Annotated in this window: 56 protein-coding genes and 2 pseudogenes (1 of these 58 running past the window's edge); 25 read left to right on the top strand and 33 right to left on the bottom strand. The window is 62.0% G+C overall.

Going from position 1 to position 57671, the window contains the following annotated elements; translation table 11 throughout:
- The 3 genes from gnd to dnaA all read right to left on the bottom strand — a co-directional run.
- Window positions 1-128: the start of a phosphogluconate dehydrogenase (NAD(+)-dependent, decarboxylating) gene (gene gnd, locus ACWF6P_RS02390; protein WP_452619828.1), read on the bottom strand. It extends 781 nt beyond the left edge of the window; the window shows 128 of its 909 coding nt (coding positions 1-128); it begins with the start codon at window positions 126-128; its stop codon lies beyond the left edge, outside the window.
- A 44-nt stretch (window positions 129-172) separates the two neighbouring features.
- Entirely contained in the window at window positions 173-1357 is a 1185-nt protein-coding gene (gene dnaN, locus ACWF6P_RS02395; protein ID WP_007729165.1) for a DNA polymerase III subunit beta, read from the bottom strand.
- A gap of 584 nt (window positions 1358-1941) precedes the next feature.
- Window positions 1942-3504, bottom strand: a complete 1563-nt coding sequence (dnaA, locus tag ACWF6P_RS02400; protein ID WP_003942491.1) for a chromosomal replication initiator protein DnaA — start codon at window positions 3502-3504, stop codon at window positions 1942-1944.
- 780 nt (window positions 3505-4284) lie between these two features.
- Between dnaA and rpmH the strand changes: the two genes are divergently transcribed.
- From rpmH to ACWF6P_RS02435, 7 genes are all read left to right on the top strand, one after another.
- On the top strand, window positions 4285-4428 hold the full coding sequence (gene rpmH, locus ACWF6P_RS02405) for a 50S ribosomal protein L34 (protein WP_003942540.1): 144 nt from the start codon (window positions 4285-4287) through the stop codon (window positions 4426-4428).
- A gap of 26 nt (window positions 4429-4454) precedes the next feature.
- Window positions 4455-4835: a ribonuclease P protein component gene (rnpA, locus tag ACWF6P_RS02410; RefSeq protein WP_452619829.1), complete on the top strand. Its 381-nt coding sequence runs from the start codon at window positions 4455-4457 to the stop codon at window positions 4833-4835.
- Entirely contained in the window at window positions 4832-5212 is a 381-nt protein-coding gene (yidD, locus tag ACWF6P_RS02415; RefSeq protein ID WP_007729147.1) for a membrane protein insertion efficiency factor YidD, read from the top strand. The genes rnpA and yidD overlap by 4 nt, the downstream gene beginning before the upstream one ends.
- Window positions 5213-5216: 4 nt before the next feature.
- Window positions 5217-6323, top strand: a complete 1107-nt coding sequence (gene yidC / locus ACWF6P_RS02420; protein WP_003942570.1) for a membrane protein insertase YidC — start codon at window positions 5217-5219, stop codon at window positions 6321-6323.
- Window positions 6324-6343: 20 nt separating this feature from the next.
- Complete coding sequence (locus ACWF6P_RS02425; RefSeq protein ID WP_003942504.1) at window positions 6344-6907, top strand: Jag family protein; 564 nt, start codon at window positions 6344-6346, stop codon at window positions 6905-6907.
- A gap of 122 nt (window positions 6908-7029) precedes the next feature.
- Window positions 7030-7356 (top strand): hypothetical protein, encoded by a 327-nt coding sequence (locus ACWF6P_RS02430; RefSeq protein ID WP_452619830.1) that lies wholly within the window; start codon window positions 7030-7032, stop codon window positions 7354-7356.
- A 258-nt stretch (window positions 7357-7614) separates the two neighbouring features.
- On the top strand, window positions 7615-8106 hold the full coding sequence (locus ACWF6P_RS02435; RefSeq protein WP_452619831.1) for a DUF6301 family protein: 492 nt from the start codon (window positions 7615-7617) through the stop codon (window positions 8104-8106).
- Between the two features lie 70 nt (window positions 8107-8176).
- Here the strand turns inward: ACWF6P_RS02435 and ACWF6P_RS02440 are convergent, their stop codons facing one another.
- Complete coding sequence (locus tag ACWF6P_RS02440; protein WP_452619832.1) at window positions 8177-8533, bottom strand: hypothetical protein; 357 nt, start codon at window positions 8531-8533, stop codon at window positions 8177-8179.
- Window positions 8534-9260: 727 nt separating this feature from the next.
- Between ACWF6P_RS02440 and rsmG the strand changes: the two genes are divergently transcribed.
- The 4 genes from rsmG to ACWF6P_RS02460 all read left to right on the top strand — a co-directional run bounded on the left by rsmG (window position 9261) and on the right by ACWF6P_RS02460 (window position 13005).
- Window positions 9261-9941 (top strand): 16S rRNA (guanine(527)-N(7))-methyltransferase RsmG, encoded by a 681-nt coding sequence (rsmG, locus tag ACWF6P_RS02445; protein WP_019746204.1) that lies wholly within the window; start codon window positions 9261-9263, stop codon window positions 9939-9941.
- 81 nt (window positions 9942-10022) lie between these two features.
- Window positions 10023-11024, top strand: coding sequence for a ParA family protein (locus tag ACWF6P_RS02450; RefSeq protein WP_378633057.1), 1002 nt, complete (start codon window positions 10023-10025; stop codon window positions 11022-11024).
- 1 nt (window position 11025) lies between these two features.
- Window positions 11026-12066, top strand: coding sequence for a ParB/RepB/Spo0J family partition protein (locus tag ACWF6P_RS02455; protein WP_378633053.1), 1041 nt, complete (start codon window positions 11026-11028; stop codon window positions 12064-12066).
- A gap of 255 nt (window positions 12067-12321) precedes the next feature.
- On the top strand, window positions 12322-13005 hold the full coding sequence (locus ACWF6P_RS02460) for a GNAT family N-acetyltransferase (protein WP_283305626.1): 684 nt from the start codon (window positions 12322-12324) through the stop codon (window positions 13003-13005).
- Window positions 13006-13025: 20 nt separating this feature from the next.
- On the opposite strand, the gene ACWF6P_RS02465 is transcribed toward ACWF6P_RS02460, so the two are convergent.
- From ACWF6P_RS02465 to nox, 4 genes are all read right to left on the bottom strand, one after another.
- Window positions 13026-14216: an N-acetylmuramoyl-L-alanine amidase gene (locus ACWF6P_RS02465; protein WP_020909860.1), complete on the bottom strand. Its 1191-nt coding sequence runs from the start codon at window positions 14214-14216 to the stop codon at window positions 13026-13028.
- A 128-nt stretch (window positions 14217-14344) separates the two neighbouring features.
- A complete protein-coding gene (trxA, locus tag ACWF6P_RS02470) occupies window positions 14345-14668 on the bottom strand; it encodes a thioredoxin (RefSeq protein ID WP_003942530.1) in 324 nt (107 codons plus the stop codon).
- Window positions 14669-14706: 38 nt separating this feature from the next.
- On the bottom strand, window positions 14707-15738 hold the full coding sequence (gene trxB, locus ACWF6P_RS02475) for a thioredoxin-disulfide reductase (RefSeq protein WP_378445252.1): 1032 nt from the start codon (window positions 15736-15738) through the stop codon (window positions 14707-14709).
- Between the two features lie 131 nt (window positions 15739-15869).
- A complete protein-coding gene (gene nox, locus ACWF6P_RS02480) occupies window positions 15870-17081 on the bottom strand; it encodes a 4,4'-dithiodibutanoate disulfide reductase (protein WP_452619833.1) in 1212 nt (403 codons plus the stop codon).
- Window positions 17082-17179: 98 nt separating this feature from the next.
- Between nox and ACWF6P_RS02485 the strand changes: the two genes are divergently transcribed.
- Window positions 17180-17746, top strand: a complete 567-nt coding sequence (locus ACWF6P_RS02485) for a helix-turn-helix domain-containing protein (protein WP_452619834.1) — start codon at window positions 17180-17182, stop codon at window positions 17744-17746.
- Window positions 17747-17755: 9 nt separating this feature from the next.
- Here ACWF6P_RS02485 and ACWF6P_RS02490 read toward each other — a convergent pair whose 3' ends face one another.
- The 12 genes and pseudogenes from ACWF6P_RS02490 to ACWF6P_RS02545 all read right to left on the bottom strand — a co-directional run bounded on the left by ACWF6P_RS02490 (window position 17756) and on the right by ACWF6P_RS02545 (window position 25125).
- A complete protein-coding gene (locus ACWF6P_RS02490) occupies window positions 17756-18472 on the bottom strand; it encodes a hypothetical protein (protein WP_452619835.1) in 717 nt (238 codons plus the stop codon).
- A gap of 53 nt (window positions 18473-18525) precedes the next feature.
- A pseudogene (locus ACWF6P_RS02495) lies at window positions 18526-18852 on the bottom strand (sigma-70 family RNA polymerase sigma factor); the annotation flags it as partial.
- Between the two features lie 181 nt (window positions 18853-19033).
- Window positions 19034-19981 (bottom strand): virulence RhuM family protein, encoded by a 948-nt coding sequence (locus ACWF6P_RS02500; RefSeq protein ID WP_452619836.1) that lies wholly within the window; start codon window positions 19979-19981, stop codon window positions 19034-19036.
- 826 nt (window positions 19982-20807) lie between these two features.
- The gene (locus tag ACWF6P_RS02505) at window positions 20808-22049 is read right to left on the bottom strand and encodes a phage major capsid protein (RefSeq protein ID WP_452619837.1); all 1242 of its coding nucleotides are present in this window, start codon (window positions 22047-22049) and stop codon (window positions 20808-20810) included.
- Between the two features lie 281 nt (window positions 22050-22330).
- Window positions 22331-22579 carry a hypothetical protein gene (locus tag ACWF6P_RS02510; RefSeq protein ID WP_452619838.1) on the bottom strand — a complete coding sequence of 83 codons (249 nt, stop codon included), beginning with the start codon at window positions 22577-22579 and terminating at the stop codon, window positions 22331-22333.
- A gap of 117 nt (window positions 22580-22696) precedes the next feature.
- A complete protein-coding gene (locus ACWF6P_RS02515) occupies window positions 22697-23008 on the bottom strand; it encodes a hypothetical protein (protein WP_452619839.1) in 312 nt (103 codons plus the stop codon).
- Window positions 23005-23304, bottom strand: a complete 300-nt coding sequence (locus ACWF6P_RS02520; RefSeq protein ID WP_452619840.1) for a WhiB family transcriptional regulator — start codon at window positions 23302-23304, stop codon at window positions 23005-23007. The genes ACWF6P_RS02515 and ACWF6P_RS02520 overlap by 4 nt, the downstream gene beginning before the upstream one ends.
- Window positions 23301-23489 (bottom strand): hypothetical protein, encoded by a 189-nt coding sequence (locus ACWF6P_RS02525; RefSeq protein ID WP_452619841.1) that lies wholly within the window; start codon window positions 23487-23489, stop codon window positions 23301-23303. The genes ACWF6P_RS02520 and ACWF6P_RS02525 overlap by 4 nt, the downstream gene beginning before the upstream one ends.
- 275 nt (window positions 23490-23764) lie before the next feature.
- Entirely contained in the window at window positions 23765-24151 is a 387-nt protein-coding gene (locus tag ACWF6P_RS02530) for a hypothetical protein (RefSeq protein WP_452619842.1), read from the bottom strand.
- Between the two features lie 103 nt (window positions 24152-24254).
- The gene (locus ACWF6P_RS02535) at window positions 24255-24485 is read right to left on the bottom strand and encodes a helix-turn-helix domain-containing protein (protein ID WP_452619843.1); all 231 of its coding nucleotides are present in this window, start codon (window positions 24483-24485) and stop codon (window positions 24255-24257) included.
- Entirely contained in the window at window positions 24482-24886 is a 405-nt protein-coding gene (locus ACWF6P_RS02540) for a hypothetical protein (protein WP_452619844.1), read from the bottom strand. The genes ACWF6P_RS02535 and ACWF6P_RS02540 overlap by 4 nt, the downstream gene beginning before the upstream one ends.
- Window positions 24886-25125 carry a helix-turn-helix transcriptional regulator gene (locus ACWF6P_RS02545; RefSeq protein ID WP_452619845.1) on the bottom strand — a complete coding sequence of 80 codons (240 nt, stop codon included), beginning with the start codon at window positions 25123-25125 and terminating at the stop codon, window positions 24886-24888. Before ACWF6P_RS02545 ends, ACWF6P_RS02540 begins: the two co-directional genes overlap by 1 nt.
- Window positions 25126-25227: 102 nt before the next feature.
- Here ACWF6P_RS02545 and ACWF6P_RS02550 point away from each other — a divergent pair, with 102 nt between their 5' ends.
- Window positions 25228-25824: a helix-turn-helix domain-containing protein gene (locus ACWF6P_RS02550; RefSeq protein ID WP_452619846.1), complete on the top strand. Its 597-nt coding sequence runs from the start codon at window positions 25228-25230 to the stop codon at window positions 25822-25824.
- Entirely contained in the window at window positions 25808-27001 is a 1194-nt protein-coding gene (locus ACWF6P_RS02555; protein WP_452619847.1) for a tyrosine-type recombinase/integrase, read from the top strand. Before ACWF6P_RS02550 ends, ACWF6P_RS02555 begins: the two co-directional genes overlap by 17 nt.
- Before the next feature lie 17 nt (window positions 27002-27018).
- On the opposite strand, the pseudogene ACWF6P_RS02560 reads toward ACWF6P_RS02555, so the two are convergent.
- The 4 genes and pseudogenes from ACWF6P_RS02560 to ACWF6P_RS02575 form a co-directional block, all read right to left on the bottom strand.
- Window positions 27019-27240 (bottom strand): annotated as a pseudogene (locus ACWF6P_RS02560) (sigma factor); the annotation flags it as partial.
- A 140-nt stretch (window positions 27241-27380) separates the two neighbouring features.
- A complete protein-coding gene (locus ACWF6P_RS02565) occupies window positions 27381-31379 on the bottom strand; it encodes a lipid II flippase MurJ (RefSeq protein ID WP_452619848.1) in 3999 nt (1332 codons plus the stop codon).
- Window positions 31376-33730: a DUF6049 family protein gene (locus tag ACWF6P_RS02570; protein WP_452619849.1), complete on the bottom strand. Its 2355-nt coding sequence runs from the start codon at window positions 33728-33730 to the stop codon at window positions 31376-31378. The genes ACWF6P_RS02565 and ACWF6P_RS02570 overlap by 4 nt, the downstream gene beginning before the upstream one ends.
- A complete protein-coding gene (locus tag ACWF6P_RS02575; protein ID WP_378539883.1) occupies window positions 33727-34314 on the bottom strand; it encodes an NUDIX hydrolase in 588 nt (195 codons plus the stop codon). Before ACWF6P_RS02575 ends, ACWF6P_RS02570 begins: the two co-directional genes overlap by 4 nt.
- Window positions 34315-34425: 111 nt before the next feature.
- Here ACWF6P_RS02575 and ACWF6P_RS02580 point away from each other — a divergent pair, with 111 nt between their 5' ends.
- The gene (locus ACWF6P_RS02580) at window positions 34426-35877 is read left to right on the top strand and encodes a CCA tRNA nucleotidyltransferase (protein ID WP_378541199.1); all 1452 of its coding nucleotides are present in this window, start codon (window positions 34426-34428) and stop codon (window positions 35875-35877) included.
- On the opposite strand, the gene ACWF6P_RS02585 is transcribed toward ACWF6P_RS02580, so the two are convergent.
- The 4 genes from ACWF6P_RS02585 to ACWF6P_RS02600 are packed head-to-tail and all read right to left on the bottom strand — an operon-like array spanning window position 35861 to window position 40432.
- Window positions 35861-37168 carry an MFS transporter gene (locus ACWF6P_RS02585; RefSeq protein WP_452619850.1) on the bottom strand — a complete coding sequence of 436 codons (1308 nt, stop codon included), beginning with the start codon at window positions 37166-37168 and terminating at the stop codon, window positions 35861-35863. The two genes, ACWF6P_RS02580 and ACWF6P_RS02585, sit on opposite strands and share 17 nt — an antisense overlap.
- Window positions 37169-37191: 23 nt before the next feature.
- Window positions 37192-38829, bottom strand: coding sequence for an acyl-CoA dehydrogenase family protein (locus ACWF6P_RS02590; protein WP_452619851.1), 1638 nt, complete (start codon window positions 38827-38829; stop codon window positions 37192-37194).
- Window positions 38813-39436 (bottom strand): TetR/AcrR family transcriptional regulator, encoded by a 624-nt coding sequence (locus ACWF6P_RS02595; RefSeq protein WP_452619852.1) that lies wholly within the window; start codon window positions 39434-39436, stop codon window positions 38813-38815. The genes ACWF6P_RS02590 and ACWF6P_RS02595 overlap by 17 nt, the downstream gene beginning before the upstream one ends.
- A gap of 54 nt (window positions 39437-39490) precedes the next feature.
- On the bottom strand, window positions 39491-40432 hold the full coding sequence (locus ACWF6P_RS02600) for an NAD-dependent epimerase/dehydratase family protein (protein WP_452619853.1): 942 nt from the start codon (window positions 40430-40432) through the stop codon (window positions 39491-39493).
- A gap of 134 nt (window positions 40433-40566) precedes the next feature.
- On the opposite strand from ACWF6P_RS02600, the gene ACWF6P_RS02605 reads away from it, so the two are divergent.
- A complete protein-coding gene (locus tag ACWF6P_RS02605; RefSeq protein WP_054826016.1) occupies window positions 40567-41262 on the top strand; it encodes a TetR/AcrR family transcriptional regulator in 696 nt (231 codons plus the stop codon).
- Between the two features lie 54 nt (window positions 41263-41316).
- A complete protein-coding gene (locus tag ACWF6P_RS02610; RefSeq protein WP_054831849.1) occupies window positions 41317-41922 on the top strand; it encodes a YqgE/AlgH family protein in 606 nt (201 codons plus the stop codon).
- 266 nt (window positions 41923-42188) lie between these two features.
- On the opposite strand, the gene ACWF6P_RS02615 is transcribed toward ACWF6P_RS02610, so the two are convergent.
- Both ACWF6P_RS02615 and ACWF6P_RS02620 read right to left on the bottom strand, forming a co-directional pair.
- On the bottom strand, window positions 42189-43169 hold the full coding sequence (locus ACWF6P_RS02615; RefSeq protein ID WP_452619854.1) for a bile acid:sodium symporter family protein: 981 nt from the start codon (window positions 43167-43169) through the stop codon (window positions 42189-42191).
- Between the two features lie 4 nt (window positions 43170-43173).
- A complete protein-coding gene (locus tag ACWF6P_RS02620) occupies window positions 43174-44343 on the bottom strand; it encodes an MFS transporter (protein WP_452619855.1) in 1170 nt (389 codons plus the stop codon).
- Between the two features lie 162 nt (window positions 44344-44505).
- Between ACWF6P_RS02620 and ACWF6P_RS02625 the strand changes: the two genes are divergently transcribed.
- The gene (locus ACWF6P_RS02625) at window positions 44506-45201 is read left to right on the top strand and encodes a FadR/GntR family transcriptional regulator (protein ID WP_452619856.1); all 696 of its coding nucleotides are present in this window, start codon (window positions 44506-44508) and stop codon (window positions 45199-45201) included.
- Here ACWF6P_RS02625 and ACWF6P_RS02630 read toward each other — a convergent pair.
- On the bottom strand, window positions 45170-46129 hold the full coding sequence (locus ACWF6P_RS02630; RefSeq protein ID WP_452619857.1) for a DUF1648 domain-containing protein: 960 nt from the start codon (window positions 46127-46129) through the stop codon (window positions 45170-45172). The genes ACWF6P_RS02625 and ACWF6P_RS02630 overlap by 32 nt on opposite strands.
- 5 nt (window positions 46130-46134) lie before the next feature.
- Window positions 46135-46629: an SdpI family protein gene (locus ACWF6P_RS02635; RefSeq protein WP_452619858.1), complete on the bottom strand. Its 495-nt coding sequence runs from the start codon at window positions 46627-46629 to the stop codon at window positions 46135-46137.
- A gap of 101 nt (window positions 46630-46730) precedes the next feature.
- On the opposite strand from ACWF6P_RS02635, the gene leuS reads away from it, so the two are divergent.
- The 3 genes from leuS (at window position 46731) to ACWF6P_RS02650 (ending at window position 53355) form a co-directional block, all read left to right on the top strand.
- A complete protein-coding gene (gene leuS / locus ACWF6P_RS02640; protein ID WP_452619859.1) occupies window positions 46731-49577 on the top strand; it encodes a leucine--tRNA ligase in 2847 nt (948 codons plus the stop codon).
- 145 nt (window positions 49578-49722) lie between these two features.
- On the top strand, window positions 49723-50826 hold the full coding sequence (locus ACWF6P_RS02645; protein ID WP_452619860.1) for a DNA-binding protein: 1104 nt from the start codon (window positions 49723-49725) through the stop codon (window positions 50824-50826).
- A gap of 1023 nt (window positions 50827-51849) precedes the next feature.
- Window positions 51850-53355 carry an MFS transporter gene (locus ACWF6P_RS02650; RefSeq protein WP_452619861.1) on the top strand — a complete coding sequence of 502 codons (1506 nt, stop codon included), beginning with the start codon at window positions 51850-51852 and terminating at the stop codon, window positions 53353-53355.
- Between the two features lie 266 nt (window positions 53356-53621).
- On the opposite strand, the gene ACWF6P_RS02655 is transcribed toward ACWF6P_RS02650, so the two are convergent.
- Window positions 53622-54443 (bottom strand): HAD family hydrolase, encoded by an 822-nt coding sequence (locus ACWF6P_RS02655; protein ID WP_452619862.1) that lies wholly within the window; start codon window positions 54441-54443, stop codon window positions 53622-53624.
- A 262-nt stretch (window positions 54444-54705) separates the two neighbouring features.
- On the opposite strand from ACWF6P_RS02655, the gene ACWF6P_RS02660 reads away from it, so the two are divergent.
- The 4 genes from ACWF6P_RS02660 to ACWF6P_RS02675 all read left to right on the top strand — a co-directional run bounded on the left by ACWF6P_RS02660 (window position 54706) and on the right by ACWF6P_RS02675 (window position 57641).
- Complete coding sequence (locus ACWF6P_RS02660) at window positions 54706-55017, top strand: hypothetical protein (protein WP_452619863.1); 312 nt, start codon at window positions 54706-54708, stop codon at window positions 55015-55017.
- Window positions 55018-55562: 545 nt separating this feature from the next.
- Window positions 55563-56243, top strand: coding sequence for a HEAT repeat domain-containing protein (locus ACWF6P_RS02665; protein WP_452619864.1), 681 nt, complete (start codon window positions 55563-55565; stop codon window positions 56241-56243).
- A 65-nt stretch (window positions 56244-56308) separates the two neighbouring features.
- Window positions 56309-56683: a nuclear transport factor 2 family protein gene (locus ACWF6P_RS02670; RefSeq protein WP_276117230.1), complete on the top strand. Its 375-nt coding sequence runs from the start codon at window positions 56309-56311 to the stop codon at window positions 56681-56683.
- 1 nt (window position 56684) lies between these two features.
- Window positions 56685-57641, top strand: coding sequence for an alpha/beta fold hydrolase (locus ACWF6P_RS02675; protein WP_452619865.1), 957 nt, complete (start codon window positions 56685-56687; stop codon window positions 57639-57641).
- The last annotated feature ends 30 nt before the right edge of the window (window positions 57642-57671 follow it).

Below are 57671 nucleotides of genomic sequence, written 5' to 3' on the forward strand. Positions count from 1 at the left end.
TCGGCAAGTGACCCGACATCGGTGACCTCCGGTCGAGGGTCGTATCCGATTACCTCGAGGCCATGCGCGCGCAAGCGCTCACGCATGTTGAAACCCATCTTGCCGAGACCTACGAGTCCGATCTTCATACTGTTCTCCCTGGTCAGGCGCGAACTGAAGTGCGGGGTACCACTCAGCCCGGAAGGCGAACCGGCATCAGCAGGTACGTGTATTCGCTCGAGGGCGCAGCGAAGTTACCGGACTCGTCTGCCGTGGGCTCTTCCTCGGCCGCGGGGCGAAGAACAGCCGGACGGCTGGGAGTGGTGAAGCCGAACAGAACGTTTTCGCTGTGAAGCGAGTTCAACCCGTCGATCAGGTAACCGGGGTTGAACGCAATGGTGAGTGCTTCGCCCTGGAACGACGCGTTGAGCGTCTCTTCCGCGCGGCCGGCGTCGTCGCCACCCGCAGAGAGGAGCAGGCCGTCAGCGGAGAACTGCATGCGAACCTGTGCGCCACGCTCGGCGACGAGTGCTACACGCTTGATGGCCTCGATGAGAGGCGTGACCTCGACGGTTGCCATCGCGGTGTGCTGAGCGGGCAGCAGCTGACGGAACTTCGGGAACTCGGCGTCGAGGAGACGCGTCGTGGTGCGGCGCCCGTCGTTGACGATGCCGAGGAGTCCGTCGTTTCCGATGGTCGTACCGGAACCGAGAGCCAACTCGACCGGCGAATTTGCATTGCCGGCAAGCGTTTTCGCGGATTCGGACAGAGTCTTGGCCGGGATGAGAACAGCAGCCTGGACGTCGGGATTGGCCGGAGTCCACTCGAGTTCACGCACAGCGAGACGGAAGCGGTCGGTAGCGGCGAGGACGATCGAATTCTGTTCGATCTCGACACGGATACCCGTGAGCATCGGAAGGGTGTCGTCCTTGCCGGCTGCAACGGCTACCTGGCTGATGGCTTCGGAGAACAGGTCGACGGGAATGGACCCGGACTGCTGCGGAAGCGTCGGAAGCTGGGGGTAGTCCTCGACCGGCATCGTGGGTAGGGAGAACTTGGCGCTTCCGCACGAGATGAGCACGCGAGTGCCCTCGAGGGTCACATCGACCGGCTTGTTGGGAAGCGACTTGGTGATATCGGCAAGGAGGCGACCGGAGACGAGTGCCTGACCTGCAGTTGTGACATCTGCCGAGACGCGGACCTGCGCGGATACCTCGTAGTCGAACCCGGAAACAGTGAGGCCGGCTTCGGTTGCGTCGAGAAGAACTCCGCCGAGAACCGGCACGGGCGGCCTCGAGGGCAGGCTACGAGCAACCCACGCTACTGAATCAGCGAACTCTTCCCGGGAAACGCGAAACTTCAGGCTTCCAAGCTCCATCGCCGGGTTATTCCTCTCGGTAGGCATGTTCGTCTGCTGCGGATCTGCATCAGTTCACTTGAAGTCTGACACAGACCAAGCGATGCCCACCGTATGCCCTCGAGGGCGCAAGTGGAAAGCCGAAGCCGGGATGAGCGCAGCCTGAGGCGAGGTTCTCAACAGGAGTTGTCCCCAGAACTATTTTCAAAGAGCTTTTCCTAGGAAATTCTCAGTAGTAGTAATAAGTCCTGTGCAATCTGTGGAGCGACGGTTGTCGACGCTGGTAGGTCCCCTCGAGGGCCTGTGCACTTCTCGAGGACAGACTCGAGGACCAATCGACCCCCTCTGTGCACTCTCTGAAAGTTTTCGGATTCCTCCTCGAGAACTCCACAGACTTCGAGAGTTATCAACACAGTTATCCACAGATGTGAATACTTTTCACAAGAAACGAAGAGTTTGTTCTCATCGGCGTGTCCGACTCCGGCGTGTCGCCCCTCGAGGTGGACAACCGCCCTCAAGGGGATCGCACATAAACCCTTCGAATACACCGATGCCGCTCGAGGGAAACCTCTGCCTCGAGCGGCATCGATCGAAATAAGTGCAGGTCAACGCTTGGAGCGCTGCTTGATCCTTGCGGTCAACTCCTGAACCTGGTCGTACACCTTGCGGCGTTCCGTCATTTCCTTACGGATCTTCTTGTCGGCGTACATGACCGTCGTGTGGTCACGGCCGAACGTCTGACCGATCTTCGGCAATGACAAATCAGTGAGCTCACGGCACAGATACATCGAGATCTGGCGGGCCTGAGCGAGCGGCCGGGCCTTACCCGGCCCACACAGGTCGTCGATCGACATGTTGAAGTATTCGGCCGTCACAGCCATGATCGTCGCCGCATTGATCTCGAGGCTCGACGAATCGGGCATCAGATCTCGCAGGACCACCTCGGCCAACGTCAGATCCAACGGCTGACGGTTGAGCGAGGCAAAAGCGGTGACGCGGATCAACGCGCCCTCGAGTTCACGAATGTTGCGCTCGATACGGCTGGCGATCAGCTCGAGGACGTCGTGCGGGACCTCGAGGCGATCCATCCTCGCCTTCTTGCTCAGAATCGCGATACGCGTCTCGAGCTCAGGCGGCTGAACGTCGGTGATCAGGCCCCATTCGAAGCGCGTCCGCAGACGCTCCTCGAGGGTTGCCAACTGCTTGGGCGGACGGTCCGAGGAAACGACGATCTGCTTGTTCGCGTTGTGCAAGGTGTTGAAGGTATGGAAGAACTCCTCCTGAATACCTTCCTTGCCCTCGATGAACTGGATGTCGTCGACCAACAGGACATCCGTTTCCCGGTAGCGACGCTTGAACGCGACCTTGCGGTCGTCACGAAGACTGTTGATGAAGTCGTTGGTGAATTCTTCGGTCGAGACGTACTTGACCCGCATTCCGGGGAACAGACGCTGTGCGTAGTGGCCCGCGGCGTGAAGAAGGTGCGTCTTGCCCAGTCCCGAAGCTCCCCAGATGAACAAGGGGTTGTAGGCACGCGCCGGCGCCTCCGCGATCGCGACCGCAGCGGCATGGGCGAATCGGTTGGACGAACCGATCACAAAAGTGTCGAAGGTGTACTTCGCGTTGAGGCTGTTGGCGCCGGACCCCGATGCAGAAGGAGTAGCGGGCGGCTTCGTGAAGTACGACGGCCACGATTCGTGAACGCTCGCGAGTGCTTCGCGGTCGTCGTCGACTTCTTCGGTCTCGGCAGTCTCGGAGTCCGAAGGTTCGCCGTCGCCTTCGGTGAATCTGCGACGACGGTATGCGCCCGATGAGTTGACCGACTCGAACTGACGGCTGCCTGTGCGCTCCTCGACCGGTTCGGCGGGTGCGTCGGCATCGTCTTCGAGTGCGATGCGGACACCGAGTCCTTCGACCTGGCCGCCGAGATGGCGTCCGAGTGCCTGCAGGATCGGCTCGCGTAGATCGCGCTCGATCGTTTCTTGAGCAAATGGCGATGGAACCGAGAGGAGTGCAAAACCCTGAGCAAGTGTGAGAGGCCTCACCAGACGGACAAACGCCTTCTGCTTACTGCTCAAAGCCGGAAGATTACTTCCGGGGTCATCACTCGTGAGTTCTGCAACCACGTCGACCCAGACCCGTGCGAGCGCGTTGGGATCGTCGTTCACGTGGTTCCTTCCCGTGTTTCGCCGACAGTGGGTGTGCTGCAGCTGCCGAGCGTATGGCTGCGGCGTCGAATGATTCGGTGGATTACCACCCGGGGTGAGAACCCCGTAACAGGCTACGAATATGCCACCTGGGCTGTGTTTCCACACAATTATCCACAGATGTGGACAAACCTGCACTGAGTCGGTTTTTTCGTCAACCAAATTCGCTGAAGTGACCGAGAAATTGATCTACCTGCAACTTTGTCGGAACTCGAGGCGTTCGCCACTTGGTGTCGGGGATGCGTCAACACTCACAGCCCTGTGGATGAATGTGGAAACTCGGGATTCGGGGTCGCGTCCGGCACTCGTGCCCGTATGTGCTGATGAGGCCTTGTCGAGAGCATGCGCAGGTGGAACTGTCCGGCTTGCCTTCAGGCCGCCTGCAGTCCGTAGCGGAACTGTTGCCAAGGTCACACTTGCCGCCTCGCTCGAGGTCACGGCCGTATGCACACGGGAATTGGAATCTGCGGAATAATGCAACTATCGGCGTGTCGTCGCTGTTGCCGCGGAAGGGCTTCGAATCGGGCTGGTTTGACCTTGGCAACGGTGGTAAGTAACCTCGAACGGTCACCCGCTGGTGGTGATCGCTTCGTGCTGGCTACATATGTCAGGTCGGATCGGTCTTCCAAGCCACAACGAGTGAAGTTGATTGTTCTGTACCTGTTGGATCCAAAGGCGCCGTAAGGCGTCGATCACTGAATGACGCCGGGAGGCGTCAATGAACTTCGAGGAGTGTTGACCGTGGCCAAGGGCAAGCGGACGTTCCAGCCGAATAATCGCCGCCGCGCGCGTGTTCACGGCTTCCGTCTTCGTATGCGTACCCGTGCGGGTCGTGCAATCGTTTCGGCGCGTCGCCGTAAGGGCCGCGATTCCCTCACCGCCTGATCTGATTTCGAGTTCAGGAGCTCGGGGTGTTGCCTGAGCCGTTCCGGTTGCGTCGCCACGCGGATTTCTCCGAGGCGGTGCGACGTGGGCGTCGTATGGGAAGACGCGACCTTGTCGTGCACGCGTTCGATCGCGAGCAAGTAGAGGCGCTGGTAGTAACAAATCACGGTCCCCGTTTCGGGCTGATCGTGAGCAAGGCTGTCGGGCCGGCGGTGATTCGACATCGAGTCGCACGCCGGCTTCGTCATATCTGTGCAGATTTCGTCGGACAGGTTTCGCCGGAGACAGACGTGGTTATCCGCGCACTTCCGGGCGCAGCTACCGCCAGTTCAGCCGAACTGGCCAAGCAGTTGCGTGGGGGCCTGACCAAAATGAACCTATTGGTGTCGGTAAGTGAAGAGCCATGAGTACTCCGCTCTCTGAGCAGATCGAGACTCCCAGAGCCTCCCGTGTCATCACGGTGTTGAAGGCTGTGCGTCGCGCTCCCGCCACTGTTCTCATCTTCTGTATCGAGTTGTACCGGACGTATGTGTCGCCCTTGAGGATGCCGACCTGCCGGTTCACCCCCACCTGCAGTGAATACGCAGTCGAAGCGCTGCGCACTCACGGGGCGATCAAAGGCCTTTTCTTGACTGTGGTGCGGTTGGCGAAGTGTGCCCCCTGGCATTCTGGAGGGTGGGACCCTGTCCCTGCCCGTCGTGACCGTGATGCGGGTAGCCGCCATAGCTGTCCGGAAGCACGCGCAGCGTGTCACAGTCCGACGGACGAACAGAGGAGTACTTAGAGCCGTGCTCAATTTCATCTACTATCCGGTATCCGCGATTCTGTGGGTCTGGCACAAGGTCTTCGGGTTCATTCTCGGCCCGGACAACGGAATAGCCTGGGCGCTCTCCGTGGTGTTCCTGGTGTTCACCTTGCGTGCGGTTCTGTACAAGCCGTTCGTGAAGCAGGTCCGCACGACCCGCCAGATGCAGGAACTGCAGCCGCAGATCAAGGCATTGCAGAAGAAGTATTCGGGCGACCGTCAGCGCCAGGCCGTCGAGATGCAGAAGCTCCAGAAGGAGCACGGATTCAACCCGATCATGGGCTGTCTCCCGGTCTTGGCTCAGGCTCCGGTGTTCATCGGTCTGTTCCACGTCCTGCGCTCGTTCAACCGCACCGGCACCGGCATGGGCCAGCTGGGCATGAGCGCCGAGGACAACCTCAACACCCCGAACTACGTCTTCTCGGCCACTGACGTCCAGTCGTTCCTGGATGCTCGTCTGTTCGGCGCGCCCATCTCGGCCGCGATCACGACGCCGGTTGCGCAGCTTCAGGCCTACGTCACCGAGAACGTTCCCGAGCTTCCGTCACGGCTGAACATCATCCTCGTGGCCGCTCCGCTGATGATCATCGCCAGCATCGCGACGCACTTCAACTCACGCGCTTCTGTTGCCCGTCAGAGCGAAGCAGCTGCCGCGAACCCGCAGTCCGCGATCATGAACAAGCTCGCCCTGTACGTCTTCCCGCTCGGTGTTCTGGTCGGTGGACCGTTCCTTCCGATCGCGATCCTCCTGTACTGGGTGTCGAACAACATCTGGACCTACGGTCAGCAGCACCTCGTCTTCCGCAAGATCGACGCGGAAGAAGAAGCCAAGAAGCAGGAAGCGATCACTCGCCGCAACGACAATGCGCCCAAGCCCGGCGCCCGTCCCGATCCCAGCAAGAAGAAGGGATCTCCGGCTGCGCTGAAGACCGCGGATTCAGCCGACGACGACGGTGACGCCCCGGAAGTTTCGCTCAAGAAGCCACAGCCGAAGCCCTCGGGTTCCAGTGGTGGTTCCACGTCGAAACCCAAACAGAACCGGCCACAGAGCAACCGCGGCAACTCCCCCAAGCGCAATAAACGGCGCTGATCCAGGAAAGAGAACGACCAATGTCCAGTGAAGCTGACATCGTTGTGGATGGAGAGAACGCAGACGTGAGCACCGAGACCACTGCGCCGGTTACCGATGTGGATGTAGACATCGACGATTCCGATGACGATTTGATCGAAGAGGGCGAGATCGCCGGCGACTACCTCGAGCAGTTGCTCGACGTTCTCGATTTCGACGGAGACATCGACCTCGACGTCGAGGGCGATCGGGCGATCGTCAGCATCGACGGCGGCGACGACCTGACTAAGCTCGTAGGACGCAAGGGTGAGGTTCTGGATGCTCTCCAGGAGCTGACTCGTCTGGCAGTTCAGCAGTCGACCGGAGAGCGCAGCCGCTTGATGCTCGACATCGCCGGGTGGCGTGCGGGCCGGCGCGAGGCACTCAGTGCTCTCGGTGCGGAAGCTGCACAGCGTGTTCTCGAGACCGGCGAACGCGAAGAGCTTGCTCCGATGACGCCGTTCGAACGCAAGATCGTGCACGACGCCGTCGCCAAGGTCGCCGGTGTTTCCAGCGAGAGCGAAGGCGCTGAGCCGTCTCGCCGAGTGGTTGTCCTCAAGGACTGACACTCCCCCCTTGATCGGATGCGGGCCCCGGATTTTCCGGGGCCCGCTTTTGTGTCCGAGAGTGTTTCACGTGAAACCGAATCCGGCGGCACGGTGAAGGTCAGGTGCCTATCGTTGTCGACATGCCCAACGAGCGCTCCGGATTCCCTTTCGGATTGATGACCCTTGGGGCCTTGATAGGGATGCTCGTGTGCGGCCTGAGCTATTGGCCCGTGGTCTTCGAACTACAGCAGAAGATGGAAGTCCAGTCCTTTCCGCCGGGCGGTCTGAAGTATTGGCTCTGCTGGTTGTTGCCGCTGGGAGTAGTCGCCGTCGTATTCATTCCACTTGCACTGGCATGGCGATCCGGAAGACCGGTCATGCTCAGCTTCGCGATTGCCTTCTTGTTCGTCGGGGGTGCACTGTGCATGTTCGGATATTCGATCGACAACATGCCGTACTACATGTGAGCCCCTCCCCTCCCCCAGACCGAATAGTCGACCTTCGTTTCACGTGAAACCGGATCGATGGTTGTTACCCCGAGCCCTCGAACTCCGCCCCGGATTGCCACCACAGTGGATCATCGACCGGATGTCGTCAGGCCTGCTGGCAAGGTCGTCACCTTCGGCGCTGGCATCCGATGACCGACAACCCGCCAGCCCTCACCTCCACGGCCCCCGCGATTGGGGCGTCATCAACAACGATCAAGAAGGAAGTTGCATCCACACATGCACGTCGACATCGAAGGCGCCACCCGGATCGCCCGCCTCGCCGCAGAATTCGACTGGACCTGGGCCGTCGACGACCTGGAACCCTTCTGCGCACAGGCTGGATGGGAGCTCGTCGAACTCAGGCATGCTGGCGCCTCGATACGGACGAACCTGCATGTCAGCCGGCCGAAGGCGAACATGTTTGGGCGGCAACACAGAATGGATTGGATCTCGATCTTCGTCACGGACGTGGCAGATGATGCTACGCCCATGACAGTGGTGCGCCCGCTGCGGAACGCAGGGTTCGCGAATCTCACTGCGGCACTGACTTCCGTCCTTCCGATACCCACGTACTCCGAGCCCGGACCTGAGGCAACTATCCGGTGGGACCTGCCCAAAGTGGTCGTCATACTCAGTATGAGCCCCAGCGCGATCCACCTGCGACTGACGAGTCCGGGATATCAGGCATGGGTGGATGAGCCCGAACCGGAGTACGAGGACGAGGACTAGCGATCGAGGTCGGCGAGATCGCATGCGGTGCGGGAACAGGTTTGCGCGCTCCTCACACGAATCGGACCACTCACATCGAATGGGCGTCGTCGCCACGCAAAGTCGATGATGCTGTTGCGGGCTTCGGGGTGAGATCGGCGGCGACTACTTTGCCAAGCAAACCGGAATCGACATCGCCTACACGGGCTCCGGTCCATACACTGCGGACCTGGTCGGGGTAATGACGGGATCGCCCTGAGTTCGGTTGACTCGCCGGGTGCGCGATTGGCGTCGCGCCCAGACATGCTGCTGGTGTCGGCACGAGGGAGGACCCGGGCTGTTCGAGGTGGAAGGACTTCGCGGTGCCCGGATCGAACTGGTAAGCGGTGATCTTGTTGGTTCCGGGTTCGGTATGCACCAACAGGTAGTCGTAGTCTTTGCCGTCCACTCCTGCACCAAACGCGGATCTTAATCGCGCATAGCGTGCAGCGCTTTCGAGTCCAGGCGCAGGAATTCATCCTGCGCATCGGCAGGTCACCTGCTCGACTTTGATCTTCCCACCGACACCGGTATCCACATCGAAGGCGAACTCTCCATGCGCACCTGTGGTGTGAAGCCCCTTGGATTGATTCGCGGTTTGTGATGCGAAGTCAGGTCTGCCGCAACAAGTGAGTCAAGTCGATTGATGAAGGGCTCGCGGCAGCCGGCGATGAGATACCGAAGCTGTCCGAGATCTGGAATCGAAGTCTGTTTTCCGAGTCGACTTACAGAGAGGATCTGACTGACCGAGTCCGTTCTGCAGTCCGACGCCGGAGATCTTTTGCAACTACTTTTTGTCGAAAATTGGTCTTTTTGGGTCAGAATTCCATCCATGTAACTACCCACGGCAGTTTCGTCACTGTGATGATACTCAGAATTGCACTGCTATCGGTATTCGGCCGGCCGGCTATGTTTCACGTGAAACGCGTCAGAATTGGAAGATTTGTCAGCGCGATGTTTCACGTGGAACGTGAACCCCTCCCCTCCCCTGCTTGAATTTTGGGCCGAATACTTCCCAAAGAATGAACGAGTCGGCAGACTCACAGCGAGTCGGTGTGCAGAAGCGAACACATGTCGGCTCCAGAGCGGATAATGATTTCGGTCTTGATTGTTGATTTCGCGGTTTACGCGGGAGGATGTTTCACGTGGAACAGAATGGTGCGGCGTCGGTTGACTGGGACGAACAAGAGACTGCGCGCGCAGTGTTCGGTGACCGATATGAGATCGCGGAACGGTATTACCAATCCCTGGCGACGGATGGTGTTGAGCGCGGGCTGATTGGTCCCCGTGAAGTCCCTCGACTGTGGGAGCGCCACCTTCTCAATTGCGCCGTCATCGGTGAGTTGATCGCAGAAGGCGAGTCGGTTGTGGACGTTGGAAGCGGCGCCGGTCTACCCGGTATCCCTCTCGCAATCGCCCGCCCGGACTTGAAGGTGACTCTGGTCGAACCGTTGCTTCGACGCTCGGTGTACCTTGCGGAGTTCATCGAGTCCAACGGATTGGACGTATTGGTTGTCCGAGGGCGAGCCGAGGAATCGGGTGTCGTGAAGGAAGCGGGCGGTGCGGACGTGGTCACCTCGCGAGCTGTGGCGCCCCTCGAGAAGCTCGCACGTTGGTCCCTCCCACTCATTCACGAGCACGGCCGGATGTTGGCACTCAAGGGTTCGAGCGCCGCCGAGGAGATCGAGCGAGACCGTACGGCGCTCACCAAGTTGGGCGCAGGTAAGTTGGAAATACTCGAATGTGGAGCCAAGATTCTCCGCACCCCCACTGTGGTGGTGAAGGCCGAACGCCTCCCGAAGCGTCGCCAGCGTTGATGATTTACACGCATGCAATCGAGAGCAATGTACAGATGATGAGAGCACCTAGTGATCGATTCCCAATCGAAGGAGCAGTCAATGTCGGGTCGATCTGAATCCGCCGTTTCACGTGAAACACCGAAGCAGCAAACGAGCGCGGGTGCGGATCAGATCGTCAACGACGACGACAATTTCACCGCCCCCTATGCGGCGATCTCTTCGGAGGAGACTCCCATCGGGGCCGCCGCACATCGAGCGAGCCAAGTGCTTCATCCCCATTCGGTGACGCTGCCGAAGCCGGCGTTCCGCCGCGTGATCACCATCGCCAACCAGAAGGGTGGCGTCGGTAAGACGACGACCACAGTGAACCTTGCGTCGGCGCTCGCACTTCAAGGCCTCACGGTCCTGGTGGTCGATTTGGACCCTCAGGGCAACGCCAGCACGGCTCTGGGCGTCGTCCATACCTCGGGCACCCCCTCCAGCTATGAGTTGCTCATAGGCGAAGTGAAGGCCCCGGAGGCGATCCAGACCAGCCCGCACAGTGAGCGGCTGCTCTGCATCCCCGCGACGATCGATCTGGCGGGCGCCGAGATCGAATTGGTCTCCATGGTTGCCCGCGAGAATCGACTCAAAGGCGCGCTCAACGACAAGGTGCTCGCGGAACTCGACGTCGACTTCGTCCTCATCGACTGCCCGCCTTCGCTGGGACTGCTGACCGTCAACGCGATGGTCGCTGCCAAGGAAGTTCTGATCCCGATCCAGTGCGAGTACTACGCCCTCGAGGGGGTCGGTCAGTTGCTCCGGAACATCGAACTCGTCCAGGCTCATCTGAACCCGGATCTGCATGTCTCCACCGTCCTTCTGACGATGTACGACGGGCGCACCAAGCTGGCCGACCAGGTCGCCGAAGAAGTACGCAAGCACTTCGGTGAGGCCGTCTTGCGCGCTGTGATTCCACGCAGCGTGAAGGTGTCCGAGGCTCCCGGATACGGGATGACAGTTCTCGATTACGACCCGGGTTCACGTGGCGCCATGAGTTACCTCGACGCCGGCCGTGAACTTGCCGCCCGCTCTGCCACGACGACGACCCAGGAGCAGTGAGATGAGTCAAGCACGCAAGGGTGGATTGGGCCGCGGCTTGGCTGCTCTCATCCCCACCGGGCCGGCCACGGCGCCGGGTCTGGGATCGGCTGCAGCGGACGTCGTAATCGGCGTCGACAAGCGCAACCCCTCCCCTCCCCCACCGACCAAAGCGGCCCCGAAAACGCCGAAAGCCACCAAGGCGACGGCCGCGAAGGCCCCTGCCGAAGCGGAGCCGGAGACAGAACTCGAACCGACCGGAGCGGTATATCTCGAGATCGAACCGAGCCTGATCGAGACGAACCCGAAGCAGCCCCGCAGCGTTTTCGACGAGGAAGCACTCGCGGAGTTGGTTCACTCGATCCGCGAGTTCGGCTTGATGCAGCCGATCGTGGTCCGTCGTCACGGTGACAAGTACCAACTTGTCATGGGTGAGCGTCGCTGGCGCGCGAGCCAGGAAGCCGGGCTGGAGAAGATTCCGGCGATCATTCGTGAAACCGATGACGACTCGATGCTGCGCGACGCGCTCCTCGAGAACATCCATCGTGTGCAGTTGAACCCCCTCGAGGAGGCAGCGGCATATCAGCAGTTGCTCGAGGAGTTCGAAGTCACCCACGAAGAATTGGCCAATCGGATCGGACGTTCGCGTCCCGTCGTGACCAACATGATTCGTCTGCTGAAGCTGCCGGTGGCGGTTCAGCGCCGCGTTGCGGCCGGTGTACTTTCGGCCGGCCATGCGCGCGCACTGTTGTCCCTCGAGGCGGGTGCCGACGCTCAGGAAGTCATGGCGGCGCGCATCGTCGCCGAAGGAATGTCGGTTCGTGCAACGGAGGAAGCAGTCACTCTCGCCAACCGGGCGGATAATGAGATCGCTCCCCAGCAGAAGCGGAAGCCGATCGTGATGCCGGGTCTGCAGGATGTGGCCGAGCGGTTGTCGGACTCGTTCGACACCCGGGTGACTGTCAGTCTGGGCAAGCGGAAGGGAAAGATTGTGGTCGAATTCGGCTCGGTCGACGACCTGCAACGCATCGTCGGGATGATGGAAGCGCAGAAATCCACGTAGTGAACTCGGAAGCCCGTTTGGTGACGTAATGACGATGAACGGGCACACCACCTATTTTCGTCACTGTGACAAATCTAGGTGGTCCGAGCTTCTCGAAATCTTGAACCGGGACGAAAGATGTTGAACAGCAATACATTAGGGCGATCAACTCTCGTGCCACTGCCGACTTGTCGCAGCTGGCCTATCCTGGAGAAGAAAAAAGCGGCGGGCGAGCATCAAAACCGCTTCGGGGACCTACGGAGAGTGAGTTAGTCAGTGTCGACTCACGTCATCACCTCGCTCACGCTCGACACCCTCGATCAGCTTTCCGCCCATGCGCGTCGTTGCGTGTTCTGGGAGATGGATCCGGGCGCGCTTCACGACGCCCGAGGATTCTGCGATCAGGAATTCGAGAAGGAAGCATGGCTGTCGATGGTCATGCTCGAGTGGGGTTCGTGCGGACAGGTCGCCGTCCGAGACGGAAAGCCGCTTGGTAGTGCATTGTACGCCCCTCCCCGCACGATCCCGCGCGCGCAGCTGTTTCCGACCAGTCCGGTCAGTTCGGACGCAGTGCTCCTGACAAGCCTTCGGCTCGAGCCTTCGGGCATCGAAGAAGAACTTGGGCCGAGCCTGCTGGCCGCTGTCGTGACAGATCTGGTTCGACGCGGAGTTCGTGCGCTCGAGGCATTCGGTATCCGCAGCGACGGCCTGGGGCCCGCGTCCGACGTGGCCAGCGCAACGGCGGCTCTGGAATGTTCACCCGCAGAATGCATGATCAGTGCCGAGTTCCTCGAGGACTACGGTTTCGAGGTCGTGGCTCCGCACCATCGTTATCCGCGGCTTCGTCTCGAACTCAATCGAGACCACGAATGGAAAGTCGACGTCGAAGAAGCCCTCGACCGTCTACTGAAGGCCGCAGCTCTCGAAATGGTGGAGATCAGCGAGCTCGCCAGAGTGTGAGCAGGTGCCGACCGCAGGACCTACGAAATGCGGTCGGCTACCGAAAGTTCTTCTGCGAGAAGCTCGGCGAAGGTGAAGGTACCGGTCGGCTGATCATCTTGGCCCAACAGATACAGCCGCTTGACCGAGATCAAAATGGCTTCGGCGATGGTGTCACGCATCCGCGGATTCGTCAGTACCGCAACGTCGGACGCGTTGGACAGGTAGCCGAGATCGATCTGCACCGTCGGCATGTTGGTCAGGCGCAACAACTCCCACGTACGTCCGTGAGTTCTGCAGTCCCGCAACGGGGTTCGCGCAACGATCTCACGCTGAACGAATCCGGTCAACACCTGCCCGATCATCGAGACCGAACCGTGCGAGTTACCGAAGTGGAAGCTCGCGACACCGTTTGCCGACGGGCTCGAGTTGCTGTCGCACCGCAAGGAGATCATCAGATCGGCGTCGAACGCGTTGGACGTCAGTGCGCGCTCGGCCTCGGTCGGATCGGCGTTGTGCGGGCGGGAGAGGAAAGTTTCCATCCCGGTTGCAGCCATCCGTCCCTCGAGGCGCATGGCCAGATCCCAGAGGATGTCCGCTTCGGAGATGCCGTTGACGATGTTGCCGGTGGACGGCCCACCGAGGCCTGGATCGATGACGATGCGCTTGCCGCCCAGCTGCGGGCCCTTGCGCCTCACCAATTCCTCTTCGCTGATGGCGTGTGGGGAACCACCGGTGACGCGGGTTCCCAACAGTTCCAGCGAACGCAGTGTCTGCGGACCGCAGATACCGTCGGCGGCGATACCGATTTCACGCTGGAAAGACGAGAGAGACTCGTGGGTCTGCGGACCGAAGAAACCGTCGACCCGACCCGCATAGAAGCCGAGGTCCTGCAATTTTGCCTGCAGAGCTGCGACGTCGTCGCCGTACAGCGGCGCGGACAGCTGGTAGATCAACGTACGGGCACCCAGGCGGTACGAGGCCTCACGAAGTGAGCGATACGTTGCCGGACCCACAATGCCGTCGACAAGGAGCCCACGCTGCTGCTGGAAGGCGCGAACGGCGCTGTCGAGTTGATGATCGAAGATGGCGTCGGGTGCAACCCAGTGGGCACCGTCGGCGCTTTCACGTCGAATGCCGGAAGTTCCGTGATGGAGGTATCCCAGCTTCGTCAATGTGCCCCGAATCTCGGCGACGGCCGGGCCGTGATCGCCGTGTCGGAGTCTGTGCATGCGTGAAAGCCTCTCGGATCGGTTAACGAATTCGATCGATGTGCCTGGTCGTAGACCCGATCAGGCACATCGATCGATTATCTCAGAAATTCTGTGGATTGCGAGAATCCACGATGCTCAACCAGCCGTCAGAGAACGTCTGCGAGGTCCTTGAGCAGTGCAGCCTTGCCCTTGGCGCCGACGATCGTCTTGATCGGCTTGCCGTCCTTGAACAGGATCATCGTCGGGATCGACATGACCTGGAAATCGCGGGCGGCCGCCGGGTTGGCGTCGATGTCGAGCTTCGCGACGGTCAGCTTCTCGCTGTTCTCACCGGCGATCTCCTCGAGGACCGGGGCGACCATCTTGCACGGGCCGCACCAGGTTGCCCAGAAATCGACCAGAACGGGCTTGTCGCTGCCCAGGACGTCCTGCTTGAAGGAATCGTCGGTGATGGTGACGGTATTCGACACTGTTACTCCTCGAGGGTTGGGTACGACAGCTTGATAAATCAGGGAGCGCCGACGGTGGCATTGTCGGCTACGCCTTCGACGTCGACCGTGTGGCCGGCAGCGTCGAGCGTGTTGGCGGTGATGTCGCCGCGGTCGGCCAGCCAGCGTTCGGCGTCGATTGCTGCGGAGCATCCGGTGCCGGCAGCGGTGATCGCCTGACGGTACGTGTGATCAACCAGGTCACCGGCAGCGAAGACGCCGTCGACGGAGGTCGCGGTAGAACCGGGAGCGACGCGCACGTATCCGGCGTCGTCGAGGTCTACCTGGCCCTTGACGAGCTCACTGCGCGGGTCGTGGCCGATGGCGACGAACATGCCGGTGATCTCGAGGGTGGAGGTCTCACCGGTGACGGTGTCACGCACGAGCAGGCCGGCGACACTGTTCTCACCGAGCACCTCGACGGGCTCCGTATTGGTCAGGAAGCGGATCTTCTCGTTCGCCTTGGCGCGCTCGAGCATGATCCGTGAGGCGCGGAACTCCTCGCGGCGGTGCACCAGGGTGACCGAGCGAGCGAAACGGGTCAGGAAGGTTGCTTCTTCCATCGCGGAGTCGCCGCCGCCGACCACGACGATGTCCTGGTCGCGGAAGAAGAAGCCGTCGCAGGTGGCGCAGGCGCTGACGCCGCGGCCGAGGAGACGCTCTTCGCCGGGAATCCCTAGGTAACGCGCTGCCGCGCCCATGGCGAGGATGATCGCGTGTGCGGCGTACGTTTCGCCGTTCGCGACGACCGTCTTGATCGGGCCGCTCAGGTCGATTTCCTCGACGTCCTCGGTGCGGATATCGGTATCGAAGCGAAGTGCCTGCTCACGCATCTGTTCCATCAGGTCGGGGCCCATGATTCCTTCGCGGAATCCGGGGAAGTTCTCGACCTCGGTGGTGGTCATGAGGGCGCCACCGAACTGGGTTCCCTCGAAGAGCACGGGCTGGAGCTCAGCACGCGCGGTGTAGACACCAGCGGTGTAACCGGCCGGTCCGGAACCGACAATGATGACGTCGTGGACCGCGGGCGTGTTTTCCAGCTGGGTGGTCATGCGAGCCTTCCAATAGTGAGTGCAGACCCTCCGCTTCTTGGAGAGCCGTACCGATCAACACCAGGATAAGGGGTGTTGTTCCCGCACTCGGCTGGAAAGTGGCTCACAGTCCGCAGCTCACAGCGCGGGGTTCATTGGGCAGAGCGCAGTGCCTCCCGAACGACCAGCGCGTCCCGAACCACACAGCGCGTGCCGGTGTAGATGGTGGGCATGCACTTGTTGCAGTGAATACACAGTCCCTCGTCGACGCTCTCGGCCTGAAATTTGTTGACCAGTTGCGGGTCCCTGAGGAGCGCACGCGCCATGGCGACGAACTCGAATCCTTCATCCAGTGCGTGCTCGATGGTGTCGACGCGGTTGATGCCGCCGAGCAGGATCAGCGGCATCTTCAGCGCCTGCCGGAACTGACGGGCGAAGGGAAGGAAGAATCCCTCTTCGAACGGGTAAGTCGGAAAGATTTTGGGACCGTAGAACTTCAGCCCGTACCCGACGAGCTTGGGTTGGGAAGCAACGAATTCTGCGAGTGGGACCTCGCCGCGGAAGAAGTACATTCCGTTGAGAAGTGAACTGCCACCGGTCAATTGCATCGCGTCAAGATGCCCGTCGTCTTCGAGGATCTGTGCGATCGGCAGGCTCTGGTCGAGCCACAGACCCTTCGGAACCCCGTCAGACATGTTGAATTTCGCGGTGACCGCCACGGTGGATCCAGCAACTCGTCGCACCGCTTCGATGACTCGACGCGGATACTCCGCGCGCTTGGCGACGCTGCCGCCGTATCGATCATGGCGTTTGTTCAAATTGGGGCTCATGAACGAACTGAGTAGGTAGTTGTGACCGAGATGGACCTCGATGGCGTCGAATCCCGCGTCCACGGCGACGCGGGCGGTCCGTTCGAAGTCGGCGACAACACCGTCGAGTTCGGCAAGTGTCGCGCCTTTGACGAGGCCCATCGCCGGCGGACTCAGCCGGGTCGACGGCGCCAGAGTCTTCGTCTTGTTGGAGAGCGTGTTGGCGACGAGCCCCGCGTGGCCGATCTGCGCCGCGGCCAGTGCGCCTTCGGTGTGGACGGCATCGGTCAGTCTGCGCAGACCGGGTAGTGCGCGCTCGTCCATGACAAGGGTGTCGCGGTGCACTCGTCCACCCGGTGAGACGGCGCAGTAGGCGACGGTGGTCATCGCGGCTCCGCCGCGGGCCACTTCGGCGTGGAAGTTGATCAGATCTTCGGAGACCGCTCCCCTGGGCATGACACCCTCGAAAGTGGCAGCTTTGACGATGCGGTTGCGCAAGGTCAGAGGGCCGAGACGTGCGGGTTCGAATATCGACGGTGTGGGCGCTGTGGTCATTTTCTGCTTCCTGCGGCGGCCTGATCATTACGATGCCAGTGGACTCGTATATGTGACGATATAGCGCCTTCTCCCAATCTGTCCGACAATTCGACACGATGAATGCCACAGGATCAGGTCGCCCACGAGACCCACGCATCGACGACACAGTTCTCGAGGTCACCCGAGCGATGCTCCTCGAGGTCGGTTGGGAGCAACTCAGTCTCCGCGCGATCGCGGCACGGGCAGGGGTCAGTCGGGCCTCGATGTCGCGTCGATGGCCGTCGAAGGCGCACCTCGTGCTCGGATCGATCCTGGGCGCAACACCTGACCTGACGCCGTTCGAGGGCACCGATCGCGACGGCTGGATCCGTTGGGTGGTGGAGGGAAGTGCCCAACTCTTCTCGCGGCCCGAGGTTCGCGCCGCGTCGCCGGGACTGCTGGCAGCATTGCGCGACCATGACGATCTGCGCAACGAATTGTGGCGCGGGTTCAGTGGGCCGAGTACGCAACTCTTCCTTCAGGACGCCGAAGATGCCGAATCGGCGCTGCTCGACGCCAAGGCCGTGCTGGTTTTGGCGGCCGGAGCAGCGATGTTCTCGAGTCTGATAGCGGTCGAGGACGATACGGATGCATTGCGCGGGAGAATTCTCGAACTCCTGCTACCCGCCGCAACGCCGCGCTGACCCTCGAGGTCAGCCGATGTTCTTGACCGACAACGTATTCGGATTGCTCTCGCTGCAGTCGGTGCCGACAGTCAAAGCAGTGATCTGACGCGGTTGCGATCCCGCGAAGAGTAGGACTATCGCCGGCGCCCCGTCGATGCGTACCTCACCCGAACCGAGCAGAGGCCTGCCCTCGTCGATGTCGTTGGCACGTAGGCAGCCGGCCAGTTTGGACGGATCATTCAGTGGTCCAAGATTTTTGGATCCGATGAGTGAGAGCAGCGACACCGAATCCGGATCGTCGACAGCAGACGTCGCCGGTGTGCTCGGTTGAGCGACAACGCTTTCGGCAGGTTCGGAATCTCGGGTTCCGATCACAACGATCACGAAAGCCACCGCTACGGCTGCAGCGGCACCGAGAACCCACGTTTGTGGGCGCCGCCGGAACGGCACGACGGTTGTCTCTGCAGGCGGATCGACGTGGCTGGACTGTGAATCGAGTGCCGAATTGATCCGCTCAGCAAGCGAATTCGGGATCCGGTCGTGAGGGGTCTCGCGTGAGTTCAGTGCCGCAAGTGATGCTGTGACACCGTCGAGAGTGGTGACAAATGCATGGGCGGCGGGGTCGGCGTGTACCAGCGGCCACAGCAATGCACTGGTTTCGGAATCGAGAACGCCGGCGTGAAGATCCGCCAAGAGGTCTTCCGAAAACGGAGGAGACGGAACGCGGACAGACGGATCTGTCATGAACCCTCCCTCGGCAGTCGGTGTGGACGCTTACAAGATAGGACGCGGCCGGTTCACGAATGGTTCCCGCCTTCGCGAAAGTCCTCCAACTGGGCGGCGAGGCGCTTTCGGGCGCGGGCGCAGCGACTCTTGACGGTCCCTACGGGCACTCCCAATCTTTCGGCGGCCTCGGCTACCGGATACCCCTCGACATCGACGGCGACGACGGCAGCACGCTGCTCAGGGGGCAGCGATGCCAGTGCCTGTTCGACGGTCAGGCTCATGTCCACTGTCGCTGCATAGTCGCGGTGATCTCGAGGTTCCTCCGCATTCTCGGAAGACAGAGAGAACGCGGCCCGTGATTTGTTGCGTCGGATCCGGTCAAGGCAGGCATTGACCACGCACGCGTTCTCGGGCGTTGGTGAGGATTGACTAGATGAGATCAGCCGTCTGACCTGCGGAGCAGTGTGTTTCTACCGTTGGCGAGGTTCGGCCCGTTTCGGATCTACTGCGTACCCTCTGCGTACTGAGGGCCTCAAAGATGGGAGCAGTAAAACGACTGCCCCCATCTCTCGAGCCTTACTAGCTGCGCTGCAGCGAGTGCTGGGCTGCGAGGATCTGACGCTCGATCTTCTGCATCTCGAGCACCTCTCCTTCCAGCGCGTTGCCGCGTGAAGCCGCCAAGCGCTGCTTGTTGAAGAGCTCGTACCGTTCGTTGACGTATTCATCGGCACGAGCTCGCGATACCCGGCCACTGTCGGTCAGGACTGGATAATCATTGAAGGCGATGAACTTGTCGGTTTGCGCAGCCCACGCGGCCATCGTCATCGAGTTGCGGCGCTCGGCCTGATCTTGGGCGTAGTCCAAGAACATCGTCGTGAACCTGTTGAGCACCCTCAATTCATCACTTGTCAGGTAATTCTTCGCTACCTTCGCTTCCTGCTTCGTGGGCCTGCCACCCTTGAAGTGTTGGACACCCATGTTGGGCGCTGAGGGATCGGCACGAAGTGCGATGATCTCCGGTGCGGTCTGGCCCGCGACCGCGAAGTGGAGCTTGTTCTGGATCTGCTGGAAGAAGCGTGCCGTCTCAGGACTTTTCTTGTCGTAGTCGGCACTGGTGGCGAAAATATCCCGGATCTGCTCGTAGAACCGAGCCTCTGAAGCACGGATGTCCCGAATTCGCTCAAGGAGCTCTGCGAAGTAGTCCTGGCCAACCGGATCCTTGAGGCGCTCATCATTCATCGCGAAGCCCTTGATCAGGTACTCACTCAGCACTGTCGTAGCCCACTGACGGAACTGGGTTCCGCGCTGTGACCGCACCCGGTAGCCGACCGCCATTACAACGTCGAGGTTGTACACGTCCACCTCGCGCGTGACTTCGCGCCCACCCTCAAATTGAACTATTCGGAATTTCCGAATAGTTGCCTCCGTCACACACTCGCCATCTGCGTAAACATTCTTGATGTGCTCATTTATCGTGGGCACACTCTTGTCGAACAGTTCGGAGATCTGTCGCTGCGAGAGCCACACCGTGCCGTCGTACGTCTGGAGATGGACCTTCGTACGTCCGTCCTCAGTTTGGTAGACGATGAACTCGCCGGTCGGCTGCTGTGCCGGTACCGAACTCACTTGATGGCCTTCTTCAATCCCTGTCATTGTCGAGCCTCCTACATGTAGGACGAGGAGACGCGAGTCGATGCACGAGTGGCCCACAGCACAAAACACTGCCCCCGGGGGTTACGCGGAGGCGCGCGTTCGCCTAAGCTTCGGGGCGTCCGACCAAAGACATCCCGATGCCCTGCTGGAGTCCGCTCTGGCAGGGCCTCGGCGTTTCCAGACCGATTGGTATCGGTCCGGTAGTGATTCTAGTGGTTACTGTCGACAGGGGATGCCGCGTCGTGGTCCAGCGCCTCACATGTGGCGGAGAATCTTCCTATTTGAGACACGTCGTTGCAGGCCGACGGTGTCTCAGGGAGAAGGCATCGACGCACAAGTCGGCCGCAAACTTCGCGGCTGTGTGGCGTCTTATGGCGCAGTATCGGGAAAATCGAATACTTGGCAACACGAACCGGTAAACCGATTGTCGTGTGTGGAAATCGACGCTTTTAGGTAACTGCGTCGAGAAGGGTGTCGGTTCTACCGACACCCTTCAGCCCGCCTTTTCGTGCCAGCGCGAAGAAGGTGAGTCGTGATATCGCGCGCGCGAGCCCGGTCATGGCCGAGGAGGGAGAGAACCAGTAACCGGTGGAAGTGGTCCGTCCAGCTGGATCGCCGTGATTGCGAGCCCCCTCCCTGCCTTGACAGCAAAGCACCCCGACTCGTTTCTGAGCCGGGGTGCTTCGTTGTGCGGCCGGGGTCAGGCTGCGGTGGCGATCTTCACGACGCCGAGTGGCTGGTACACCGACAGGTGGTAGCGAGACTCGACGCGGGCACGCATCAGGTTCTTGTCGAAGTTGTCGCCGGAGCTGTCCCACTTCAGTTCCACGTTCGCGTCAGTGTCGACGGCGAGGGCGGTCGGGTCGAGCAGCACTGCGGTCTTGGCCGGCAGTGCCGTGCAGATCGCGATGTTCACTCCCCACAAGGTGCGCTTCGCACGATCGACCGGGCCACCGAGTTCGAGACTGCCGGCCGTTTCGGTGCGGGCGAGTTCGAGGGTCTCCCAATCGGCGGGGCTGAGAACGAACGTGCCAGCGGTGTGGCCGATGCTCTCGACTGCGGTCACGGCCTTGCGGGTCGTGGTCAGCAGGTCCGTCACGAACGCCTGCGTCTGGATGCCGGACGTGTTCAGCAGGCCGGTCAGCTCGTTCTTGGCGGGCGGTCCGGTGACCTCACCGACACCGTTGAGAACCTGATTCTCGAGTGCGCGGTACAGGCCGTAGATCATCTCGTCGGTGACGAACTGTTCGAGGTTGGTCACGTCCTCGAGGCTGTACTTGTCGATGCCTTCGGACAGGTGCGCGATGACCTTCAGTTCGCCCTCGACGGGGGTCAGTCCGTACACCGAGGTCGGCTTGGTGTCACCGGATTTGACGACGGCCGCGTTGTTCGTGCGCGCAGTCTGGCGCAGGAACCGGAACACCGGCGAGGACTGCTTGACGACGGGGATCGTGGCGAGCAGCTCGGAGAGAGGTCGTGCGTCGGTGACGATGTTCGGGGACACCGTGACCGATACCGCGGTCTCACCGCTCGGCAAAAGAGCTTTGGTGCCGAAGGAACGTCGAGCGAGCGAGCGACCCTTGGCGCCGAAATGGGAATCGAGGATGTCGTCGTCGGGTCCGCCTGCGATCATGCCCTGAGCGGCGCGGCGGCCGAGCTTGGCGAACGACTTGGCGGACACGTTGAGGAATCCCTTAGCGTCTGCACTTCCGGTCTCGCTTGCCGCTTCGGCGCTCTCGTCGGCGATGGCGTCGAGCTTGCCGAGAATGGCAGCAGCATCGGAGGCTTTCGCGATGCTCGCGTCGAGGGTCTCAATTTCGGCAATGAGCACCTGTACCGCTTCGGCCTGTTCGGCGCTCAGTTCGGTACCGGCAGCCTTTGCGCCGTCGACGATGGCGTTGGCCTTGGTGAGCGCAGCGGCGCGCTTTTCCTTGAGATTCATGGTGTGTACTCCTGGGCAGAAATGAATGTGGGTGCGCCTGGGAGACGGGCGGATTGGAAGGCTTGACCGCTGGCCTCGCTGGGCGTCACGTTCTTTCACGTGACCTCAGGGGCGGACGGGTTGACGCTCTCCGTGTACCGATGGTCTGACACCGGGTCTTGTGGATTGTGCTGGCGTGCAGGCGAGCTGGTCGTGGTCACACCGGGCGTTCGATGATCGGTCGAACCTCGGGGACGGTTACCGCTCTGCCTACACCCCTGACAGCACTTGAACTTCCGCGATCAGCTTAGCAGTGTGTGGAGGTCGGAAAGCAAAGCAGTCTCGGCGTTTTCGGTTCCGAGTCCCTTTTCGAGGGCAACGGATGCGATGTCCGCCACGGCCATCGCGAGATTGAGAGCGTCGTCTCCGGTGTCGAGTTCGCCGAACACGACGTGCGCGGCGTGCAGATCTTTGCGTACGGCAGCGAGGACCAATCGCAGTGCGCGGGTCTTGTCGGTGTCGTTCATCGGTCGAGCGTTCTGGTCGGGCATGGGTTCACCTTCCGAGTGCTGTGGTGGAAAAAACTTCGGGGAGAGAAGACCTGACTGCCCAGCGAAGGGAGTCAGGTGGTAGAGGGCTCGCTTGAGATCTGAACCCCCTACCTCTCGTCAGGCGAGTCGGGAATCTGTAGCGGCTGCGAGGTCGCGAAGCGTTTCGCCCAACTGCTTCGCTTCGAGGGGGCTCATCGACCAGGGGCCGAGTTCCACGATGGTTCCGGTGAGTCCGTCGTCGACATAGACGCCGGCCACGCGCACGTTGACGAACTCGTCAGTGGCGTCATGTCGCAGTAGGCAGGTTCCCTGGACTCCGACCGGGTAGCGCGCCGCGCCGTCGATACTCGGGTGCGCGGGGTCGTCGGGCAGGCTTCCGTCTGCGTGGAGATCGATAGCAACCAGATGCTGTGGTCGGGTGGAGTTCATGCTGTGTCCTTCGTTCGTGTGGTGGATTCCTGCAGGCATCCGTTCCAGATGCCGGACGCGTCGTGTTCTGTTGCTGCGACGGTGCACTCGGCGCGGACCGGGCAGCGGAGGCAGATCGTTTTTGCGCGGTGGTGTCGGTACTCGCGTTGTTCGGTGGTCTCGTGGTCGACGTAGGCGTCGAACAGTGGTGCCATCCCTTGGCAGGCTGCGCCGGTGAGGCGTTCGTCCACGAGTGTGGCGATGAGCGGTATCGGCGCGGGTGCGTACTTCGACCCTCGCAGTTTGGGTTCGGTCATCGGATGCCGAAGTCGTTCGTGTGCACGGTGGTGCGCAAGTGCGGCTTGCATGTCAGGCACGGGATCATCCGGCCGTCGAGGTCCGCGCCGAGCCATCCGTTTCGGCAGGCTGGATTGTGGGCCAACTGCGATCGCGGTGCCGGGGTCGGTTCGTCGTCGATTTCCTCCCCGAATCGATCAATCATTTCTTTGCCTCCTTCGCTACTCGCACGCGGTCAGTTAGTTGCGTTCTCAAGCCGGGACTTTGAGTTGGTCAGTGGCTTTGTGATTACTGGTCTGGTGATATTGGTCTGGTGGGCGCTCATGGGTGAGCTCCAGACTTTGCTAAATGAGCTCCAGACTTGGGTCAGATGAGCTCCAGACTGTCTCCAAATGAGCTCCAGACTTTCTGGAGCGCAATAACTCTGGGACTCATGGGTGAGCTGTAGACCGTCACCTGTGGATAACTGTCTAGGGCTCATCAGTGATCTCCAGACTCAGTGCGTTCGTCTGGTGGCAGCAGATCCATATCGAGCAGATTCATGGGGATCGAAAGCTGGTATTCGTTGGCTTGTTTGGCCCACCGGTTCCCTTGCTTTACGAGTCCGATCAAGCCGTGTTTGCGCAGCCATGACAACGTGCGGCCGACCGTTGCGGGTGAGGTGCCAGTGACTCGCGCGAGCCGCTCGGAGCTAGGCCGGACGCGGGTTCCGTCGATGTCGGCATAGGTTGCCAGTGTCAGTGCCATGAGCATCGTCGTGGGCGGCATGCTCACACGCCGGATGATTCGCTCCCACTCGAATCGCTCAATCGGACCGGAGGTAAGAAGCCCCTCCGATGCGTCGATTTCCACTGGCTGGTCGGTCACGGTTAGTTGCCACCACCTCTCGGATCGAATCGTCGGTAGTCGGTGATGAGCCATGCGATCGACTGACCAACCAGGAGCGCGGCGAGAAGTCCCTCAGTGATGGTCACAAGACGGCCCTGCCCTTCTCGGCTTCCCAATCCGCCAACAGATCCCGTACCGATACCTCAAGAACGATCGCAATCCGTACGATCTCGTCGCACTTGAAAGGCACCCTGCCTGACGTCCGTCGACTCATCGACGAAGCGGTCAGGTCAATCATTCGGCCAACTTCGGCAATCGTCATGCCCGACAGCATGATTGCCGCTTTGACGGTCCGCCCCAGTGTCGCGCTCATGCGAAGTTCTCCGGGTCCAGATAGAGCCATGCCCGATGCATCTCAGTCAGTGTGTCGATCAGTGCGGGGATGCCGGACGGGTGAATCTCGGGATAGTTCGCATCGATGCCACGGAAGTTGAGGCTGAACACTGCGGGAATCGGCGCGCCGTCTTCATCGCGCTGGTCGTGACGATCGAGGACCACGACACACTGCTGCGCTCCTGACCCGAGCGGTCGAATGACAAGATTCGTCATCTCGCTGCTGTCGGGTTTCAGCAAGGCGAGCACCTCGGCAGATGTCGGAAATGTTGGTACAGTCACGGCTGAATCCGTTCTTTCGTGAGTGTTGGTGCGGGTCTCACTGCCCTCGATGCCCTGGTCGGCGTCGAGGGCGCTTTTCGTGGTGGGGATTGTGCGCACTACGCCACACCGCCGCGCACGTTGTTGTCCTCCTGCGCGGCCAGCCACTCATTCAGCTTCGACAACTTGTAGACGACTCGTTTCCTGCCCAGCGTCATTGACTCGGGCCCTTCTCCGATATGCCGCCAGTAGCGCAGTGTTCCGAGCGGAAGACCAGTCGTCTCACTGACCTGCTTCGTGGTCAGGTACCGCTCCACCACTTCGATCTCGACGGGACCGGACGCTTGTGAGGTTGTCACCAGTTCACTCCTCTGTTTCAGTGACGCAACAGTGATGCATGTTTGCAACAGGTTGAATGCTGGCATTGATTTGTGTTGCTGTCAAGCATTAGTGTTGCGCCCATGAAACATGCGAAGAGTGACGTTCAACGGAATCGCGCAGTCGACGAACATCCCCGCACGCTCGGCGACGCGATTCGGCAAGGCAGGAACAGGCTCGGACTCAGCCAGCGAGCGCTCGCGGTAAAGATGTCAGAACTTGGAGTGCCGCTCGATGCGAGTGCCGTGACCAGGCTTGAGAACAACCAGCGAGAACCTCGCCTTAGCGAGGGGATTGCCCTCTCCAGATTCCTGCAATTCGACCTGTTCCTATTCGCGCCGACCGGATTCTCGGAAGCAGGGCTTGTGGCGAATACGGTCGCTTCTTACACGCGCGCAGCGGACTCAATTGTTTCGCTCGTCGTCGACGTTGCTCACACGCTCGGAATGCAGGAGCTCTTCGATCGAAACGGTGAAGCCTCCCGCGAACAGGCTGCGGCCGACCTGTTGCAGGAGATACAGGACGCAACGGAGTTCGAGGGTGAGCTATTCATCGACGGAAGTTCGGCCAACATTGCTGTGGCAAGCGTTTCACCTGCGGAATTCAAGGCCGCCCAGACTGTTCTGAATCACCTACTTGATCGGCTCGGAATGGTCGGCGGCGATGACGCCGAAGCGTAACCGCCGCGCTGGCGTCGAGGATCTGTGGTGGAAGACGGTTCGCGTCGACGGCAAAGATCAAAAGGTCGAGTCGAAACTACATGGAGCTGGAAAGCGTTGGCGTGCAAGGTATGTCGATGACGAGAGCCGTGAGCGCACGAAGCGATTCGATCGCAAGGTTGATGCTCAGAAGTGGCTCGATGACATCGTGGCGAGTCAGGTCACCGGCAACTACATCGACCCCGTACGCGGTCAGATCACCTTTGGTAGCTTCTATGCCGAGTGGGCGCCGCGGCAGGTCTGGGTGCATCACACGCGGCGTGAGAATGATCGTCTCGACCGGACTGTTCCGTTCCGTGACGTAGCCATGGCTGACCTGCGGGCGAGCCACTTCGAGGCATGGGTCAAGAAGATGCAGGATCAGCCTCTCGCTCCGTCGACGATCAAGTCGCGGATGATGAACGTGCGCGCCATTCTCAAAGCAGCCATACGTGACAAGGCACTCGCGTCCGACCCGAGCCAGGGCGTCAAACTCCCCCGTACGCGGCGCGCTGAGGCTGCCATGGTCATTCCGACCAGCGAGCAGGTCGGCAAGCTAATTCTGTGCGCAGAGAATCGATTCACGCTGTTCGTCGCACTGTGCGCTTTTGCCGGCCTCCGATCTGGCGAGGCCTCTGCGCTGCAGGTCGCGGACTTCGATTTCCTGCGACGAGACATTCACGTCGAGCGTCAGGCGCAGCGGATCCGTAGCGGCGTCGTCGAGATTCGCCCTCCGAAGTACGGCAGCGAGCGAGTGATCGCGGCGCCCAAGGAACTCATCGACATGGCGGCCGAGCACATCCGCTTGCACGTACCCGGCGACAATCCGCAACGCTGGATGTTCGAGGGGCTCAACGGCAACCCGATGGAAAACAACATGGTCGGTGGGCGCTGGCGCAAAGCGAAGGCTGCGGCAGGCATTGCGGACGTCAAGCTGCACTCCCTGCGGCACTACTTCGCGTCGGGTCTGATTGCTGCAGGGTGCGACGTGGTGACCGTTCAGCGCGCTCTCGGGCACTCGTCGGCATCCGTCACCTTGGACACGTACAGCCACCTGTGGCCGAAGGCTGAGGATCGCACTCGCAAGGCCGCGAGTGGTCTTCTCGGTGAGGCATTTGGATCTACTGCGTACCCTCTGCGTACCGAGGGGCTCTCTTGAGCTTCTGACCTGGTATTCCAGGCGTTGACCACGATGGTGTGGAGCCAGCTTCGCACCGCCGCGTCGCCGCGGAACTTCGACGCCTTGCGGTGCGCGGACAGCAGACCCTCCTGGAGCGCGTCTGCCGCGTCCTCGTCCGAGTAGCTCGTACGCCGGGCAACGTGCCATAGATGATCCTGATGCCGGGTCAGAAGTTCACGGAACGCATGCCGATCGCCTGCCACATGAGCAGTCAACAATTCGAAATCCGTCGTCTCGAGATTTGTGTTCTCGAAACTTCTGGATTCGAATTTTCCGGCTCCGCCCCCGGTGCCCCCCCGATAACTGTGCACGGGCGGATATTAGCCCAGTCGGTAGGTTTCAGACGGGCCAAGGGCGATCACTTTGCAGCAGTGAATGCAATCTCCGAGATGGATGTCTGGTTTTGTCCGGATTCGGTGCTGAGCTGCGTAATCCAAACCAGGACATACTGACCCGAGCCGTCCGACGAGAGCGGAATGTCGGTCACACCGTTCTTCAGTACACCGGATCCGATTTCCTTGGTCTGATCCAGCGAAGTATTCGCAGAAGGGGCAGAACGGATTTCAACGACGGTTCCGGGCGAATCAGACGTGATCGCAATGTTCTTCAGGTTGGCCGCATCGGCGAGCGTCACCATCAGGCCGACGCCGTTCTTCAGTGATGGGAAGGGCTGGAAGTACGAGTCCGACGACCATGCGGTGGCTGGATTGCCGTCGATGGCGTTCTTCGCCGTCGCCGGCTGGTCCGGCGTGCCCTGGGGTGAGAACACTGTTACGGCCGAGGCGGCTACCGGCACGGTTGCCGCCGCCGGTGCGGGGGCAGGTGAATTGTTCTCGGGCGCAGTGGCTTCGGTGGTCAATCCGAAACTCTGCTCGCTGAGCGGGGTGTCGTTACTGCCGCCCGAGAGGAAGCTCGCAACCCACACCACAAGGAGAATCAGGACGATCACGGTGAAGACGCCGAGCGCCGTCAGTGCCGCGAGCATCCGCGTCGACTTCTTCTTCTCGGCCTCGATGGCTTCCGGGTCGTTCAGTGCATGACCCGACGCTCCCTGCTCGCGGTGGCCGAGACGAAGTGCCGGAATCATTTCCGTCTTGTCGTTGACGACGGACGCCTGATCGAGGATGTGCTGCACGGTGGCAGCAGTGCGGATTCCACTCTCCGACTGCAAAGCTCGAACCGCAACGGCCGAGATGTCGAACGGGACCTCCGGACGGACGACCCGAGGTTCGACGATGTTGCCGTCGGCGCCGCGGCCGGCGGGAAGCAGACCACCGACGGGACCGGCGGACGGTTCGGCGAGCGGCCAGCGTGCCGTGATGAGCGAGTACAGCATGGCGCCGAGGCCGCGGACGTCGCTGGTGGAATCGGCGTCGGCAAGCGTCGCGGGGAACGCCAGTACGGCGTCACCGTTGATGCTGATGCGAACGCGGTCAGGGTGATCGATGGACAGCGCACCGCCGGTACGATGAGCGGCCTCGGCAGCGGCCGCGAGGGCGCGGATGGCGCGCGCTGCACCGATCGGCGACGGCGTCGTCTCGGCCATTTCACGCAGCGAGCGACCGGGAGTCCATTCGGCGACGACGATTCCGCCCGAGCTTCCGCGGACGACGTCGAGGACGCGAGCCAGACCGGGCGAGTTGATTCGTCCCAGGCGCAGAGTGCGTGAGAGAACCGCCTGCGGTCCGGACTGGCTGTCGTCGTCGCCGCGCTGATCGGCGTCGACGAACGTCAGGGCTACTTCACGGTCGAGCTTGACGTCGAGAGCTTCCCAGAATTGCAGTCCGCGGGTTCCGCCGTGCGGGGCGAGCAGACGGTAGCGTCCGCCGGCGACAGATGCGCCGGGGATGAGCTTGGGTCCACGGGGCATCGGTCGCTGTGCCGGTCGTGATGCGGATCCGGCGGCAGACGTACGAGGCGCAGCGGGCGGAGTCTGAGCGGCAGCCGTTTTCTGAGATTCGGGTGCCTTTTTGTCCGGCGCAGGCGTCTTCGGTGCGGGTGTCTTCGACACAGGTGCTGAAGGTGCCTTCGACACGGGCGCCGAAGGTGTCTTGGACACACTGACCGGAGGCACCGGCGGAGCGGCCTTCTGCACCGGCTGCTGTGGCTTCTGGACCGGCCGCTGGGCAGGCTGCTGTGGCTTCTGACCCTGCTGCGGCTTCTGGCCGACAGATGCGGAGGAACTCGTGGATGCAGGTGTGCCCGACGATGCCGTTGACTTCTGTTCGGACGCTTTCACGGCAGAAGTCCCGGCACTCTTGTTGCCGGAAACGTTGTCGTCGCTCACCCTCGCTCCTTCTCCATCGATAGCCCGTCCCCGAATACGCGCGGGTTGCGATCCTGTACGCCCATGACCAGGGTACGGGAGCGCACCCGGTCGTTCGTGCTCGTTTGATTCCGTTCTGATTGCAGGAATCAGCTCGGTGACGTCGTCGTCGGTGTTGTTACGTGTGTCCGGTTCGGCGCGACCTGTCAGTGAACGAATCTTGCGGGAGACCGCAACCGTTACCGACAGAACTTCCGGAACCTTCTTGAAGTACAGAATCGTGAAGGTGATCGCGAGCATCAGGATGCCGCCGACGGCGACGCGAACCATCGAGCCGGGTCCGCCGAAACGCTCGGTGAGTTGATCGAATCCGAGGAATCGGTCGACCGCGAGCATGGTCAGCGAACCGGCCAGCGAGGCGAGTACGACGGACCAGACCGTCTTGCCCACGTTGGCCATCTGCAGGTTTCCGAGGCTGCGGTGCAGGAGGTATCCGCCGATGACGGCGCCAGCGATGTAGCCGAGGCCGTTGGCCGCACCGAGCAGGATCACGACCTGATCGCTGTTGGAGGCGAAGACCGGAGCCAGTGCCGAGAAAGCGATCTTCACTGCAGTGATGCCGAGAACGATCCACGTCGGCGTCCAGGCCTGTTCGCGGGCGTAGAACACTCGAAGTTGGATCAGGACCAGCGCGTACGGAATCAACGTGAACGCCGACCAGCTCACGGCGGTACCGAGTCGTTCGGCCTGTTCGGGTCCGAAGCGGCCGTAACCGTAGAGCGCTTCACCGACCTGCGGCCCCATGAAAGTCAGGAACATGATGATCGGAACCAGCGTGATCATGGTCAGACGCGTCGCGACCGACAGATCATCCACGACGGCCGGGGTGTCGTCGGCCGCAGCGTTGCGGCTCAGGCGCGGCATGATCGCGGTCAGAACCGTCACTCCGAGCACGCCGTACGGGAGCTGCAGGAGCAACCAGGCCTGGCTGTAGATGGCGGGGCCGGCCTCGTCGGCATGTGAGGAAATCTTGGTCGCGAAGATCATGCCCATCTGGCTGATCAGGACGTACAAGACGATGGCGACGGCCATGCCGCCGAACTGGCGCAGGCGATCGTCGAGACCCCACAGCGGCTTGAGTGAGATCTTCTCGCGGCGAAGCGCGGGGATCAGGCTGGCGGCCTGCACGATGACGCCGATGGTGATGCCGATACCGAGGGTGAGCAGTTTTGCATCGCCCATCGAGACTGGATTCAGCGAGATCTCACCCGGAGTCAGGCGATAGACCACGAGCACCACGAGGACGACGACGTTGTTGAGTACGGGAGCCCAGGCTCCGGGCTTGAAGATCTGTCTGGTGTTCAGAAACGCTGTGAACAGCGCTGACAGCCCGTAGAACAGGATTGCCGGCAGAAGCAGATACGACAGCGCGGTGGTCAGGTCGGTGCTGACCTTGCCGTCTTCGGACAGGAAGACGTATTTGGTGAGTACGGGTGCTGCCAGGGTCGCGAGCAGCGCGGCCATACCGAGTAGCACAAGCGACGCGGTGAAGAGGCGTCGGACAAACGCTTCGCCGTGATCGGTGTCCTCCCGTTCGGCGCGAACCAGCACGGGAACGACGATCGCGGTCAGCACGGCGCCCAGAACCAGTTCCGCGATCATGTTCGGGATCTGGCTGGCGACGGTGAACGAACTGGCGATGGCGGGGCCGAGGACCATCAGGATCATCAACTGCTTGGCGAACCCAGTGATGCGGCTCGTCAGCGTCGCAATCGCGATGGAACCGGTTGCCGCGAGGAGTCGAGAGTTGGTCTCCTTGCGCTCCCCGGCCTGGACATGAGCGTCGGTGTCGAACTCGTCCGACGTGGTCGTCTGCCGATCGGCGAATTCCATCTCGGCTTCGCGGTACCGGGGGTAGTCGCGGATCACCGGGATGGTCATGGTGGGTGCGTCGTCGAAACGTGCGTCCGGGTTGACCGGCTGAATCGGGTAGCCGCGCTCCCACGGTGGCATCCGAGGATGCGAGCGGGTCGTGGCACTCTTGCGGGTGATCGCCGAGCGGCGACCCTCCTCGGGTGGATTCCCGGTCATGAGCGTTCGTACCCTTCATCTGCTGGGTCCGGCTGACCCTTGAATCGATGCCACAGCCGTCGCCCTGCCAGGAACAGCAGCAACCCTCCCGCTGTCGCCGTCACGGCGGCCAGGGGACGACCGTACGCATTCGACCGTACGGTCACGCTGGTCGGCGTACCCAATTGGCGGCCATCTGTCGTGGTCAGCGAGAAGTTGACTTCCAGCTTGCGAGAATCGTTCATTTCCGCGGGCACAGTCAACTGTCGGCTACCTCGCGGCGGCAGCTGTTTGGGACCGATGTCACTGATCTGCATTTCGGGTGGGGCTTCCACACGCAGGTCGACGTTGATGGCGATGGGCAGTTCGTTGCGCGCGACCAGCAGGAGCGGACTCTGCCCCGACGCGAGTGTGTAGACGCCGCCCGGCGACACGACACTGACGGCCCGGTACATCCCGTCGACGGCTTCGGTGACGTTGTCGGCGCGGATGGTCGCAGCGCGCTCCGCCCGATTGACCGACGCGGAGTCGACGTTGCGGCGCCCGGCCAAGGTCATCGAGCGGAGTAGATCTTCGCGGAGCGGCGCCGTGAATCCCCGGGGGGTGAGCGAAGCCGCCGGATCGTCCACCAGCGATGCTTCGAGCCCGTCGATACGCGGAAGTTGGGTGGTTGCGGTCTCGACGACGGACGTCTGCGGACCGTCCTGGGTAGCCCGGTCCGGGTAGTCGAGAGTGGCGGCGTCCGTCGCGCCCGGTTGTCTGCCGAGCAGTGCCGGCAGGGCCTGAGGTGAGGCGAGCCCTGACCGGATGAGGGTCGCGAGCATCGAGAGCACCGCGGTGGCGTCGTTGCTGTCGGCGGTCCACAGTTGCGGCGGCGCGAAGATCTGATTGCGCGGCAGCGACGTCGGTGTCAGCGCGGCCCAGGCCATCGCCCCCAGCGCGTCCTGACGCCGGGCGCTGCGCGATTCGATGTCGATGGTCGGCGCGGTGTCGTCGGGGATGTACGACGGGACCTGCGGCTCCGAGCCGGTGGCGGCCAAGGCTGCGGCTGCCGAGGTGTCGAAGGCAAGCGCGTCGAGTGAGCCGGTTATCCGCGACGACAGTTGCGGGGCCGCCGAGTCGACGGAGGTGTCAGCCACCATCGCTGTGGTGGGATTCACGCTCAGCACCTCTGCAGTGGCCGAGTCGAGGACACCCGAATCGGGCCAGACGAAATCTCGCAACGAGGTCACGCCGAGGATGTTGTCGACGATGTCCGCCGGGCGTGCGAGCGCGGTAGCCGTCAACTCCGGATTGGCCACCGAGGTGACCGCGGCGAGATCGGCCTGCGCGAAGGGAACCGCCGTCGTGCACATCGAGGAGGCGAGCGTCTTCACCCGGCCGAGCCACTGGTTGGCGGCGTCGCTGCCGCGGCCTTCGTGCGACGGCCCGGTGGGATCGGACGAGTTGTCCGCGACGAGGTATCCGCGAGTCATGTTCTCGACGGTGATCAGAAGGTCGGGGTCGATTGCCAGGCAGAGCGCATCCGTGACGCGGCGATCGGTATCGCTTTCGGGTTTGGTGGCGTTCTCCACCGCATCGACCAACGCGTCCAGACGTCCGCCGTCGGAAAGTTCGGTGGCAAGTTCGTCGTCGATCAGGCGTACCGGCTCGTTGACCGCGCCCGGGATTCCGCCGACGAGTCGGGGAGCGTCGGCCAGCGGCCACATGAGCGTGACGCCGATCGGGGCGGATGTGTCGGGGGGAACGACGGCCGTGGCCGACGAACTGGGGGTTCCGGCTGTGGCGTTCGATTCGGCTGCGGCCGGCACACCGAGGACAGGGAGCAGGAAGCGTGCGTCGTCGAGTCGGGCGGCACCGCCGTACTCCGGGGTGCCGTTCACGTTGACGAGCATCGGGTAGACGCCGGGTTCGGTGATGTCGAGGGACAACCCGGTTGTGCTCCGGAGCGGCAGGGTGAGCGTGAACTGCTTGGACTGGCCGGTGTCGAGGGTGGTGGCGACGGTGTCGAATTCGCCGACCGTGTCGAAAACAGCCTGGTCGAAATCGAGTGCTGCGCGCACGTCCGAACTGGAGTCGATCGCGGGAGCGCGCTGCAGCCTCACTCCGACGTCCTCGACGGGACGGTCACCGACGTTCTTCACCGTGCCCTTGACCACGACGTTGCGGTCGCTGGTGGTCGTCACGGTGGTCGGTGCGGTGGAGTCGAGTGTCAGTTGCAGAAATTTGGCATCGTTGGTGTCTCGCGCCGGTGCGCGCTCACTGGGCTGGCTGGACGGCGCTGCACCTGCGACGGCCGTCGTTGCAGGCCCGAAACCGACAGCGGCCATCACCAGAGCGGCCACACCGGCCCGCCGCAGAGCCATTCTCATCCGGCGTCCGGTTCCTTCGGGTGCTGTGTTCGCAGAATCTCAGGTCGCTGGATTTCAGGTCTCGGCATCTCGGCGATCATCTGCGACGCGAGTTCTGCGAGTTTGCGCTCGTCGGCGTACGCGAGCCGCGAGTGCAGTTCCGTCAGCGGCACCCAGGCGACTTCGGTGACCTCGATGTCCTCGTCGGAGAGTTCACCGCCGAGAAAGCGGAGGAGATAGTGGTGCACGGTCTTGTGGACGCGTCGACCTTCGGTCACGAACCAGTAGTCGATGCTGCCCAGCGGCGCCAGGACGGTTCCCTGGATACCGGTTTCTTCTTCGACCTCACGCATCGCGGTCTGCTCGGCGGTCTCACCCTGCTCGATATGGCCCTTGGGTAGCGACCAGAGTAGGCGTCCGCGCCGGTCGGTTCGGCCGATCAGTGCAGCGCAGAGGCGTTCCGGGGGTCCGCCCCAGCCATCGACGACCAAGCCGCCCGCAGAAGTTTCACGGACGGTTCGCATCAAAGGTTTATCGGGGTTGCCGACGGCAGGTCGACGCCGCGGGTTGCGGCGACTCCTGTTTGTTCGTTCGGCACCAGACACCTCATCGATACTAGTTGGCCTTGCAGCGTTGCCCGGTAACCCGCGCAAAGCGGTCTATCGCGTTCGTATGCGCGTTCTGCTATTTGCGCACCTTAAGTAAGCTCCTTTCACGTGACTGTCCCTACCTCCGACGCTGATCGCCGCCTACGACTGCTTGCCGACGCCACTGCGACGCTCGGCACGTTGTCCGACGTGTTGAACCCGCTCGGTGAGCGTTTTGCTGCGGCCGGTCACGAGCTGTTCCTGGTGGGTGGCAGTGTTCGCGACGCAATTCTCGGCCGCTTCAGTGGCGATCTGGACTTCACGACGGACGCCAGGCCGGAGAAGGTGCAGGCTCTGCTCAAGGGCTGGGTGGACAAGCAGTGGGACACCGGCATCGAGTTCGGGACCATCAGCGCCATCAAGCACGGCCAAGAGATCGAGATCACGACCTTCCGGGCCGACGCTTACGACCGTGTCTCGCGTAACCCGATAGTCGAGTACGGCACGACGTTGGCCGACGATCTGGTGCGCCGCGATTTCACCGTCAACGCGATGGCCATGAAGATCGGCGCGGACGGTTCCTACACTTTTGTCGATCCACTGAACGGCATGGACGCTCTGCTGGCCGGAGAGCTCGATACGCCGTCGGCGCCGGAAAACTCGTTCAACGACGATCCGTTGCGGATGCTGCGCGCAGCCCGGTTCGTCTCGCAGCTTGGTTTCACGTTGAACAATCGCGTTTTCGAGGCCATCAAGGAGATGGCGTCGCAGATCGAGCGAATCACCGCCGAGCGCGTGCAGGTGGAGCTGAACAAACTGATGCTGGGCATGTACCCGGTGGACGGCATCAACATGATGGTCGACTCCGGGCTGGCCGCGTACGTGCTGCCGGAGGTTCCGCAGATGAAGCTCGAGATCGACGAGCATCACCAGCACAAGGACGTCTACCAGCACTCCCTCACGGTGCTCCAGCAGGCGATCGATCTCGAAGAAGGCGACCCGGACCTCGTATTACGTTGGGCCGCACTGCTTCACGACATCGGAAAGCCGGATACCAAGCGCAACGAGCCAGGCGGTGGCGTCAGCTTCCACCACCACGAGGTGGTCGGTGCCAAGCTGGTGCGCAAGCGCATGCGTGCCTTGAAGTTCTCGAAGCAGATGGTCGACGATGTTTCTCAGCTCGTGTTCCTGCACTTGCGTTTTCACGGCTACGGCAAGGGGCAGTGGACCGACTCGGCCGTGCGGCGGTACGTCACCGACGCGGGCGAGCTGCTCCCCCGGCTGCACAAGCTCGTCCGGGCGGACTGCACCACGCGTAACAAGCGCCGCGCTGCGCAGTTGCAGGCCACGTACGACGACATCGAAGAGCGGATCGCGCGCATCGCGGAGCAGGAAGACCTTGCTCGGGTGCGTCCGGACCTCGACGGTAACGCGATCATGGAACTGCTGAACATCCCGGCGGGCCCGCAGGTCGGCAAGGCATGGACGTTCCTCAAGGAACTGCGTCTGGATCGCGGCCCGCTCGATCGTGACGAGGCCGAAGCCGAACTGCTGAAGTGGTGGGCTACCCAGCAGGGGTAGTTTCTCGTTTCTTGCGGTTGATCAGCACCGCTGACAAGCCGGCGGCATAGACACCCGCACCGGCAATGGCGAGGCCGACGCTTTTGCCGTCGGGTGCGATCACCGTCGACGCGGCCGCGATCGCACCGATGAACGCGACGTTGAACACGGTGTCCTGCAAGGCGAATACCTGGCCACGACGGTCGTCGTCGATGTCGATCTGCATGGCCGCGTCGCCGCTGAGTTTCACGGATTGCCCGGCGATGCCGAGCAGGAACGCAGCGATCAGCAGCGATCCCTGAGTCAGGGTGGTCACGAAGACGAGTTGGACGAGAACCGCGCACACCAGGGCGTAGGTGATCGTCCGTGAGCGGCCGATCCGCGGGATCAGGAACGGTGTGATCAATGCCGCGATCAACATTCCGATTGCCGTGGCGCCGACGGCGACGCCGAATCCGGCCATCCCTCCAGGCAATTGGGAGCCGTTCGAGGTGTCGCGTAGGACCAGCACCATGATGAGGGTGTTGATGCCGAAGCAGATGCGGTGCGCTCCGATTCCGATCATTGCCGTGGTGACGCCGGGCGCCTCCCAGACAGCGGTTGCACCGGTTCGCAGTCCGGCTGTTACCGAACGCACAGCGCTGGCACGGACTACTTCGTCGGCCACCGGACCAAGTGAGCGGGCGGTGAACCTGGCCGCGGCGAGGGCAGCGATTACCGATCCCAGTGCTGCGACGGCCACAGCTGCGCCTGACGCTCGATCGCCCGCGCCGATCACACCGATGATCGCCACCGCTGCCGAAGCGCCCAGGGCGGCCACCACCGAACCAGCTGTTGTGAGAACGGAATTGGTGGCCACCAGCCACGATTGTCGGACGACCTTCGGCAGGGCTGCGGATACGCCTGCCCCGACAAAGCGGCTGATTCCGATCGCAGCCAGTGCACACGTCAACAAAAGAGTGTCGCCACCGCCGGCGACCAGCAGCACCGCGGTGGTCAGGATGAAGAGCCCGCGGAGCACGCTCGCCCACAGGAGCACCAGTCGGCGGTCCCAGCGATCCAGCAGAGCCCCGGCAAAGGGCCCGATCACCGAATAGGGAAGGAGCAGTACGGCAAAGCCGGCCGCTATCGCCACCGGATCGGGTTCGCGTTCCGGGTTGAAGAGGATTGCGCCACCGAGCGCGGCCTGGAACATTCCGTCGCCGAACTGGCTGGAAAAGCGGACGAGCGCCAGCCTTCCGAGGCCTGGTGATTCACGCAGTGTGTGCAGTACGCGCTGCCAGGCCTCGCGGCGGTTCGAGGCTCGGTTCATAAGCGGTCACTGTAGTGGGTGGGTCAGGCGCCGACCTTGACGGTGGCCCGCTCGAGGATCGGCGCGACGTCGACGCCCCTCGGCAGCGTTCCGAACACGCTCCCCCAGCTGTTTCCGAGCCGACTCGCGCAGAACGCGTCGGCCACCGCAGGGTGCCCGTAGCGGAGCAGCAGCGAGGCTTGCAGCGCGAGTGCCATGTCACCGACGATCTTTCGCGCCCGATATTCGATGTCGCCGAAATCGCCGAATGCCGCTTCAAGATCTCGCACTGCCTGATCGAAGTGGCTGTCCAGTCCACTCGCTTGTTTCAGTTCGTCGAAGAACACCTGCAGCGTTTCGGGTTGTTTCGCCATCGCCCGCAGTGTGTCGAGCGCCGCGACGTTGCCGGACCCTTCCCACACCGAGAGCAGCGGAGCCTCGCGATAGAGGCGCGGCATCCGGGATTCCTCCACGTATCCGTTTCCGCCCAGACACTCGAGTGCCTCGGCAGCGTGGATCGGTCCGCGCTTGCAGACGAAGTACTTGCTCACGGCCAACGAAATGCGTCGTAGTGCACTGGCGTGGGCATCGCCTGCGGTTGCGCGGTCGGTCAGAGCGGCCAGCCACATCGCGACGGTGGTGGACGCTTCCGATTCCACCGCCAGATCTGCCAGAACGTTTCGCATCAAGGGTTGGTCGATCAGGTTGGCGCCGAAAGCACTTCGATGCGTCGCGTGGTGAACTGCCTGCATGGTGCCGACACGCATGCCGGTGGCCGTGCCGATCGTGCAGTCCAACCGGGTCATGTTGACCATCTCGATGATGGTGCGCACGCCCCGGCCTTCTTCGCCGACCATCCATGCGAGAGCGTCGCGGTACTCGACCTCGCTGCTCGCGTTGGAGTGATTTCCCAACTTGTCCTTCAGGCGCTGCAGGTACATGTTGTTGAGCGAGCCGTCCGGCAGGACCCGAGGAAGGAAGAAGCACGACAGGCCACCCGGTGCCTGGGCGAGGACGAGGAACACGTCCGACATCGGCGCGGAGGTGAACCACTTGTGGCCCGTCAGCAGGTAGCTGCCGTCGGATTGTGTTACTGCCCTTGTGGTTCCGGCACGAACATCCGAACCACCCTGCTTTTCCGTCATCGACATACCGGCGATCAATCCGGGTTTGGTGAGGGGAGCTTTCAGCGCCGAATCGTAGTGCCGCGTGGTCAGGAGGGCTTCGTACTGCGCGGCCAGACCCGCGTTGTGCCGCAGCGCGGGGATCACGGCGTACGTCATGGAGATGGGGCAGCCGTGACCGGCGTCGGTTTGACCCCACACGGCCATCTTCGCGGCGCGGACGAGGTGTGCGTGTGGATTCGGGTCAACCCACGGAGCGCCGTGCAGCCCCAATTCCACTGCGGTGCTCATGAGTTGGTGATAGGCGGGGTCGTAGCGGACCTCGTCGATTCGGTTGCCGTAGCGGTCATGGGTTCTCAGGACGGGTGGGTGCTCCTCGGCCAGATCGCCCCACTCCTGGGCCTGAGCACTGCCGGCGCGGAGCCCTACCCGATGAACCTCCTCGAGTGCGTCCGATGCGCCTTCACGGTGTAGTGCCTCGAGGATCGGCGCGTATTCGGCTGCGTCGTAATCGATCAGGGGCGGAACCTGATTGGTGACTTCATGCGTGGGTGTCATCGAAGCTCCCTAACGATCGAAGGGTGAAGGCGAGAATGGCGTCGATCGCAGCGGGATCGGTGGCGCCGCCGCGCAGTGGAAGGATCAGGGCCTCACCGATTGCCCCGACGATGCACGCTGCCGTCAGAGTGGCGTCCTGTGGCGGTATCTCACCGGTGTCGACCGCCGAGCGAGTTGCGGTGGCCAGGCAATCGCGGAACGATTCGCGAAACATCAACCGCTGTTCGTCGACCAGAGGATCCACCGGTTCCACGAGCAGTGCATAGGCGAGAACCGGTGCACGCATGGCACGTTCGGCGAAGGTGCGAACCGACGCCGATACCGCGGAGCGGTGGTTGCCTTCCAGCCGTCGGGCGTTGTCTCCGGCGTCCCGGGCTGCGGATACCTCACGGCTGCAGACTGATTGGAACACTTCGGCGAACAGTTCACCCTTGCCGTCGAAATGGCGGTACAGCGTCCCGGTGCCGACGCCGGCGGCCTTGGCCACCGCGGCGATGGAACACCCCGCATAGCCGTGAGTTGCCACTGCCGTCGTGGCGGCGGCGAGCAGTCGGGCGCGTTGGGCGTCCAATCTTTCCTGTACTGCCGGAGTGCGGCGATAGGCCATGTCAAGAAGTGAACACCCGTTCCGTTCTTGCGTCAAGAGCCCCCACCTGCACGTTCACGCAGCAGCGGCGCGAGCCTGTTCCGCGCGCCACCACGCGACGGTCTCTTCGGCAGCCTGATCGAGCGGCGTCGGCGAGAGTCCGAGCAGCACTTCGCTGGCGCTCGAGTCCATGACGAATGGCTTGGTGAACTGGTAGTTCATCTCCGCGAGTTCACGGCTGTCGGTGTTGATCTTGCCGACGGCGTCGAGCACCCAGGCGGGCAGGACGCCCACCTTGGCGGGGGACGCCCCGGCAGCGCGAGCGAAGGCCTCGGCGATTTTGCGTTGAGTGAGTGCGGGGCCGGTGGGTGCGTGGAGGACGGAGTTCCAAAGCTCGGGGTTGTGTGCTGCCGCGATCATGGCTGCTGCGAGGTCGGGAATGTAGGTGAAGGAATGTGGCTGATCTGCGGAACCGATGACACGAATCTTCTTACCTGCCATGACCTTCGGAACCATGCGCTCGCCGGCGTGAGCGGTCCGGACACGAGGACCGAAGAAGTCCGAGGCCACGACGCTGACGGTGGGTGTTGCCGAGGCCTCGCGAGCACGCAGCAGCGCGGTGCGCACGCCGCGCTTGCCGCCGGTGGCATTGCGTGGATCGGATTCGGTCATCAAGGTGTCGGAGTTGTAGGCGTAGAGGCTTTCGGGAAAGACAACGACGGCGCCGATGGATGCGGCCGCGTCGAGCACAACCTTCTCGGCAGCCGGGAGTTCCCGTTCCCAATCGGCAGCGTTGTAAGCGGCGTGGATGCAGTGGTAGATGGCCGTGGCGCCTTCGCTGACGGCGCGCAGGGCCTCGGAATCCGAGACGTCGACGCGTCGACGGTCGATCAGCGGGTGTTCGGGTCCGCTGCCGGACCTGGTCAGGATGCGGACGTTGATTCCCTGCTCGGCGAGCTGTAGCGCGACGGCGGATCCGACGGGTCCTGCTCCGGTGACGATTTCGAGGTTCGACATGGTGTGCTCCTTCTCGTTTCGGGTGAACTGAGAGCACTGCTCTCGTTTTCAAGAATGCACCCGCGCTCCAGTGGTGTCAAGAGCAGTGCTCTCTTTTGTTGATACTGCTCTCGGGAATGGGGCAAGATGGACTCATGGTTGGAACTCCCCGCGAGCGGGCGCGCGAACAGACGCTGCAGGACATCACCCGGATCGGGCGCGAGCATCTTGCTGCCGTCGGCGCTGCAGCCTTGTCTCTGCGGGCCGTCGCACGTGATCTGGGAGTCGTGTCATCAGCGGTGTACCGCTATGTCGCCAGTCGCGACGAACTGCTGACCTTGCTGGTGGTGGACGGGTACACGGAACTGGGCGCGGAGGTAGACGCTGCCGTGGATGCCGTTGCAGCAGAAGACTTTCGCGGGCAGTTCATGGCTCTCGGGCGCGCCGTCCGGAGCTGGGCGATCCGGGAACCGGCCCGCTACGGTCTGTTGTTCGGCAGCCCCGTCCCCGGTTACGACGCTCCGGGCGAGCAGACCACCGGCCCTGGCACCCGCGTCGTGACCCGGCTGATCGCGATCATCGACGGTGCCCACCGAGCGGGCGCACTGACGGTGCGGGAGGGCCCGGATCTGAGCGTCACGCTGGCAACGGACCTCGAGGGAGTGCGGAAAGAACTGGGCACCGACTTGCCGCCGGATGCCGCGGTGCGCGCAACTCTCGTCTGGGTATCTCTGTTCGGTTCGGTGAACTTCGAGGTCTTCGGGCAGTACGGAAGCGACACGTTCACCGACGCGGGTGAGATTTTCGAGCGGCATCTGGCACTACTTGCCGATGTGGCGGGTCTGACCTGAACACGCCTGTGTCTGCGTTCCACTGCATGCAGTCGTCGGTGAGATGATGTCTTTGTGGCGCACGCAGAAGAACCCGAGGATCGAATGGCCTGGATAGAACCGGAGGTTCGTCCGGGCAGTTTGTTGGTGTCGTCGACCGATCTCACGGAACCCGCATTTCGCCGCACCGTCATCTACATGATCGAGCACAACGACGCCGGGAGCCTGGGCGTCGTCGTCAATCGGCCGAGTGAGACGGCCGTGCAGAACGTACTGCCGCAGTGGTCGCCGCTGACCGCGCATCCTTCGGCGCTGTACATCGGTGGCCCCGTCAAGCGTGACTCGGCGTTGTGCCTGGGCATCGCTCGTAACGGTGCACGGATCGACGGCGTCGCCGGCCTGCGGCGGGTGGACGGCAAAGTTGTCATGGTGGATCTTGACTCGGACCCAGCGGTCATCGCTCCGCTGGTCGAAGGGATCCGCATTTTTGCCGGTTACTCGGGTTGGACTCTGGGGCAGCTTGATTCGGAGCTCGAGCGTGAGGACTGGATGGTGATCAGCTCACTGCCCTCGGATGTGCTGACGCCGCCACGTGTCGACGTCTGGGCACGGGTGTTGCGACGCCAACCGCTCCCCGTAGCGATGCTGGCCAGCCACCCCATCGAGGTTGAACGGAACTGACCTGTCGGAGGTCGATGATATTCCTGTGTCATCGTTTTCGAGAGAGGTGGCAGTAATGATCGTTGAGCGTCAGATCCAGTGCGCGGACTGTGTTTCGGATGTCGATCACTGCCACGATTGTCTACTGCGACATGCCGACGGATCACTCGAATGCACCGGCGTGAACTGCGTCGACTTGGCATCGGTCCGCCATGCGTTGTCCATCGATTGTGCTCAACTGCAGGGTGGTTGTGGCTGTGTCGATGCGACCCGAGACGAGTTGCTCGCTAGTTGACGCTGACCGGATCCCGATTCGCGAAGCGTTGCGCCATCGCAGCACAGACGATCAGTTGGATTTGATGGAAGATCATCAGCGGCAACACGATCAGGCCGACGGGCTGGCCCGCGAACAGCACAGCTGCCATCGGTAGGCCCGTTGCCAAGGACTTCTTCGAGCCGCAGAAGATGATGACGATCTGATCGGGAAGATCGAACCCGAGCTTGCGCCCCGCGAGAGTGGTCACGCCGAGAACCAGCGCGAGAATCAGGCAGCACACGATTGTGAGGATCACGATCTGCCAGATCGTGATGGTGCTCCAGATTCCCTCTTTCATGCTTTCGCTGAAGGCGGCGAAGACAACGAGGAGGATCGATCCGCGATCGACGTACTTGGTGGGTTCGGCGTACTTCTGCAGCCATCCGATCACCAGCGGGCGGATCAGCTGACCGACGATGAACGGGATCAGCAACTGCACGACGATGTCGAGGATCGACGAGAAGTCGACTGTCGCCTGGCCTGTGGTGTTCATCAGCAGAACCACTAGCAGCGGTGTGACGAAGACGCCGATCAGGTTGGAGAACGACGCACTGACGATCGCGCCCGCGACGTTCCCCTTGGCGATCGAGGTGAACGCGATCGAAGACTGAACCGTCGACGGAACCAGGCACATGTAGAGGATGCCGGTGTAGAGCTCGTCGCTGATCAGGGTCGGCGACAGGAATCGCAGTGCTAGGCCGATCAGTGGGAACAGCACGAACGTCGCCGCGAGGACGACGGTGTGCAGTCGCCAGTGCTTGACGCCCTTCCACGCCTCCTGCGGCGAGAGCCGTGCGCCGTAGAGCAGGAACAGGAAGCCGATGGCGATCTTGGTGGCCCAGTTCAGAATGCTCTCCGCGGTACCCGATACCGGGAACACACTTCCGAGCACGCCGGCGATGATGATGCCGAGGATGAACCCGTCGATGTAGAACCTGCTGAGAAACTTCACCTGGCTAAGGATAACGGCGTGCTCGGGCGGGCTCTCGAGCCCCACGAAGGTTGAAGCCCATCACGGCCAGGCACAGCAGCGTTCCGATGATCGACAGCTCGATGATGGCCGTCTGCATTCCCTGGATCGTGATGGCGATACCCGCGATGATCGACGGGATCGCCAGTCCCGCGTAGCTGACGGTGAAGAACGCGGCCAGAACTCCGCCGTGGCTCTCGCGGGCGTGGGTCCGGGCGGCGGCGTTGACGCGCTTCATGCCGCCGGCAAAGGCCAGACCGTGTCCGGCACCGACCACGACGGTGATGACGCTCAGCAGTGCCAGGCTCGGGACGAGGTCGACCACGAGCAAACCGATCATTCCGAGGGCGAGGATTCCCAGGCCGACGGTGACGGACGTACGCGGGTCCATGCGACTTCCGCCGAGTTGCGCGATCACCGAACAGATCATCACCAGCGCAGCCGCCCCACCGCCGAGTAGAAGGTTGTCGATGTTCAGCAGGTCGGTCATCCATGACGGGACCACCGACTGGAAGAGCCCGACTGCGCCCCACGACAGCGCGACGGCGAGCGAGCTCAGCCAGAACGTCTCTCGGATGGCGGCGGGAACATGTGGCATCTGGAAGAACCGCTTCGGGCGTGTGATGTCCCCGATCCGCGGCAGTAGCAGCAACACGATCAGTGCCGGGATGAACGCGACGAGGAAGATCAGATACGGCAATCGCAGAGGTTGCGGAAGGTACTGGGCGATCGCACCGGACACGAGTGGTCCGAGTGCACCGCCCAAAGCGCCCGTCACCGTCGAGACGAGCGCGGCCCGTCGGTGATCGAACTTCGGTTCCTGCTCCACCAGCGCGGCACTGCCTGCGGCACTCGCCGCGCCCACCGCGATTCCCTGAGCGACACGGCCGACGAACAACCACACCGTCGCGTCGGCGAATGCCAGAACGAGCGTGCCGACGACGCTCAGTGCGAGTGCAGTCAGAAGCACGGTGCGCCGGCCGAGGGCGTCGGACAGCGGTCCGAAGAACAGCAACGCCGGAACGAGGCCGGCGACGTAGACGCCGTAGATGAGCGTCTGGATGGTGGGCGTGAACCCGAACTCGGTCCGGTACAGCCCGTAGACGGAGGTGGGCATGTTCGCGCCCAAGAGGATCACGGTGAGGACGTAGCCCACGCCGTAGAAGTGTCGATTGGTGCGGCGTGTGCGTTCTTCGGTGGCGACAGCTGTGGCGGACGTGGGAAGCCCCTCCTGAAGACAGAGTTCGAAAATACATGGGTCGTCCTACGTATCGTAGGTGAGTGGAATGATCGCCGCGAATGCTGTGAGGATGAGTAGATGACCGTTGTTCGCAAGGAGTCCGCGTACGAGCAATCCCTCGACTGGATGCGCGCGCAGATCTCCGACGGCGCCTGGACCGTCGGCAATCGTGTTCCGACGGAGCCGGAGCTGATGAGTGTTCTGGGCGTAGGCCGGAACACCGTGCGAGAAGCGATCAAGACATTGACCTCGACGGGAGTCCTGGAGATCCGTCGAGGATCGGGGACCTTCGTGCGCGCTCGGACCGACATCGGCGGACTGCTCGGCAAACACGCGTCCGTCGACGAGATGAAATACGTCTTCGAAGTGCGTCGTGCGCTCGAGATGGAAGCAGTTCGCTTGGCGTGTGAGCGCCGCAGCGACGACGACGTCCGGATACTTCGTGAGCTGGCCGCCAAGCGTGACGTCCGGGCCGAGAACTTCGTCGACGCCGATCTCGCGTTTCACATTGCCGTCGTCGATGCTGCCCACAATCCTGTGCTGAAAGATCTGTTTGCCGGAATCCTAGAAACCGTCCGCGCCACGTACGAGGTGACCGAAGGGGTGCATCCGCCGTCGCTGACGTCGGCACATCATCAGGGAGTTGCCGAAGCCATTGCCGAACGAGATGTCACCAAAGCCAGGGCGGCGGCGTGCGGGTATCTCGAGAAGACTGAGGAAGCGATCGGTTCAGGCTCGGCGGTTACCGAGTCGGGGCGTCGGCCAATCGGTTGAGGGACCCGGCGATGTCTTCGGCTTTCGGCGTCGTGATCGTGAGTCGGTCGCCACCGGCGAACGTGATGACCACCGCGGGTCCGGTGCGGGTGACGACGCCGTAGTTGCGACGACCCTTGGCCTTGAGTCCCCAGCCGCCGAAGTCCGCGAACGGTTTGATCTCCGCGACGTCGGCTCCGACAACTTCGTCAATGCCGTAGGTCATCGCAGCCATCCCCATGTTGATCACCCGGATCTCCCGGTCGTCGACGATCACCCTGAAGCGAACCAGGCTGACGATGAGCAGGCCGAGTGCCCCGAAGATGAACAGCGGCCAGAGTGACCGTGTCCCCAGTGCCATGACAACTCCGGGCGACAGAGTGATCGCCGTGAGGATCACCGACCCCTTGGCGCTGAATCCGACGTCGTCGGAGATGGGTAGAGCGCCGCTGCTTCGCGGCAACCCAGCCGAGGGTGTGGTCGCGGCAACCGCGTGGACGCGGTAGTCACGCAGGAACGAGGCGCCGATCCACCCCAGCACCCCGCCCACGCCAAAGCCGACACCGATAGACCACAGCGGGAGTGACGTCGTGGACGGATCGGCGACATCGAGTTGGTTGTAGAGCAATGCGAAGTTCACGCTCGTGATGAGCCCGACCACGCTCAGCCCGACGACCAACATGAAGCGGCGCATCATCAACATCGCGGGTGCAAGAGCGGCAATCGCGCTGAGACCGCCACCGAAAAGCAGGATCAGAAGTGCAATCGTCCATGCGTTGGCCGACGGGGTGGAGAAGCCGTCCGGCGAGGTGGTGGTCCAGTGAGTTGCGATCTGTTCCGGGAGGCGAGGCTCCCAAATCTTGGTCAGGACGAAGCCGAAGACCGCACACAGCAGCGGAACCACTAGCCCGAATACGACCCCGGCCGGGTCGATCACGCGATGTTTCACGTGAATCAATGAGCCGGCTGGCAAGCATCCTTGAGCGCGCAGGCACCGCAGGAAGCGGTACCGCAAGCGGCAGCGTTCGCCTTGGCCTCGGGGGTCTCCGCCACCGGCTCGTCTGCGGCAGGCTCGGAGTGGCCGCCGCAGTTGCAGTCGTTACCGCATCCGCTCTGCTGTGGGAGCGCGGCGGCCGCGCGGGTGCCGATGCTTCCACCGAAACCGGCAGTGAGGACGGCGACGACGACGGCGATGATCGCGACGGCAATGCCGAAGACTCCGCCGATGGTCAGTGCTGCGACTCCGCCGATGACCAACATCCCAGCGGCCGCGAGCATGGTCGGACCGGCCACCTTGTTGGCGAGGGCGAACGACTCCTCGCTCCGCAGGGAATCCTCGGTGCGGACACCGGCCCAGCGGTTGCGCGGGAGTTTGCCGATCAGACCGGCGACACCAACTCCACCGACGGCGACAGCGAGCACGAATAGCACCACAGCGACAACGATCACCCATACAGGATAGGCGCGGGTGGAGTTGATGGTATGCCCGGGTCGCGCAGGCTCTACCCTGGTTATCGGTATTTCCGTCAGCCAAGTAGATAGCGACCACAGTGACCGAGTCTCCGCAGTCCCCCGATTCACCAGCCGACGCAACTCCGCAGCACCGCTACACCGCGGAGCTCGCCGGCCAGATCGAGCAGCACTGGCAGGACCGCTGGAGTGAGGACGGCACGTTCAACGCGCCCAATCCGGTCGGTCCGCTCTCCTCGCCCGACGGTGTTCCCGCCGACAAGCTCTTCGTTCAGGACATGTTCCCGTACCCCTCGGGTTCGGGCCTGCACGTCGGTCACCCGCTCGGATACATCGCTACGGACGTCTTCGCGCGCTTCCATCGCATGCAGGGCCGCAATGTCCTGCACACCCTCGGCTACGACGCCTTCGGGCTCCCGGCCGAGCAGTACGCGGTGCAGACGGGTACCCACCCGCGGACCACCACCGAGTCCAACATCGCCAACATGAAGCGCCAGTTGCGACGCCTGGGTCTGGGCCACGACGAGCGTCGTAGCCTCGCGACGACGGATGTCGACTTCTACCACTGGACGCAGTGGATCTTCCTGCAGATCCATGGCGCCTGGTACGACAAGGAAGCCGGCAAGGCGCGTCGTATCTCCGAATTGGAAGCCGAGTTCGATTCCGGTGAGCGCGCTCTGGAAGACGGACGCGAGTGGGCTTCGTTGGACGTGGCCGCGAAGGCCAAGGTTCTGGACTCGTACCGCCTTGTCTACCAGTCGGATTCGATGGTCAACTGGTGCCCCGGTTTGGGTACGGTGCTGGCCAACGAGGAGGTCACCGCCGACGGTCGTAGTGACCGCGGAAACTTCCCTGTCTTCCGTAAGCACCTCCAGCAGTGGATGATGCGCATCACCGCGTACTCCGACCGCCTGGTCGACGACCTCGAGTACCTGGATTGGCCGGACAAGGTCAAGGCCATGCAGCGCAACTGGATCGGACGCTCCTACGGTGCCGAAGTTACCTTTGCCGCAGGCGAGTACGGCGTCGATGTGTTCACTACCCGTCCGGACACGCTGTTCGGCGCCACCTATGTGACGCTGGCTCCTGAGCACGACTTGGTGGACAAGCTCGTCGCGGACGAGTGGCCCGAAGGTGTCGACGCGCGCTGGACTGGCGGTGCCACAACTCCGGCGGAAGCTGTTGCTGCATACCGTAAGTCGATTGCCGCCAAGACCGACCTGGAGCGCCAGGAAAACAAGGAGAAGACGGGCGTCTTCCTCGGTTCCTACGCGGTCAATCCGGTTAACGGACACAAGGTTCCGATTTTCATCGCCGATTACGTTCTGACGGGCTACGGAACCGGCGCGATCATGGCAGTTCCGGGACACGATCACCGTGACTGGGAGTTCGCGAACGCGTTCGGTCTGGACATTCTCGAAGTTATTGCCGGTGGCGATGTTTCGGAGGCTGCGTACTCCGGTGACGGCCCGCTGGTGAACTCCGACTACCTCGACGGTCTGGACGTGGCCGAGGCCAAGGCGACCGTCATCAGCCGCCTCGAGGAGAGCGGGCAGGGCAAGGGCACCATCCAGTACAAGCTGCGCGACTGGCTCTTCGCGCGTCAGCGTTACTGGGGCGAGCCTTTCCCGATCGTCTACGACGCGGACGGCAACGCACACGCTCTGCCGGATTCGGCTCTGCCCGTGGTGCTTCCGGAGGTCGAGGACTACGCGCCGGTGTCCTTCGATCCGGACGATGCCAACTCCGAGCCCTCTCCCCCGCTGAACAAGGCGACCGACTGGGTCAACGTCGAGCTCGATCTCGGCGATGGTCTGCAGACGTACCACCGCGACACCAACGTCATGCCGCAGTGGGCTGGCAGTTCGTGGTACCAGCTGCGCTACATCGACCCCACCAACCAGGACGCCTTCTGCGACCCGCAGAACGAGGCGTACTGGACGGGCCCGCGTCCGGAACTGCACGGCCCCAACGATCCCGGTGGAGTCGACCTCTACGTCGGCGGCGTCGAGCATGCGGTGCTGCACCTGCTGTACTCGCGCTTCTGGCACAAGGTTCTGTTCGACCTGGGCTACGTGTCCTCGAGCGAGCCGTACCGCCGCCTGTACAACCAGGGCTACATCCAGGCATTCGCGTACACCGATGCCCGTGGCGTCTACGTGCCCGCAGAAGAGGTCGTCGAGCGTGACGGCAAGTTCTTCTACGAGGGCGCCGAGGTCAACCGCGAGTACGGCAAGATGGGCAAGAGCCTGAAGAATGCCGTTGCGCCGGACGAGATCTGCGCCGAGTTCGGTGCGGATACCCTGCGTGTGTACGAGATGTCGATGGGTCCGCTGGACACCTCGCGTCCGTGGGCGACCAAGGACGTCGTCGGTGCTGCGCGATTCCTGCAGCGCGTGTGGCGCGTCGTCATCGACGAGGAGACCGGCAAGCCCCGTGTCACCGACGAAGCACCCGGTGAAGAGACTCTGCGTGCGCTCAACAAGGCGATTTCCGGTGTCATCGAGGATTACACGGCCCTGCGCGACAACACGGCGGCCGCGAAGCTGATCGAGTACAACAACCACCTCACCAAGGCGTTCCCGGGCGGTGCGCCGCGTGCTGCTGTCGAACCGTTGGTGCTGATGCTCGCTCCCCTGGCGCCGCACCTCGCGGAAGAGCTGTGGTCGCGTCTGGGTCACACGGAATCCCTTGCGCACGGACCCTTCCCGGCAGTCGAGGAGAAGTGGCTCGTAGAAGACACCGTCGAGTACCCGATCCAGGTCAACGGCAAGGTTCGTAGCCGCATCAGCGTCCCGGCGGATGCCGATCGCAAGGCTGTCGAGGAGATCGCGCTGGCCGACGAGAAGATCGTCGCTCTGCTCGAGGGCAACGCACCGCGCAAGGTGATCGTTGTGCCGGGCAAGATGGTGAACATAGTTCTGTAGGGCCTTCGGCCCCTGTGCGCCGTTTTGGTAGTTACCGCTACCGAAACGGCGCACAGGTGTATCTGGGGGACGATCCCCGATTGATTGCGAGATATATTGTCCAGCAGAGAAGTTACATTCAGTCGGTAACAGAAATGGATCAAGTGTGCTCAATGCTGCGAGGGTCTTTCGCATCGATGGCCAGAACGCCCTCCCATTCGGCCAGTCCACGCTCAAGCGACACAATCTGGTGGAGTCTGACTTGGAGCGTTGGGTAGTCGCCAACCCCGACGTTCTCGGTACAGGCGTGCAGATAGTGGCGACTCAATATGACAAGTGGGCATTACCGTCGGGCGATCGCGAAAAGTCCCGCCTCGATGTGTTGGCCCTTGACCCATCTGGCCAACTGATCGTCGTAGAGTTAAAGCGCGGCTCCGACAGCAAGATACATCTGCAGGCACTGACGTACGCCGCAATGGTTGCATCATTCACCATGGACACGCTGGCCGAAGCGCATGCGGACTGGTGCAATCAGCAGAAACTCGACGATATGCCGACGATTACCAGCGCTGAAGCTCTGAACAGGTTGCGTTCGGTGGTGGCTGGAGAAGGAGAATGGACTCCTGATCTCCTCACGCGCCCCAAAATCGTACTCATCGCCGAGAGTTTCCACCCGCAGGTTTACACGACCGTCAAGTGGCTTACAGAACTTGCCCCGACAGCACTCGACATCGAAATCCACACGGCAACGCTCTTTGTGATCGACGATTCGGAACCCGAAGTGCCACAGCAGTTGTGCTTGACATTTCACTGCGAGTTCCCAGCTGAGGGAATTGAGACCAGAATCCTTACGGCGGGGATCCCGCACGAAGCCGTGGACCAGGTAACGATGGAAATCGTTGAACGTAGACGCAACAAGAAATCTGTCCACATCATTCAGCAATACGGGCTCATCGAACCTGGCGAACTTCTCACTCTTGAGTTAGGCACAGCAGTCAATTCTGCCGTTCGTGCGGATGTCGAACGATGGATTTCGGAAGACAAGAACCGTGGGCGTGCCGAATGGGTTGGCGGTACAACCAAAGTGCTGCGTTGGTGCGCAGAACCGGACGGTACATCGTGGTCTCTTACGGGCCTTGGAAAGCACATCATCGAACGGGCAACGCAATCGAAGCCGCACGTCCTGTCGGGGCCGGGTGTGTGGCTGCGAGGCGGCCGGACTCTTTACGACATTGCAAGCAACTTCCAGGAAACGGATGAGGACAGCTGAGTTCAAGAATGTGATCGGCGCGGTTTGCGTGGAGCATCCTGTATGTAGAGCTTATATCTCGGGTCGCGTGCAGGGGTTCGACAGCATTGGTGGGGGCGTGGATATCTGAGGTCTGTACCAATGCTGTTCGGTCACGTGCGCAGAATCCATGTTCATTCTTTTGCAAATCAATCTGATCGGTATCCCGGCTTCCGGCGACCTCCCTGTATTGAATACCGAATCGCAATGATCGATGTCACCGGAACGATCTCGATGCCTACGCGTTGTGTGGCTGCGATATTCGAGGTGCTGATTGCGCTGGCAGGATGCGCGAAGGAAGCTGACGTAGAAGGTGAATCCGTGGTTCGGGGCGCATCAGTAAACAGAAATTTGACCGAATCTCTTGCGTGTCAATCTGTTATCCGAGATTCGACCGATACTTTGGCTCAGGCTCCGAGCGATGCCGCGTTGTCCCGTCAGCATCCGCAAGCTCCCAGCGGATTGTTTGGCAATGGGACTGTTCTGCCTTGCGTCGACGACGACACAGTCGGGAACCGGTCGCTTGACGTCATCGTCAAGTAATGGGGGGTCGATATTCCCCCGGGAAAGTCCGCTGAATACTTCGACACCTTCGTCCAGGTGTGGATGGGCTTCGGATGGAAGGTGTTGGTGGCCGAAGGCGGGCTCAAATCGTCGACTGCGCGCGGATCCGACGGCTATGCGTTCGATCTCTCTGCGAATACCAATGGAGACCTGATTGTCAGTGCGTCGTCTCCCTACGTTCAAGTTCGAACCGAAAATCGTTGCCGTTGCTCATAATCCATGGGCGGCTTCGGATTTGTGACGCCAATCAGTCGTTGTCCTGAATGTCCCGCTCCGCGGAACATTCCGTAGCGCGCGTTCGAAACGAGGGCTGTGATGCAGGTAACACGCTACCGAGATCGGTAGCTGTCGTTCCATTGCACTTCCCGGCAAGGCCCCCGTCGACGGTATTCGGCAGGGGGTCAATCGAATTCGTAGGTGTCCCGAAAGGATCTTCCAGCCATGGCGTCTCATGTCCACAGCGACGGTTCGTCTCCCAGTCTGCCCGAATCGACGTCGGTACCGGAGCGGTGGACTCCGCGACTGGTGTTCTCGCTGGCGTCGATCGTTCTTCTTCTCGAAATGCTCGCGGTGAGCTACATGATGATTTCCACTGCGCTGCCAGCCATCTCGGTGCACTATCAAACGACGCAGGGAGCCTGGTTGCTCACCTCGTTCCTGCTGCTGGGCGCGGTCGCGTCTCCTCTGCTCGGCAAGCTCGCCGACATGTACGGCAAACGAAAAGTCCTGCTCTTTGCTGTCGCCGGCGCAGCGGTCGGATCCTTCATTTCGGCGATAGCGCCGAGCTACGCGATCCTGATTCTGGGCCGGTCGCTGACGGGTCTGCTCGTTCCCTGCCTGTTCCTGAGTTACTCCCTCATTCGAGATGTTTTTCCGCCGAAAACTGTTGCCTTGGCCGTCAGTATCGCGACTTCCGGTATGGGTCTGATTGCGATCCCGGCGCCGTTCCTCACCGGTTGGCTGATCGACAATCACGGTTTCCGGAGCATCTTCTGGTTCTTCGTCATCGGGCTGGTTCTCCTCGGCGGCATGATCTTCGCTTCCACGGCGGAATCAGCTGTGCGACTGCGCTCTTCGCTGGACCTGGTCGGTGCGGTGCTGCTCGGATCGGGCATCGCCGGAATTCTGATCGGCGTAAGCTTCGGACCGACGTGGGGCTGGAAGAACGGCTCGACACTGGCCTACCTGATCGGCGGCGTCGCACTGTTAGTGGCTTGGGTTGCCTCTGCCCGAGCCATCCGCGAGCCCTTGATCGACCTGCGCTACTTCGGCAAGCGTTCGGTGATGCTCACCGCCGTCGGTGCCGGTTTCTGCTACGGCGCGTCGGGAGTCTTCACGATTTTGCTGCCGATGATGGTGATGACCCCAGCAGTTCTCGGCCTGGGATACGGATTCGGCGTCACGGCGGAGGGATTCGCGATCTTCCAGGCGCCGCTTGGCGGCATGGTGGTGGTCGGTGGTTTGATCGTGGGCTTCCTCGTGGGGCGCAACATCCGGCCCCGTCTGCTGATGATCACCGGAATGATCCTCATGGCAGTCGGATTCACCTTGACAGCCACCATTCACGACAACAAGCCGCTGCTCATCATCTTTGCCGGAATCTTCGGTGTCGGTATGGGTATGGGCTACGCCTCCATCCCGAACCTGCTCATCGAAGCAGTGCCGCCGCAGTTGCAGGCAACCACGGCGAGCATGGTTGCGGTCTTCCAGAGCATCTTCCCCGCAGTGCTTCCCGTCATCGCCTTCACGGTCTTGAATTCGCACATCGCGATGGCGATGGAGGGCGCTGTGTTCTACACCGACGAGGGCATGCGCATCGCGTTCCTGATTGGCGCTGCTGCAGCAGTTCTCGGCGCGATCGCGGCCGTGTTCCTGCCGCGAAACATCGTCCAGATCGGCGCAGAAGACGGCGCGGCGCAGGAGACGTCCCTCCTACCTGCTCACTGATCGGAGGGCTGCGCGTGTAAATCCGCGATGACAGGATTGGGCGTACCGACGAAAAGACTCCATGACGTTCGCGGATCTGGACGGCGATGAACTGTGGAGTTACCTGAAGGAGCGTTCAGGACTGCCCGGCCCGCGCGCGAACCTTGGGCTTATGCTCGAGTTCGCGCGCGGTTCCTGTCGTGGAAAGTGTCGCCGACGTGCCTGTTTGTCCGCAGATTATGGTCCGCAGCCCGTTCAGCGGTTCGGAATCTGAGTCGTTTATTCGACTATCGAAACCATCCCGACAATGCGGTGGCAAGGCCATCTTCTGTGCCCGGGGGGCAAATCTGGTCTGCTGCGGCAAGCACGGAAGCGGGTGCGTGCCCCATTGCCACGCCATGAGCTGCCCAGTCCAGCATTTCCAAATCGTTGATGCCGTCGCCGACGGCCAGGGTCTCCGTCGCGGCTACGCCAAGCTCGATACGCAGCCGTTCCAACATCGCAGCCTTACTTACCCCGGCGGCTGTCAAATCTGCTAATGGTTCGGCTTCGTAGCAGAGACTTCGAATGCCTGGAAGGTCGACACCGTTCAAAATTTCGGTCAGCGCCTGCCCACTGTGTCCAGGCCAATGGACGGCCAGCCGGGTGGTCGACATGGTCGCGAGTTCGTCGATACCGACCAGCTCGACCTCACCGTGATGCATATCCGCGTCGTCTACGAATCCTGTCGCTCTGACCCCGACGCCCGGGTTCTCCGACACGAAGATCGCACCAGGCAGTTGTTCGCGCAGTACAGCGATCGGATCACGCAAATCGAATAAGGCTTGCTCGACAACTTTTCCAGTGGTGGCATCGATCAGTACCGCTCCGTTGGAACAGATCGCGAAACCCGCAATGATGTTGAGTTCGCGCAGGAAAGGCCGTGTCGCCGGGGCAAGTCTGCCAGTGCACAGCACCACATGGGCGCCGGATAGGACAACGGCTCGCACGGCGGCCCGCACAGCGACACTGATGGTTTCGTGCGCCAGCGGATTCGTGTCCTCCGCGCAGTGCAGGGTGCCGTCAATGTCGAGGGCCACCATCGTCGGGTGACCCAACTCGAAAACCAAGGATCATCCTTCGATAGATTCACCGCCTGCCCGTTTGTAGGTCGGTTCAAAGTGCAACCTACTCGAACCGGTGCTACTACCTCAAGCAATAGGATCCCGATCAGAGTACCGGTGGGAAGGTCAATGGGATTTGTGATTTTCATCGATCCGGATGCCGAGGCGTGCGGTGCGCAGGTCGCCCAGAGTGTGTGCGATTCGATTTCGCAGTTCACGGTTCTCTTGTGTTAGATCACGAATCTTCTGGTGTGCGAGTTCTAGTCGTGTGAGCAAGGATTCGTCGCTCGCGGACCGCGATACCTTTGCGCGCTGGGCGAACTCGACTGTGCTGGCCGCACGTTCTGACTGTTCTAGTTCAGCCAGGGTCTGCATTGCTCGCTGCATGGCTGCACCTGATCTCGCGACCTCGATCGTGGTGGAAATCAATGGCAAGAACAAAACGCTGAACTTCCACTCCCATTCCGATCCGGTCTATCTCGGAACTGCCACAACCCATGACGATGGCATCGCCGCACTCAATGTCGTTCTGCCGGAGCGCCTGCCCGCCGGGGCACCACATAGTGGTGTCACCGGCTGACGGCGTCGGCCCGAACTACAGTGTTCCCGTCACGCTGAGTCGAACGGCCCCGGGCACAGCAGAACAAATGATCACCATCACAGAACGAGACTTCGACGAAAATCGATTCACACCAACAGGTCCCACAATTGCACCCACCGCACCACCGACCATGAAACCACCAACTACCGGAGCGTCCGGGTCGTCGGTAGCGCCGGATTCGGCTCATAAGCCGAAATCTCGACAGCTCGGTTCGGCTCCCGACCACTGCCCTTTGCCGTGCGAACTTGCTCCCACAGCATGCGCTGCCGGTCGGTGTTTCCACGACATAACCGTCGGATGCGAGAGCGCCCATCCCGCGGGCTCCGATCAATTCGGTCTTCTGGGTCCAGAGGTCGTCGATGCTGATGACCCCGTCCTGCAAAGCTCGTGCGACGAGTGCCGCTTTCGTTGACGCCGGCCCGGGCGCGGCGCACGATACGTCCCTCCTACCTGCTCACTGATCGGAAAGGCTGCGCGTGTAAATCCGCGATGACAGGATTGGGCGTACCGACGAAAGGACTCCCATGACATTCGCGGACCTGGACGGCGATGAACTGTGGAGTTACCTGACGGAGCGTTCAGGACTGCCCGGCCCGCGCGCGAACCTCGCGCTCATGCTCGAGTTCGCGCGCGGCGCCGATGACGACGACATCGTGCAGGCGGCGGAGTCCGAGGACGAATACATCCGCTGCTGTGGGATCGTCGGGCTCGGATTCATCTTCGTTCGTGCGCACGAGAGATCCGTTCTCCGCAGCTTGACGGAGGCGACCACCAGTCCGTCGTGGCGAGCACGTGAAGCTGCCGCGATGGCTGTTCAAGAGGTAGGTGACACGGATCCGCAATTATTGCGGGCGATCGTCGAGCAATGGGCACGCTCCACCCATCCATTGACGCTGCGCGCGGCCGCTGCCGGGATCTGCGAGCCGAGGTTGCTCAAGGACAAGGCCAACGCTGCGCTGGCCGTTCAGGTGTGCCGAGACGCTACCGAGTGGATCGTCTCGCAACCAGCTGATGCCCGTCGTGACGCCGACACACGGACTCTCCGGCAGGCGCTCGGGTACTGCTGGAGCGTCGCGGTCGCAGCGGATCCGAAGAATGCACTGCCGGCGTTCGTCTCCCTGGAGGCATCGGACGACGCAGATGTCGTCTGGATCGTGCGGGAGAACCGGAAGAAGGCCCGGCTGCGCAAGGTGCTCGAAACCTGACCCGTGGATCAGGGACGTAGGTTATCCTCAGAATTAGAACCTGTTCTAACTACGAGGGGTAGACCATGGCACCGTCCGCAGAGGTAATCCGCAAGACCGTCGACGCCTACATCGAGACAGTTGCCACGGGCACTGCCGCCCAGGTTGTGGCCCTGTATGCCGAGGGTGCAACGGTCGAAGATCCGGTGGGCACCGACGTGCGCACCACCCGCGAGTCCATTCTCGAGTTCTACTCCGTGATCGAGAACTTCGACCAGGAAGCTCACCTTCAGACCCTCCGCATTGCCGGAAACGAAGCGGCATTCCACTTCTCGCTGATCACCAAGCTCGGCGAGCAGACCCTGACCATCGCACCCATCGACGTCATGACCTTCGACGACGACGGCAAGATCCTGTCGATGCGCGCATTCTGGAACCAGGAAGACATGATCACCTCCTGACATGACGGTGAAGATGATCGATGTCGACGGATTCCGTTGGCAGATTGACGATTCCGGTTCCGGGACAGCTGTGGTCATGTGCCACGGCTTTCCTGGCCTCGGATACAGCTATCGCCATCAGTCGACAGCGTTGGCGGAAGCGGGTTTTCGGGCGATTGCACTCGACATGCCGGGTTACGGCGGCACTACCCGCCCCGACGCGATCGAGGACTACACCAACGACGCCGTCGCGAACCGGCTGATCGACCTACTCGACGCTCTCGGAATCGACAAGGCGGTGTTCGTCGGTCACGATTTCGGCGCTCCGGTCGCGTGGACTACCGCTCTGCGACACCCGGATCGTGTTGCGGGACTGGTCTCGTTGGCAGTCCCGTATGCGCCGGACAGGTTCCCGGCCAAGCCCTCGACGATCTACGCCGCATTGGCGCGTAAGCACTTTCTGCACATTCACTATTTCCAGGAACCGGGTATCGCGGAGCGCGAACTCGACGCCCGTCCACGTGAATTCCTTCAGCGGCTCTTTCACGCTTTGTCCGGGGCTTACCGGTACCTCGACGTCTGGAAGAACCCGTCCGAAGGCAACGGTTACCTCGACGTACTTCCCGCGGCGCCTGCGCTGCCCTGGTCGTGGCTCGCCGAGGATGACCTGGACTTTTATGTAAAGACCTTTACTGCAACAGGTTTCACCGGAGGGTTGAACTGGTACCGAGCGTACGACGCCAATTGGGAACGCAGTGCGGATCTGGACGGCGCGCACATCAAGGTCCCGACGCTCTTCGTCGCGGGCGCCGAAGACCCGGTCATCGCGATGAGTGGCCCCAAGGCACTGGACCGGATGAAGGACACCGTCCCCGACCTGCGGGGTGTACATCTCCTCGGCGGTGCGGGGCACTTCGTACAACAAGAACGGGCTGGCGAGGTCAATGAACTTTTGATCTCTTTCCTTCGGTCGCTCTAGGCGAAATCGGGCAGAGGGTCTAGCGTTGCG

This window comes from Rhodococcus sp. NPDC055024 (assembly GCF_053608585.1).

Bases quoted from the DNA above. Each gene is read 5' to 3' on its own strand.
- dnaN (WP_007729165.1), bottom strand. From the start codon at position 1,357: ATGGAGCTTGGAAGCCTGAAGTTTCGCGTTTCCCGGGAAGAGTTCGCT.
- yidD (WP_007729147.1), top strand. From the start codon at position 4,832: ATGAGTACTCCGCTCTCTGAGCAGATCGAGACTCCCAGAGCCTCCCGT.
- ACWF6P_RS02425 (WP_003942504.1), top strand. From the start codon at position 6,344: ATGTCCAGTGAAGCTGACATCGTTGTGGATGGAGAGAACGCAGACGTG.
- ACWF6P_RS02430 (WP_452619830.1), top strand. From the start codon at position 7,030: ATGCCCAACGAGCGCTCCGGATTCCCTTTCGGATTGATGACCCTTGGG.
- ACWF6P_RS02435 (WP_452619831.1), top strand. From the start codon at position 7,615: ATGCACGTCGACATCGAAGGCGCCACCCGGATCGCCCGCCTCGCCGCA.
- rsmG (WP_019746204.1), top strand. From the start codon at position 9,261: ATGTTTCACGTGGAACAGAATGGTGCGGCGTCGGTTGACTGGGACGAA.
- ACWF6P_RS02450 (WP_378633057.1), top strand. From the start codon at position 10,023: ATGTCGGGTCGATCTGAATCCGCCGTTTCACGTGAAACACCGAAGCAG.
- ACWF6P_RS02455 (WP_378633053.1), top strand. From the start codon at position 11,026: ATGAGTCAAGCACGCAAGGGTGGATTGGGCCGCGGCTTGGCTGCTCTC.
- ACWF6P_RS02465 (WP_020909860.1), bottom strand. From the start codon at position 14,216: ATGCACAGACTCCGACACGGCGATCACGGCCCGGCCGTCGCCGAGATT.
- trxB (WP_378445252.1), bottom strand. From the start codon at position 15,738: ATGACCACCCAGCTGGAAAACACGCCCGCGGTCCACGACGTCATCATT.
- nox (WP_452619833.1), bottom strand. From the start codon at position 17,081: ATGACCACAGCGCCCACACCGTCGATATTCGAACCCGCACGTCTCGGC.
- ACWF6P_RS02485 (WP_452619834.1), top strand. From the start codon at position 17,180: ATGAATGCCACAGGATCAGGTCGCCCACGAGACCCACGCATCGACGAC.
- ACWF6P_RS02490 (WP_452619835.1), bottom strand. From the start codon at position 18,472: ATGACAGATCCGTCTGTCCGCGTTCCGTCTCCTCCGTTTTCGGAAGAC.
- ACWF6P_RS02505 (WP_452619837.1), bottom strand. From the start codon at position 22,049: ATGAATCTCAAGGAAAAGCGCGCCGCTGCGCTCACCAAGGCCAACGCC.
- ACWF6P_RS02510 (WP_452619838.1), bottom strand. From the start codon at position 22,579: ATGCCCGACCAGAACGCTCGACCGATGAACGACACCGACAAGACCCGC.
- ACWF6P_RS02515 (WP_452619839.1), bottom strand. From the start codon at position 23,008: ATGAACTCCACCCGACCACAGCATCTGGTTGCTATCGATCTCCACGCA.
- ACWF6P_RS02520 (WP_452619840.1), bottom strand. From the start codon at position 23,304: ATGACCGAACCCAAACTGCGAGGGTCGAAGTACGCACCCGCGCCGATA.
- ACWF6P_RS02525 (WP_452619841.1), bottom strand. From the start codon at position 23,489: ATGATTGATCGATTCGGGGAGGAAATCGACGACGAACCGACCCCGGCA.
- ACWF6P_RS02535 (WP_452619843.1), bottom strand. From the start codon at position 24,485: ATGAGCGCGACACTGGGGCGGACCGTCAAAGCGGCAATCATGCTGTCG.
- ACWF6P_RS02550 (WP_452619846.1), top strand. From the start codon at position 25,228: ATGAAACATGCGAAGAGTGACGTTCAACGGAATCGCGCAGTCGACGAA.
- ACWF6P_RS02555 (WP_452619847.1), top strand. From the start codon at position 25,808: ATGACGCCGAAGCGTAACCGCCGCGCTGGCGTCGAGGATCTGTGGTGG.
- ACWF6P_RS02565 (WP_452619848.1), bottom strand. From the start codon at position 31,379: ATGACCGGGAATCCACCCGAGGAGGGTCGCCGCTCGGCGATCACCCGC.
- ACWF6P_RS02570 (WP_452619849.1), bottom strand. From the start codon at position 33,730: ATGAGAATGGCTCTGCGGCGGGCCGGTGTGGCCGCTCTGGTGATGGCC.
- ACWF6P_RS02585 (WP_452619850.1), bottom strand. From the start codon at position 37,168: ATGAACCGAGCCTCGAACCGCCGCGAGGCCTGGCAGCGCGTACTGCAC.
- ACWF6P_RS02590 (WP_452619851.1), bottom strand. From the start codon at position 38,829: ATGACACCCACGCATGAAGTCACCAATCAGGTTCCGCCCCTGATCGAT.
- ACWF6P_RS02595 (WP_452619852.1), bottom strand. From the start codon at position 39,436: ATGGCCTATCGCCGCACTCCGGCAGTACAGGAAAGATTGGACGCCCAA.
- ACWF6P_RS02600 (WP_452619853.1), bottom strand. From the start codon at position 40,432: ATGTCGAACCTCGAAATCGTCACCGGAGCAGGACCCGTCGGATCCGCC.
- ACWF6P_RS02605 (WP_054826016.1), top strand. From the start codon at position 40,567: ATGGTTGGAACTCCCCGCGAGCGGGCGCGCGAACAGACGCTGCAGGAC.
- ACWF6P_RS02625 (WP_452619856.1), top strand. From the start codon at position 44,506: ATGACCGTTGTTCGCAAGGAGTCCGCGTACGAGCAATCCCTCGACTGG.
- ACWF6P_RS02650 (WP_452619861.1), top strand. From the start codon at position 51,850: ATGGCGTCTCATGTCCACAGCGACGGTTCGTCTCCCAGTCTGCCCGAA.
- ACWF6P_RS02665 (WP_452619864.1), top strand. From the start codon at position 55,563: ATGACATTCGCGGACCTGGACGGCGATGAACTGTGGAGTTACCTGACG.
- ACWF6P_RS02670 (WP_276117230.1), top strand. From the start codon at position 56,309: ATGGCACCGTCCGCAGAGGTAATCCGCAAGACCGTCGACGCCTACATC.
- ACWF6P_RS02675 (WP_452619865.1), top strand. From the start codon at position 56,685: ATGACGGTGAAGATGATCGATGTCGACGGATTCCGTTGGCAGATTGAC.